This window comes from Planococcus citreus (genome assembly GCF_003664125.1).
Classification (GTDB): domain Bacteria; phylum Bacillota; class Bacilli; order Bacillales_A; family Planococcaceae; genus Planococcus; species Planococcus citreus.
Genome location: NZ_RCCP01000001.1, coordinates 517,384 through 574,481, shown reverse-complemented (window position 1 = coordinate 574,481; position 57,098 = coordinate 517,384). Strand labels below are relative to the sequence as shown.

Genomic DNA, 57,098 nt, shown 5'->3' with positions numbered 1-57,098 from the left:
CTGAAGCCAGAACGAACAGATTCCAATAAGCGGCTGTTTTCGAATGCCGAAATCGCGAAACTCAAGCTCATCGATCGAGGCAAAAAATACGGTTTCACACTAGAGGAAATCAAAGAAATGGTGCTGCTGTTCAATGCTGACCGCTCGGGCAAGAAACAGCTCGAACGCACAATCGAGTACGGCAAAAAGCAGATAGAGGAAATGGAGCGCCGCATCGAAGAACTTGAAAAGACGAAACAAGAGATGGAGTCTTTGCTAGGGGAGTTTAATGAAAAATTATCGAAACTGAAGGGGATGGCAAAATGAATATTTCACAATTGCTGGAGCGGAATGCACGGAAATATCCGGAACAAGAGGCGCTGGTGGGGATGGGGCAGCGTTTAACGTTCCGTGAAGTGGACAAAATTGCGAATAACTTGGCGCACTCGTTGATGAAACGGGGTATCAGCAAAGGGGACAAAATCGTCTTGTTCATGCCGAATGTACCGGAATTCGTTGTAAGCTATTTTGCTGTGCAGCGTATCAACGCGATCATCGTGCCGATCAGTGCAAAACTCGGGCCAAAAGAAATCGGCTATATCTTGGAACATTCAGATGCCAAAGCGCTTTTCGTTCATGAACTGATATTTGATGCTGTAAAGTCTCTGGAAACGAATGGATTGCTTTTGGTCAAGTCCGGGCAAGCAGTACCTGGCTGGGAAGCATTCTCCCACTTGATAAGAACGGAAACGGAAGAAATATTAACTTCCCATGCACAGGACGACGAGCCATCGACAATCCTTTACACGTCCGGAACGACCGGCAAACCGAAAGGCGTCCTGTTCAGCCATCGCAATGTGCTGACGGTTGCGCAGATGATCTGTGTCGAAATGGAGATGAAACCGGATAGCCGCCTGCTCCATATGATGCCGCTCAGCCATTCTGCACCGCTCCACTTGTTTTTGGTGGCCGGAATGATCGTCGGCGCGAAGCATGTGCTCGTCCCGACGTTCACGCCGGACTTGTTGCTTGATACGGTCGAAGGGGAACGGACGACCCATTTCTTCGGTGCGCCGGTCGCTTATCTCATGACCGCCAAACATCCAGAGGTCGGCCAGCGCGATTTGTCTTCGATGAAATGGTGGATTTACGGAAGTGCACCGCTGTCTGCGGGAGAAGTGAAATTCGTCCAGGAATCATTCCGTACCGATAATTTGGTCTGCGTGTATGGCCTGACAGAAGCAGGGCCGAGCGGAACCTTGATGACGGGGCCGGAACATGCGGAAAAAGCGGGGAGCATCGGCAAACGCGCCGCGCTCCATACCGAAATCCGCATTGTAGATCTAGACGGACAGGACGTTGCGCCCGGCGAAGTCGGGGAGATCCTGCTCCGGGGCGAAGGCAATATGCTCGGCTATTACAAGAACGAGGAAGCGACGAAAGAAACCTTTATCGGCGATTGGCTGAAAACAGGCGACTTGGCGAAATTCGATGAAGACGGATTTATTTGGGTTGTCGACCGCAAGAAGGATTTGATCATTTCAGGCGGCGTCAATATTTACCCCAAGGAAATCGAAGAAGTGCTCATTACGCATCCCGATATTCATGAAACCGCAGTAATCGGGGTGCCGCATGCGGAATGGGGAGAAACGGTAAAAGCATATTTCGCCGCATCACGTGAATTGAGTGCAGAGGAAATTAAAGCATTCGCAGGAAATGAACTGGCAAGCTATAAAGTGCCGAAGCTCATAGAACAAGTCGAAGCATTGCCACGCAACGCATCCGGCAAGATCCTCAAGCAGCCGTTGCGGGAAGGGTGTGTTTAAATGGTCGTCTTGAAAGGTGCCACACCGAGCGGCGAACGCAATTTCTATGAAAATGACGAGACCTTGAAGAAAATATTGGCACAACAATTGCCGGAGGATTTTCTCCGCTATGCCCAACGTGAGCTGAAATCATTCGGCAAACTGGCTGCGGGCGATATCGACGAACGCGCACGCTATACCGACCGGGAAGGCGCACCGAAGCTAGAGAAATACAACCGTCTCGGCGAAGATATTTCACACGTCTGGGTCAATGAAGGCTATAGAAAGACGGTCGATGAAACTTACAGAACCGGTATTGTCGGCTATGTCCACAAGGAGATTCCGGAGCTTGGAAGAAAAGGCAATTACGTTTACAGCTTTGCGCAAGGTTATTTATTATCGCAATCGGAACCCGGCTTTTATTGTCCAGTGACGTTGACGATGGCGACAGCTTATTTACTTGACCATTATGCAGATGAAGCACTGAAGAGAAAGTTCATGCCGCATGTCTGTGCGACAGGGGACATGGAATTATTTGAAGGAGCGACTTTCCTGACTGAGCGCCAAGGCGGTTCGGATGTCGGGGCAAATGTCGTGCAGGCCCTTGAGACCGATGACGGTTACCGCTTGTACGGGGAAAAATATTTCGCGTCGAATGCCGGCATGGCGGGCGTCGCGATGGTACTCGCCCGCATGCCAGGGGCAGCGGAAGGATCGAAGGGGCTGACATTGTTCGCGGTGCCGTGGAAAGTGGACGGCGAACTGAACGGCATCAAGATCCGCCGCTTGAAAGACAAGCTCGGTGTCCGGGCGGTGCCGTCCGGCGAAGTCGAGTTCGACGGCGCGAAAGCATATATCGTCGGCGACCCGAAAAATGGCCTTAAGTATATGATGGAAGCGTTGAACTTGTCGCGCATCTGCAACGCGGTCGCATCGATTGGCATCATGAAGCGCGCGCTTGATGAAGCAGCGGAATACGCAGAACGCCGCAATGCATTTGGCCAAAAGCTCACCGCTTTTCCGATGGTGCAGGACAGCCTGATGAAGCTGCGTGCCAAGCAGGAGTTTGAAACGGCGGCGATCTTCGATTTGATTGGCTTGTACGACCACGTCACTTCCGGAAGCGCGACACAAGAAGAACAAGTGCTGAACCGCTTACTCATCGCGATTTTAAAGAAAGAATCAGCTGAACAGGCGATCCATTTCTCGCACGAAGCGATCGAGATGCACGGCGGCAACGGCTATATCGAGGATTTCGTCACGCCGCGCCTATTGCGCGATGCACAAGTGCTCACCGTTTGGGAAGGTACGGCGAATATTCTCGGGCTCGAGCTAATCCGCCTCGTTAATAAATTGTCAGCGCATGAAATATTCATCGACTATATCCAAAAACGCTTGGTAAAGCTGCAGGCGAGCGCTGATGTGGAATTGCTGAAAGAGAAAACGAAAGAGCTTGGTGAGGAGCTGACGGCGTTTGCCGGATTCGATGCGGCGCTGCAAAGCTTCGAGGCGAAGAGCCTGATGAAGAAAATGGCGCAGCTTTTCGAGAACACTGTCGCGCTTGAATGGGCTGAAAAACATGGCGGCATGTATGCGCCGCTTGCGGAAATTTTCACTGAAGTGACATGGAATACAAGAACAATAGGAGGAAAAATGAAGACCGTGAACTATTTTAAAGAAGTGATGGATAAGTAAAAAAATCACCCGCTGCGATTTTTTGCAGCGGGTGATTTTCTGTCTAGTAAGCAGTCAGGCATATGGTAAGCTGAATTCAGGAGTGACAATAGACATATTACAGCAGAACCTTTTCATTCAAGAAGCGTCCAGTTATTAACATATTGAAAAGGGGTGGGCAGATGGGCTTCTGGTATATGCTGTTGTTATTCATCGGAATTTGTTTATTTTTCGCAGGGATTTTGCCGAAAAGAGGATTTCCGCTCGTTGTGAAAATCGGCTTGCTCGTTGGCGGTGCTCTATGCATCGGCTTTTCCCTATTCATGTTCTCGCCAGGCAGCGCAGAAATCATGGCGGATTTGCTTGGTTTATAAACGGAAATGGAGTGATTTCAAGTGACGAAGATTTACATCATCCGGCATTGTGCCGCTTCTGGACAGGAGCCGGGGGCAGAGCTTACGGAAACCGGAATGGCACAAGCTGTAGAATTAAGCGGCTTTTTGAGTGAGCTGGGGATCGAGCGGATTGTCTCGAGTCCGTATACGCGAGCCATTCAATCGATCGCACCGTTAGCGGAGGCGTTGGCTGTAGAAATCGAAACAGACGAGCGTTTGAAAGAACGGGTCTTGAGTTCAGGAAACCTTCCCGATTGGTTCGAGCACTTGAAAAACACTTTCGATGACCACGAGCTCGTGCTTGAAGGCGGCGAATCCAGCAGACAGGCGCTGGACCGAATTTCACAAGTCGCAGGCGAGCTTGAAAAAAGTGGCCAAACAGCAGCAATCGTTACCCATGGCAATATTATGGCATTGCTTCTGTCGCGTTATGTGGAAGGCTTCGGGTTTGAAGGATGGCGTGCTTTAAGCAATCCGGATGTGTTCATTTTGACTGACGCGCCAGATGGAAAGAGCGGGGAACGATTGTGGAATGAGGACTCTCGATGATTCAAGCGGTGCTGTTTGATTTGGACGGGACCTTGCTCAATCGGGATGCTTCGGTGGTATCGTTTATCGACGAGCAATACAATCGGATGCATCATTCTCTCGGGCATATTCCGAAGGACTTGTATGCCAAGCGCTTTATTGAATTGGACAGGCGAGGCTATGTGTGGAAAGACCAGGTTTATGCGCAATTGATCCAAGAATTTGATATCGAACATACGACGATGGAACTTTTATTGGACGATTATATCACCTACTTCCGTTTCCATTGCATCCCTTTCAGTGGCTTGCATTCCATGCTGGAGAGCTTGAAACAACAAGGCGTGAAGCTAGGAATTATCTCGAATGGCAAAGAAAAGTTCCAGTTGGATAATATTAAAGCCTTGGGAATCGAGAAGTGGTTTGATGTGATCTTGATTTCTGAAAGCGAGAATTTAAGGAAGCCCGATCCGCGGATTTTTGAAAGAGCGATGGCCAGCTTGAATGTCTTGCCTTCCCACAGTTTGTTTGTCGGGGATCATCCAACGACGGATGTAGAGGCCGCTAAAAATGCCGGCATGATCGGGGTATGGAAGAAAGATGCTGGGTGGAATGAAGCTGCGGCGGATTACGCTATAGATGAATTGGACGAAGTGAATAGGATCGTCCAAGAGTTAAATGCATAAAATTAAATCAGGCTGTCGAGAAAGTTAAAAAGCCGTATTTTCCGAAGCTTATCGCTCGCTTTCCGTGGGGCGGGAATCGAGCCTCCTCACCCGCTATCGAAGACCCTTGTGCTCCCACATCTGCTCTCACATTTGCAAGCAAATGCATCGCAAAAAATATTGCAAGCAGATGCGTCGCAAATGAATGTTCTCAGCACAGCTTCGCTCATTCATTGTCTGCGGGGTCTCTCAAACCCGTCGCTTCGCTGCTCCCACAGGAGTCGAACGAACGCTTCTCCAAATACTGAGATAATTCGTTGATTTTTAAATTGTGGAATAGTGTCACACTCTTTTCATTTATAGATGATTATAGGCTTCTTCAACACTCTGATTAAATTGTGTTTAGGCAAGTTTTCACCAAACTTACATAGGGAGTGGCGGTGCATGAAAGCAGTCTTATTATGGGGCAATTTATTGTTCAGCGGCTTTATGGCCATTTCGATTTCCATGTTTTTTGCAGAAGGGGCCATCGCGGAGAACTAAACGGACAAGCGCTTTGTTGCACCTGAATTTCTCTGGATGATCCCGCTATGGGTAGTCGAGGCCATTCTCGTCGTGATCTATTTCTATAAGAAGAAAGCAGAATCGGTTTCCTACCCCGTCATTTTATTGATTAACCTCGCGCTTTGGATAAGCATTTTCTGCAGTACGTGGATGTGCATGCACTTGGCAGTTTAGCTTCAGGGAAAAAATGGAATTCGATCTCTGAGCATTTTCTTACGCCTTCCGAAATTTGAGCGTTACAATAGGAGGGGTAAAGGAGTGCTTAAAGATATGACACAAAAAACATTTCAGCAGATTCCCGTGGCTGTGCTCGACTTGGCGCCGGTCAATGAAGGCAGCAACGCAACGGAATCATTTGCAAATAGCGTAGAACTTGCGCAGCATGTAGAGAAACTTGGTTTTAACCGCTACTGGCTGGCGGAGCATCACAATATGCCAGGCATCGGCAGTTCGGCAACGTCCGTATTGATCGGGCATATTGCCGGAAAAACCAACTCGATCCGCGTCGGTTCAGGCGGCGTCATGCTGCCAAACCACGCACCTTTGGTCATTGCGGAGCAATTCGGGACGCTCGCGTCATTGTATCCGGACCGCATCGACCTCGGCCTTGGCCGTGCACCTGGCAGTGACCAGGCGACTGCTTATGCTTTGCGCCGTACGCTACACAGTACGGGAGACGAATTCCCGCAGCAAGTGATGGAATTGGAGAATTATTTCTCCGATAAACCGGTCGGCCGAGTCAAAGCGTACCCCGGAACAGGCATGGACATTCCAATCTGGCTGCTTGGATCGAGTGGATTCAGTGCTCAACTCGCCGCGCAAAAAGGCTTGCCGTTCTCATTCGCCAGCCATTTTGCGCCGGACTTCACGATGCAGGCGCTGCAGTTGTACCACCAGAATTTCAAGCCATCAGCGGCGCTTGATAGCCCGTATGCGATGGTCGGTGTGTCACTTATCGTCGCCGATACGCAGGAACGCGCGGAATGGCTCGCCACGTCTTCGCAGCAGCAGATGTTTGCGTTGATGAAAGGCGAACCGACGACTTTCCAACCGCCGATTGATGATCTTGGCTCGGTATGGACGCCGCGTGAAATTGTCATGTTCCGGGATAAACTGAAATCCGAATCGATGATTGTCGGCACGCCAGAAGTGGTGCGCGAGAAGCTTGAAGCATTTGTCTCGAAAACCCGTGCCAACGAAGTCATCGTCAATTCACCGATTTTCTATCAGGAAGACCGCCTGCATTCGTATTCGTTGCTTGCGGAAATGATGGAATAATTTGAGCACCAGCCCTGAGCTGGTGCTTTTTTCAATAGAAAATCCCCCTCCGGTTAAGAAGGGGGAGCAATCAATGAAGGTCTCGGGATTTGGCTTCGTCGTGCTTCATGATTTGCATTTCGATATCTTCATCGTTCCTTGCATAGTCTGGGCCGCCTTCGCCGATCATGTTCAAGATCGAATCGAATTCTTCAGCAAGCCAATCCCTCAATTCCTTCGGTTCCATGTCTTCGTCGATTCTTGCATAGTCCGGGCCGCCTTCGCCGATCATGTTCAAAATCGCATTGAACTCTTCATCGAGCCGCAATTCGACTTCTTTCCGTTCCACCCATTTGCGTTCCATGATGATATCCTCCTTCTGTTAAAATCGCAAGAACGACGGACAAGCTCTATTTTCACTTTTTATTATACAGATTATTCTGTCTTTTTAATATTAATTTGACTTAAAGGACTGGAACGATTTTTGCCGAAATGAATCATCAAGGAAGGATGTGTGACAGCAGTGGAAAAGGCGATAAAAGAACTGATTGGCGAGTCTTCAGGCCATGTGAGTGTGGCAATTAAATTCCGGGCAAGCCGAGTGTATATCAATAGTGAGGCCCCGACGCGTGCAGCGAGTACGATCAAATTGGCCCTGTTGTTCGAAGCGTGCCGGCAAATCGCAAATGGCACGCTGTCGGGCGGCCAGAAAATTGCGTTCGGGGGCAAACCGACCGGAGGAGCAGGCGTGCTGGACCATCTGCCATCACTTAAAGAATTAGCCTTATGGGATGTATTGACCTTGATGATTATCGTTTCCGATAATGCCGCCTCGAATACGGTGCTGGAGTTGCTTGGGAAAAAAACCGTCAATAAGGCGTGCAGCGATCTTGGGTTGAACAACACGAAAATCGAGCGGCACTTCATGGATTTCGAAGCGGCTGAAAAAGGGCTCGATAACCGAACCAGTGCAAGCGATATGATTCGCTTAATGGAAGCGTTCGCCATGCCAGGCGTATTGCCGGAGCGGGAGCGAAAACGGGCCATGGAAATATTGGGCAATCAGCAAAGCCGTAAACTGACAGGAGCCATCGAGGAAGATGAAGTGCAGTTTTACGGAAAATCTGGTGAACTGGCTGGCCTGCAGGCAGATGTCGGGGTTTTTGGGGAAGGAGAAAATGTCGCCATCGCTGCGGTTTTTGTGGAAGGGGCGGGTAATCCACTGGAAGCCCAACATTTGATTGCGAATATCGGGCTCTTAATCCATCAACAGATGAAATCAGTTACTTAAGAAATTTTAAAAATCCCCCTGGCCAATTTCTAGGCGAGGGGGATTTAGGCTTATTCAGCTAAATACTGTTGCATCGATTCAAAAAAGCGTGAAGATGTCTGCTCGAACCATTCAGAGTACGCCGATTCCGGATCTTCTGGAATGGTATAGGCAAGCTCGGTCCGCAAATCATCCGTCAAGGCCATCTTTTGGCGCGGGCCATCCGGCGTCAGCCAATTGAATTGCGCGCGGCGGTTGTCGTTGGCGAATTGGACCCAATCGGTCTCGGTTTCAGGTGAGTCGAACAGTGCTTCGCTTGAAATGAGCATCCAGCTTTCGCTTTGGTGCTTCGGCGGGAGCCATAAGCTCTTTTCCATCACGCCTTCTTCGACAGGGAAATCGTAGATCTCATGGCGCAGTTCCTGTACGCGTTCACCGTTTCCAAGCGACAAGCCGCGGGACACATAAATATTGCCTTGCAGCGTTTCGGTGTCTGCACTGCGAATGACGCCAAAGGGATTGCGCGTGGCATCAGTGCCGTATGTTTCTTCCTCTTGCTGCAGCATCGTGTCTTCATTCCAGCGGGTAATCATGGCATCTTCCACGCCGCTGCGGTTCATCGAAAACGTAAACGGCATCCAGCCGGTATTTTCGACTTTGTCGAAGAGGAGGACATCACCGTTGGGCAAAGTTTCTTCCGTAATGGCCAGCGAACCGATTGACAAGGTCAGGAAGGTCAAAGGATAGATGTCAGTGGTGACATTTCCGTCTGTTTCCGTCTGTACTTTGCCGAGCGTGATGAAGGTCGGCTTGTCGATGCTGAGCTCAACGTCTTCGTGGGTATAAAGAGTTTCTTCATTTTTCAAAAACATGACTGCTGTAAAAATGATCAGTGCCATGAAAAACAAAGTAATGATCAATATGACAATCTTTCTGAACAAAATTTCCACCTCAAATTTCGGGTATTTCCTGCACTACCGATTATAGCACGAGGGAAACCCGAAAATGGGCGAGAGTTTTGAGCATCACATGAACGTTTTCCGTTACAGTACTTTATCCAGGAAATCGCGTGCGCGTTCGCTCGTCGGATGTTTGAAAAAGCTTTCAGGCTCGCCTTCTTCGACAAGGACACCGTGGTCCAAAAACAACACGCGGTCTGCGACTTCTCTCGCAAAGCCCATCTCATGGGTGACGACAACCATCGTCATGCCGGATTTTGCAAGATCTTTCATGACCTCTAATACTTCCTTGACCATTTCCGGGTCGAGTGCCGAAGTCGGCTCGTCGAACAGCATGAGTTCCGGTTCCATGGCAAGTGCGCGTGCAATCGCGACACGTTGCTTCTGGCCGCCGGATAAGCTATTCGGGTAGGCATCGGCTTTTTGTGCTAAGCCGACGCGCTCAAGCAATTGGCGTGCCTTTCCTTCAGCGTCGTACTTTTTGAGGCCTTTCGCTTTCATCGGGGCATACATTAAATTCTCCAGCACCGTCATGTGGGGAAAAAGGTGGAAATGCTGAAACACCATGCCGATTTGCTGGCGGATTTTGTGAATTTCTTTTTTGGAGGCGGTCAAGTTCTTGCCATTGATTTCGATGCTTCCCGAGCTCGGTGTCTCCAGTAAATTCAAGCAGCGCAGAAAGGTTGATTTACCGGAGCCGGACGGGCCGATGATCGCGACGACTTCGCCTTTTTGGATACTGGTTGTAATATCGCTCAATACGAGGTTGTCCCCGAATTTTTTCGATAAGGCTTGTACATCAATCACTAAGCTTCAATCTCCTTTCGACCATGCGCCCGATTACCGTTAAGCCCATGACCAGGCACCAATAGATCAGGCCGACAAACAATAGCGGCTCAAAGTTGCGGAACAAGTCTGCCCCGACCACTTGGGCGCGGCGCATCAAGTCCAGATAGCCGATCGTCGAGACGATGGCGGATTCTTTCGTTAAGGTGATGAATTCATTCATCAAGGCAGGCAAGATGTTCTTCAGCGCTTGCGGTAAGATAATGTCTTTCATCATCGCGCCATACGGGACGCCGAGAGCTTGCGCCGCTTCCAGCTGGCCTTTGTCGACTGCCTGGATGCCGGCACGGATGATTTCCGAAATATAAGCGGAGGAGTTCAAGCCGAATGCGAGAATTGCGGATAGAAATGGCGAGATATCATAGCCGGTCAATTGGGGGATCGAATAATAAATGATCATCAGCTGCAAGATAAGCGGCGTTCCACGAAAAATCGACGTATAAGCATCGGCGAACCATCTCAGCGGCTTTGCTGAACCGATTTTAAACAGTGCCAGCACGGTCCCGAGAATGGAGCCGAGAATGATCGCGAAAAAGACGAATTTTAAAGTCACCCAAATGCCTTCGAGCATGAAGGGAATATACGGGACGATTTGTGAAAAATCTAGATTCATAACAGTTCCAACTCTTTTCTAAGGGCGAATTTTACTGCTCGTCTGTGAGCCATTTGTCTTTTAGTTCATCGAGTTTGCCGCTCTCTTCCATTTCAGCGAGGACGGCATTGACTTCATCAACTAGGTCACTGCCTTTCGGGAAGGCAACAGCCATGCCAGGAGAAGCCGTCGTCGGATCGTCAAATGCATCGAGCCCCTGTGCTTCGATATAGCCGAGCGCAACTTGCTTATCCATATAGGCAGCATCGATGCGTCCGGAAAGAATCTCCTGAATCAATGCGCCGGAATCATCGAGCGCCTTTAGTTCAAAATCGATTGCTTCCTCCTCGATGATGCTCTTGGCGCCTTCTTCCTGGATCGTTCCGAGTTGGACGCCAACCGTCAATCCTTCCAGGTCTTCAAGCGTCTCGAGGCCTGAGCCTTTTTGGGAGACGAACATTTCACCAGAATGGTTGTATTCCGTGGAGAAGTCGACGTTTTCCTTGCGGGCATCCGTCGCAGACATGCCGGCCAACACCAGGTCGACACGGTCATTTTGCAAAGCGCCGATCAAACCGTCGAATTTCATATCAGTGATTTTCAGTTCAACCCCAAGTTCATCTGCGATATAATTAGCAAGGTCGATATCAAACCCGACGATGTCGCCCTGTGGGTTGCGCGATTCAAAAGGCGCAAACTCAGCGGATGTGCCCATTTCCAGTACTTCTTTTTGCTCGGCAGCTCCAGTCGCTGTGTCTTCTTGGCCGCAAGCTGTCAATAGCAATGCAGAAACGCCGCCTGCAAGTAAGTATGATTTTTTCATATTAATTCCCTCCGTTGTATGTTTATTCGATAAAATGAATCTTAACACGACGACACAATAAGTAAAAGAGTTTTTATACATATTTATGAATAATTATTAATTCAAATAGTTCAGAAAATTGGAGTGTGAAAAGATGAAAACTTTGCTTTTGACAGGATTCGAACCTTTTTTGGAATATACGGTCAACCCAACGATGAGAATTGCGGAGAAATTGGATGGCGAACAGATTGGCGGATACCGCATCATCAGCCGCATCTTGCCGGTCGATTTTAATCATTCAGGTGAACTGATAGTGCAATGGATCGATGAGTTGAAGCCTGATGCAGTCGTTTCTTTGGGGCTTGCAGCTGGCCGCTACAAGATTACATCTGAGCGTGTCGCACTTAATGTGAAAGATGGAGATGCGGATAACGAAGGCTACCAGCCGATTGATGAACCGATTTCTGCACAAGGGCCCGACGCTTATTTATCGACTTTGCCGGTACGCAAGATGACACAATCATTGCTTCAGGCGGGATTGCCCGCAGAGATTTCCAATACAGCTGGTGCATATCTATGCAATAATATTATGTATGAGGGACTTCATTACGCAGCCACAAACAAGCCGGAAATGCTGTCGGGCTTTATCCATATACCGGCGGATCACCAATTGGCAATTGAACACGGAAAGCTGCCGAGCTGGTCCCATGAAGACTTATTGCGCGGCGTGCGGATTTGTTTGGAAACGATGGCTAATGAAAGATAATGAAACTTAAAAAGACAGAGCCTTGGAGCTCTGTCTTTTTATTGTGAGCAGAAATAGATGGGAGAGAAATTCACAGCAAAAGAGTGAATATTCTTATAGAATATAATGGCATTTTTTGTGAATTGAAGTAGGATAGATTTAACAAGAGTTTTAGGAATGGAGGTGCCTTATGCTTGAAACGCAGCAACTGACAAAAAAATTCAAAGATACCATTGCGGTCGATGATGTGAGTTTGGTGCTTAGGCAAGGGGAATCGGTTGGGCTATTGGGGCCGAACGGGGCTGGCAAGTCCACGGCAATTGCCATGATTTCCACGTTGATGAAGCCGAGCTCGGGAGATGTGAAGCTTAACGGCAAGAGCGTGTTGAAAAAGCCTGGTGAAATGCGCCGTGTGCTTGGCGTCGTGCCGCAAAAAATAGCCTTATACGAAGAGTTGAGCGCTTATGAGAACTTGAAGTTCTTTGGCCGGCTTTACGGATTATCGGGAAACGAGCTCGAACAGCGCATCGATTATGTGCTGGAACTCGTCGGTTTGGCAGACCGAAAAAAAGAGCTGGTCAAAAATTATTCTGGAGGCATGCAGCGGAGGGTCAATTTGGCAGCAGCGATGATGCATGAACCGGAAGTGCTGATCATGGACGAACCGACAGTCGGCATCGATCCGCAATCGCGCAACCACCTGTTAGAGACAATTCGCAAGCTCAACCAGGACGAAGGAATGACGGTCCTCTATACGAGCCATTACATGGAAGAAGTGGAAAAGCTCTGTGACCGCGTCTACATCATGGACCACGGAAAAGTCATCGCGGAAGGAACGAAAGAAGAGCTCAAAGCGATTTTGTCGGATCAGGAAACGGTGTTGATCGATTTCGACCAAAATTATCCGGAACTCTTCACGAAACTCAGCGAAATAGAAGGGGTTCAGCAGGCGACAGCTGAGGAGCATAGCTTGAAGCTGATCATCCCGAAAGGGACAAGATTGCTTGCGGCTTTGTTCCACGAAGCGGAACGCTACGGGGCCCAAGTGGTCAACGTCAATGTCCAGACGCCGACCCTTGAAGACGTATTCCTGCGGCTGACTGGTCGCAAATTAAGGGACTGAGGAGGGGAGCTTTATGGGCGCTTTTTTAATAAAAGACATCATGTTATTGCTCCGCGACCGTTCCGAACTATTGATACTTTTAGCGATGCCTTTTTTACTCATTGCAATTCTCGGCTTTTCACTGCGCGGCATTTTTTCAGGGGATTTGGAAGCTTTGGAAATGGACATTGCGCTTGTATCACAAGGGGACGAAGCGCAGGCAGTGGCATCGCTTCAAAACGAAATCGAGGAAATGGGGCTGCCGCCTGGAGAAACACAAGCGCTGAAACAGGCGGCTGAATCGGCCAGTCCGCAAACGATGCTCGTCTCCCTTCTGGAAGATGAGAGTTTGAGCGAATTGGTAACGATTGAACGGATGAGCCGGGCAGAGGCGCAAGAAAGCCTGGATGAAGAAACGGTGGATGCGGTCATTACCTTGCCGCAAGGGTTTACAGAAGATTCCCTGAGAAATATGCTGTTTGGCGAAAGCAAAAGCGGCGAACTGGAATTGCTGGTAGCGGATTTATCATCTCCGCAAACAGATGTTCTCAAGTCCATCCTCAACGAATTTGTGCGCACCGTAAATTTTGAAGCATCGATTTCCAGGCTGTCGGGACAACAATCGGCAACGGAAGTGTTTGGCGGCATCGAAACGATCACTGCACGTCAGCCGATCACTTCGTTTCAATACTATACGATCGGCATGGCCGTCATGTTTGTGTTGTTTGTCGGGTCCACAATTGCCGGACAGGCGAATCTTGAACAAAAGCAAATGGTTTTCGACCGGATCCGTTTGTCGAACCGGCCGCCGCTGCTGTATTTGAGCAGCAAGGCCATCGCTGCAGCGGCAATTGTCTCGGTGCAGCTTACTTTATTGTTCGGCTTGTCGGCGTTGTTGTTCCAGGCATTTGCAGCGGATTCTTGGGCTTTTTGGTCGGGGATCGCCATCATTTCCATCGTACTGGCATTATCGGTCGGTTGCCTCGCAGCTCTGATGGTCGCTATAACCTTGAGACTTGAAAGCGATGCCGTGCCAGCGATTTTCTCAGGCGGTGTCATTTCCCTAATGGCGTTTGTCGGCGGCAGTTTTATGCCGCTTGACGGCATGCCCGAAATGCTTCGGGCGATCGGCAATTGGACCCCGAACGGAGCGGCGCTGTCCGCCTATTTTTCCTGGCTGTTAGAACCTGAGCTCGGCCAATTGACAGGTCCGCTCTTGCGGATTGCGGTCGTAGCAGTAATCTTCTTGCTATTGGCACTCGCCATATTTCCGAGAAAGGGGGGAGCGGCATGAAAGCTGTATTCTTACTGCAATGGCGCCGTTTTTACCGAAAACCCCTGCTCGTGTTGGCGATGTTCGGGCTTACCGTCATTTTCGTCTCTGTTACAGCGGCAGGCGGGCAAAGCGGGCCGCAAATGATTCCCGTCTATGCGGATAAATCAATGAACAATCAGCAAGCACAAACTTGGATTGAACGTTTGAACGGCGGAGAACAATTCCAGTTTGAATTAATGTCCGAATCCGAAGCCCGTTCATATGTAGCGGAAGGAGACGTCTCCCAAGCCGTCAATTTGCTTGAAGCTGATTACCGTTTGCTTGTCGGCAGGGAAGATCCGGCGCGTTTTGCCTTGGATTCGTTCCTGAGACGCATCTATTCAGAAGAATTGCGTCTCGAAAATGCGGAGCAAACGACACCAGGAATCAGGTCGGAAATGGAGTCGGCCTTGTCTGAACCGGCGTTAACGCTATCAGTTGAATCGCTGCAAGGCGAGGAAGACAGTTTTCAATACAATGGGCAGCTTCAGCTATTGTTTGGCATGACCTTGTTCTTTGTCATCTATACGATCATGTTCAGCCTGGTACGCATCGTGGATGAAAAGAGGACAGGGACCTGGAGCCGGATGATCATTTCGCCGGTCCGCAAATGGCAGATGTATCTTGGCCATCTGGGCTATAGTTTTTTGATCGGTTTTTCCCAGATTACGCTTATTTTCCTATTGTTCCGCTTTGCGTTCGGCTTTGAGCTAGGGGATCGATTCTGGCTATTGATCGCCATTGCGGCATGCTACACATTTTCCATCGTCGCACTCGGGCTGTTGATTATCTCGCTCATCACCAAACCGCAGCAGCTTGGTGCCGTCATTCCGATTGTCGCGACAGGAATGGCGATGGTGGGCGGGGCGTTCTGGCCGATTGAGCTGGTGACCAATGAAATCCTGCTCGCGGTCTCGAAAGCATTGCCCATCACGTACGGTTTGCAGGCGTTAACGAGTGTCGCCGTCTACGGAAACGGCCTGCAGGCGGTCGCGATTCCGTTATTGCTGTTGCTTGGTTTCGGCAGCATCTGCATGGCGATTGCCATCCGTTTGATGGAATGGCGCAGCGCTTCATAATAAAAAAAGAATCGCTATGTGCGATTCTTTTTTAAATAATTTCCCAATTACGTTCAGAGGCGAGTGTTCGCAGTCGCGGTTCGGGACGAACAGCGACGGGATTGCCGACAAGTTCCAGTACAGGTACATCTGACAGGCTGTCGCCGTAGGCATAGCTGTTTTTCCAATCGATTGCTTGATCGCCAAGTGCTTCCAAGATCTTTTCGGTTTTGAGCGGCCCCTGGATATGGATAACAGGTGTTCTGTGTGCAAGAATATCTGCTTCATAAGGAACTTCTGTACCGATGATTTTCTCAATCGGCAATTCCTTCGTTACGGCATGCAAGAGCGGCGTAAATGCGCCGGAGACGAGCATGCAATAGTCTTCGTTGGAGACGTGCTGCTTTAGGCGCTCGACGACTTCGTGGTTGAAATCATCGTGCATGAGTTCGGCGATTTCGCCGAAGTATTCTTCCAGTTCTTGTTTGGAAAAAGTCTCGAGTGCGGCGAGGTAGGCCTGGACGGAACGAGCCCTCATTTTCGCTTCCGGGTAGATTTTCAGTTTATGGCCGATATATGGCGGCATGATGGCACGGTAAAATTTACGGTATCTGCGGCTGTGGATCGGGTGGTTCTTTAAATGGTTCATCATCAATTGAAATGTCTCTTTTGCATATAAAGTGCCATCGAAATCGAATATGGCGACGCGCATAGAATCCCTCCACTTTCATTTTCCTGCTGTTTCCATCATAGCGGAAACCTCCAGTTTTCACCAAGTATGTTTAGCCCTTTTCTTCACGAGGGTATGGAAAAGAAACGATGAAGCTGGAGGGGTAGACATGGCAAAGCAACGAATCACGGTCGGATATGTGGAATTGACGCAAGACGAATCGGACCGCCTGTTTGAAAAAGTGAAAGAATCGAGAGGCATCGACTCATACGGAGAACTCCAAAGTTTGATGGAAGACTACGATGCGACTGTCGAAGAGCCGGTCAAGCAACCGCTCAAGGAAGTGCTCGATGAAGAGGAAGCACCGGAAGAACCTGCGCAGCAAGGCATGCGTTATATCAATATTTTCAACGCTATCGAAGCTGATGAAAGCTACCGCATTGAAGCATCAAACCAGGAATGAACGATAGAAAAGGGAGATCCGATTATGGATCTCCCTTCTTTATTGTCTATTCGTCTTTATTCGCGATGCAGCGTTCGCATTCGTAGATGATCGATTCGCGGCGTTCCTTGATTTCACAACCGCATTCCCGGCATTCTTTACGTGTACGCGTCTCAAATGTTTGCATGTTTTTCATAGTGATCTCCTCCAGTTATTAGGTTAGTTTTTCGTACCCTGGCAGCGTCAAGAATTCAGCAAAATCACTTTGCAACGTGAGACTTGTATACAACTCGCGGGCTTCCGCGTAGTGTCCGGTGTTATAGCGTTCTTCGCCGACCGTTTGTTTGATCAACGCATCTTCTTGTTCGATGATTTCGTGGAACAAGCTGACGTCGACGTTGCGGCCATCATCCAGTACGCCTTTCGGATGGCGAATCCATTGCCACACTTGGGAGCGGGAAATTTCCGCTGTCGCCGCATCTTCCATCAAATTATTGATCGGTGCAGCCCCGTTTCCGGAGAGCCAAGAGGCGATGTACTGGATGCCGACCGAGATATTGGAGCGGAGGCCTTGTTCAGTGATCGAGCCTTCCGGAACTTCGACCAGCTGCTCTGCGGTCACGTGGACATCGTCGCGCTGTTTGTCGATTTGGTTCGGCGTTGGCATGTATTTGTCGAATTGCTCCATCGCCGTCTGGACCATGCCTGGATGGGCGACCCACGTGCCATCATGTCCATCCGTCACTTCACGGCGTTTGTCTTCGACAACTTTGTTGAAAGCGGCCGTGTTTGCTTGGTCATCGCCCTTGACCGGGATTTGTGCAGCCATGCCACCCATCGCCGGAGCGCCTCTTCGGTGGCAGGTTTTGATGCATAGCGAGGTATAGGCTTTCATGAATGGAACCGTCATCGTTACTTGGGAGCGGTCCGGGAAAATGTATTCCGGATTGTTGCGCATCCGCTTGATGACAGAGAAGATGTAATCCCAGCGGCCGCAGTTGAGTCCCGCAGAATGGTCGCGCAGTTCGTAAAGGATTTCGTCCATTTCGAATGCTGCCATGATCGTCTCAATCAACACCGTCGCCCGGATCGTGCCTTGCGGAATGCCGAGCTCATCTTGTGCAAAGATGAACACGTCGTTCCAAAGTCGGGCTTCCAGGTGGCTCTCAAGCTTCGGCAAATAGAAGTAAGGGCCAGTGCCGCGGTCAATCAGTTCTTTCGCATTATGGAAAAAGTAAAGTCCGAAATCGACAAGGCTGCCGGAAGTCGGCTTTCCATCGATGAGAAGGTTCTTCTCCGGCAAATGCCAGCCGCGCGGGCGGACCATCAAGACGGCAGTTTTTTCGTTGAGCGCATATTTCTTGCCGGTTTCAGGCATTTCAAAATCGATTTGCCGGCGAATTGCATCACGCAAATTGACTTGTCCGTCGATGACGTTGTACCAGCTTGGCGCTGTCGCGTCTTCGAGGTCCGCCATGAACATCTTCGCGCCGGAGTTCAGCGCGTTGATGAGCATTTTGCGGTTGGTCGGGCCGGTGATTTCCACTCGGCGGTCTTTCATATCTTCCGGAAGGGGGGCGATCTTCCAGTCCCCTTCACGGATTTCTTTCGTTTCAGGAAGGAAGTCTAGCTTCTTGCCGCTATCGAGTTCTTGTTGGCGCACCTGGCGTTTTTCCAGAAGTTCGATCCGACGCTTGTCGAAACGAGTGTGCAGCTTCTCAATGAACTCCAGCGCTTCAGGAGTCAGGATCTCCTCCATGCCTGGAACTGCTTCACCTGTAATCTGTACATTCGATTTCGTCAGCAATCAAATCACCCTTTCACTGTCTGGAATTGTTCGGTTTCAGTCGAGCCTTTCATCGCCGTCGTTGAACTAGTTCCGCCGGAAACGATTTGTGAGATCTCATCGAAGTAGCTTGTGCCCACTTCGCGCTGGTGGCGAGTTGCTGTGTAGCCTTTTGATTCTGAAGCGAATTCAGCTTGCTGCAATTTCGAGTAAGCAGCCATGCCGTTGTCTTTGTAGTCGTAAGCCAGTTCGAACATGCTGTGGTTGAGTGCATGGAATCCTGCAAGTGTAACGAATTGGAATTTATAACCCATCTTGCCAAGTTCAACTTGGTATTTCGCGATGGTTTCCTCGTCAAGCTTCGCAGCCCAGTTGAATGAAGGCGAGCAGTTGTACGCAAGCATCTTGCCCGGGAACTGTGCATGGATGGCATCAGCGAATTGCTGTGCTTCTTCCAAGTTCGGGTGGGACGTTTCGCACCAGATCAAGTCAGCGTATGGTGCGTAAGCAAGGCCGCGGGCGATTGCCTGGTCGATGCCTGGGTTTGTGCGGTAGAAGCCTTCCGGTGTGCGTTCGCCGGTGATGAACTGGTGGTCGCGCTCATCGATATCGCTTGTGATCAAGTCTGCTGCATCTGCATCCGTACGTGCGATGATGAGTGTCGGAACGCCCATGACGTCAGCTGCAAGTCTAGCAGAGACAAGATTTTTCACTGCGTTTTGAGTCGGAAGCAATACTTTCCCGCCCAAGTGTCCACATTTTTTCTCGGAAGCGAGTTGATCTTCAAAGTGAACGCCAGCTGCGCCAGCTTCGATCATTGACTTCATCAATTCGTATACGTTAAGGGGGCCGCCAAATCCAGCTTCAGCATCTGCGACGATCGGTGCGAACCAGTCGAAGCCTTCTGTGTTTTCGACACTGTCGATTTGGTCTGCACGCTGCAATGCACGGTTGATTTTGCGGACAACATCCGGAACCGAGTTAACCGGGTACAAGCTTTGGTCAGGATACATTTGGCCTGCGGAGTTTGCGTCCGCTGCTACTTGCCAGCCGCTCAAGTAAATCGCCTGGAGTCCTGCTTTTACTTGCTGGACTGCCTGGTTGCCAGTCAGTGCACCGAGTGCGTTGACAAAAGGCATTTCGTTAATCTGGCGGTAGAGGCGATCTGCACCGCGTTTCGCGAGTGTATGCTCGATCATGACTGATCCGCGGAGTTTGACAACATCTTCCGCTGTATATGGACGCTCGATGTTCTCCCAGCGTTTATCTTCCTGCCATGTTTTGTTCAGTTCCTCGATTTGCTGTTGTTTGTTTACCATTCCAACCATCCCTTTCCGGTGTAGAAATATTTTTAAAATCAACTGTATTAATACAGTTTGTTTTGATGTATATTAATATATAACAGAATATTCAGCCTGTCCTGAAAAAATGACAAAAGCCGATATAGGCGGATAAGAGGCGGAATATTCGGACGAATGGACTTGAAAGGGGAAATGGCTATGGCAAACACTGTATTGGAACAGGTAGGATTCATCATCGGGGACTGGATTCCGAAAGAGGCATCGATCGCGGTTGCAGCCGATAATCGGTATATCTACTATAAAGCCGGTGTCCACGATCTCTCCATTAAAGAAGGGCAGCCAGTATCATCCGGCACCATTGCGGCACGCGTTGCAAAAGAAGGCAGCAAAGTCGAGATGTATGTTGAAGAAGCTGTTCTTGGATCTGCTTATTACGGCATTGGCTACCCGATTACCATCGACAACCGAGATGCCGTGCTGGTCATCACTTTGCCGCCCGATTATGTGGTAGGGAGAAAAAAGCCGCTCGCCTTTTTGACAGGCAAGCAAGACGACAGTTGGCGGCCGATTCCCGTCGAGAAAGTATCCCATATCGAAAGCAGCCAAAAGAAAACCTGGTTCTATGCAGATGAAGATCCATATTGTTCGAGCCATACACTGAAGAACCTGAAAGAACAATTGCCCGATTATTTCCTGACCGTCCATCGTTCATTTATTGTCAACGTGCATTATATAGAAGAAATCGCAAAAGATGTCGCTTCGAATTATGTTTTGACTTTGCGTGACGGCTCGACGATTCCCGTCAGCCAAAACTACACAGCCGAAGTGCGCAGCCGCCTCGGATTTTAACAATTTTTACAATTCGTTCGGCAGGAAATGGGGGCGGCAAGTGGAATACACTATGCAGAACATAAAACGAGGGGAAAGGTGGAGGCTGATATGACAATCTGGCCTAAATCCAAGCTCGGCAATATATCTGTTGTCTTCACGGTCGTCCCGCTGCTATTGGCACTGCTCATCGCGCTTGCCGGTGCATTCCAGGAGTTGCCGCTGGCGTTCGGGGGGGAGATGTCCGATAACCTGCTCTTGTCGTTTCTGCTGCTGATGTCCCTTGCCTCTTTTGTCGTCGCGTTGGTCTCTGGCATTACTTCGATGTTGATCCGGAGGGAACGTTCCATGGCAGTCATTGCTTCGATTGTCGTCTCCATCGTCGCGCTCGTCGTTTCGTGGAATTGGTGGATATAAGTTTCTTCCATATAAAAAAGCCGTTGGAAAGCAACGGCTTTTTTGTTTGTGTATTTATTTTTCCTGTTCACTTCGTTGGTTTTTAAGTTTCTCGATAAGCTCTTCCTGGTCTTGTTCCACGTCTGATGTTGCAGGGATAAAAGGGCTTTCGTTGTAATCCATCCGTTTCCCATACCGCAGCATCTCGTAAATAATCATGCCGTTATTGGGCATGCCCCCTTGCATTTTCATCGGCACCACATCAAACAATAGGTAAAAAATAGCGTAGAAAATAAATCGATCCCAAAAAGTCATGAATGACTGTAGGACGCCATTAGCAAGGAGCGCATTGAGTGACAATGCCAGAACAAGCGTCATCATGATAGGGCTCCCATATAAAAAAATATAAGCGAATTTATTGTCTCTCTTCAATGAATCGTAAGAAAACCAACTGTACAATTGATAGTACTTGCGTACATCGAATATCCCGATTTTAAAAACACGCGGTCCTGAGCCGATCGTCAGCCTCGGATTTTTCACCCCGACAACGCCGCTGGCAATCAGATATCCCGTTTCCCTTATGAGAATCGTTAATGGCAGTATGATAAAAGCGGAAATCACGAGTGAAATAAAATCAGAAAAACCGAACATCGAATTCTCCTTTCTGTCTTTGTTAACAACAAAAAGTATATAAATAGGATTATTATGCAAAATAAAAACACCAAAAAGAAGCTTCCGCTCTCTTGGTGTTACTCCAGCTCAATTGTCTGGCTCACTCTACCGAATTATTAAAATATGGGACAATCAATCACTGGAAAAGGGGCGACATTCGCGCATGAACGATGGCCTGACCCTGTTATGGAGCAGAATTAATTCTATGGTTTTATGATAGCCATTGATGTAGGCGATGTCAAAATATCCAACACCTTATATTAAGGGGGAATGTAGCAATTGATGACTGCCCCATGGATAGAAGTCAGGAAAGTGAAAGATTTACATACGGTATAACGAAATGTGAAAATGCTGTAATAATAACAAATTAATGATTGTTATTTTTAATAAAAGGGTACTTAAGTAGTGGTGGATATAAAATAAAACAGGAAAGTAGGGAGGTAAAATGACTGAACTTCATTTGACACCTGTCCCTCCAGCCAACCAGAAAGAGCCACGAACGCCGAAAGGGAAGAAACGGCTATCTAAAGTTCTCTTATCATTTGCGCTAGTCTCATCCGCAGCAGCGGCAGGCCCTATCCTGTCACCCAGTGCAGCTACCGAAGTGGCCAGTTATTACATTGTCCAAAAAGGGGATACGTTCTACAGCATCGCGAAAAAGTATGGCTTGGTGGTGGAACAGCTGATGGCGGCGAACTTCACGACGAGCACGAAAATCATCGTTGGGCAAAAAATCGCCATCCCGCATAAAACCCAACCATGGTCCGGAAACCAGGAAGATTTAAATGCAAGAAATTATCAAGTGGTCAAAGGGGATACTTTATACTCCATTTCCAAACGAACAGGCGTGTCGATCGACAGCATTAAGAAAATGAACAATTTGACATCAGACTTGATCATGATCGGACAAGTCTTGACGCTGTACCCAGATGTCGGAGTAATTGAGCGGACTTCTGCAACGTACTATGTGAAGTCAGGCGATACGAAATACACGTTGCGAAATAAATTCGGCAACACCATCACTTTGCCCAGCGGAGAATTGCAAGTGCTCCAGCCGCTTAAAATCACTGGGAAAGTTCTTGAACTCACCACTGAAGAGCCATTCGGGCTGGCAGACGGCCGCGTGATCGAAGTGAAAGTCGGCAATGATTACTACGCGGTCAACCTTTACCAAGGTAACGAGCCCATCCAGCATCTGGCGGATCGCAATGATCTTAGGCTGACATTTACGGTCGTACGGGTCGGCGAACGCTATGAAATGGTTTCCTATGCGGTGCAAGAACTGGAATAGCAAATGGAGTAGGCGTTTGGACGGCTAGCGAAAAATCACCCCGAACTAATTGTCGGGGTGATTTTTTACGGTCGCGCATTGTATTTCATGCTTGTTGAAAGTTCTTCCCGGCATAAGAGGGCATCCCTATTTTTTCACAGACGAGAATCTCCCGCAGGAACAACGACTTTTTCGCGATGCAGCGGTCAATTATCGTGAACCCTGCTTGTTCGATCATATGGTCAATCGGTTCGATGGTGACGACAAGCAGTTTTTCGGTGACCGGCAAAGCGTGTTTCAGGATTTCCTGTTGTTCATCGGGGGTTGCGTGGGTGTACAGGTTATAGGGCATGTCGATGATGGCAACGTCATATTGCTCTGTAATGTCGGCAATCGCACCCAAGTCAACCGATCCAGATAAGCCGAAGTGCGCGATGTTTTCCCGCGAACCGTCAACGACGAGCGGATTGATATCCCGGCCGACGATGTCGATCCCCATCGATAAAGCTTCGACGAGCACCGTCCCGATTCCGCAGCAAGGGTCGATCGCTTTAACTCCCTTCGGATCCGGCACGGCAATATTGGCGATGGCGCGAGCGGTTTTCGTGCTGAGAGCAGTTGAGTATTCACGCGGTTTTTGCTGATGTTTGAACCAGACCGACTCGCTCAATTGATAGATGCCGAAATGCCAGCGGCCATTATATGGAATCAACCCAAATATGATATCGGGGTTGTGGACATCGGCTTTTCCTTTAATGACAAAGCCGATTTGGCGCTCCATGTCACGCTTTTCATCAAAATCCACTTGCTCAGCCGCCTCCAAGCCGTTGATTTTCGGAAAGATCACTTTAAATGTGGAATCCTCCATGTCCAATCCACCAGCCCGTTTTACAATATCCGCGAACTCGGCTTCTTCAAACAAGAGCTCGATTCGTTCCTTGATGAATGGGCTCCGGCTTGGAGCGATGTTGCGGCTGCTTTTGATGACTTTTCCGCCAGTGTCTTCACCGAAAAATGCGCGCATTTCCAATTGGCATAAATCCTTCTCGTCTTGATGATAAGCATAGGTATATATAAATCCGCCTGTTGGCGATAATGGTTTCAATTCATCCCGTCCTTCTTGAAGCTTGTTATCTTGAACAGTATACCAATTGTCTCGAATCAAAAGCGATAAAAGCGGATAATGGGCTTCCAAATGGTGAGTTAGTTTATGAAACAACAGAGACGCCACACCAAAGGAGGAATAACAGGAGTTGAGCAGAATTGTAAAGCTAGAAGAAACTGGAAACATCACTTTGGGGTTTCTAAATCAGTTGAAGGGGTGGACGGATGAAAAACATCGGTGTATTGCCGTCAATCGGCATGATCCTTATGGCGATCCTGTCATTCGCCAATTTTTCAGGAATCGAAATTGCGGGACTTGCCGTGATCATCGGCATCATTTTCTTTTTTATCATTAAACGGAGAGAAAAGCAGTCTTCGCATGAAAGTGGATTGGACCTCCGGAACGTGCGGCAGAATTTGAAATACAAAGGCATCTGGCTGTGGATCATTCTTCCGGTAGTGGTGAATTTGGTCAGCATCGGCATTGCCCTCGTTTTTTTGCCTGATTATCTCGTGCATGTCGTCGCGAGAACCGAAGCTTTTCTATCCTGGGATTTGCTGTTGCTGTTAGTTTTTCAATTAGCCTTTTTCGCCTTAGGGGAAGAGATTGCATGGCGTGCTTTTTTCCAAAATCAATTGGGCAAAGCGATGCCCATTCTTCCGGCATTGCTGCTATCGTCGTTGCTCTTTGCGCTCGGCCATGCCGTTTTAGGAGATGCGTCTATCGTTGTATATGATTTATTCTTTGTGTTCATCAATAGCTTGCTTTTCGGGATTGTCTTTTACAAAACAGGCAATGCCTGGATCAGCGCCATTTCACATTTTTTGGCGAATTTTTCGTCCGTAGTATTCTTTTTATGGGTTTATTGAGTTGATAGATGAATAGAAATCCCCGGCAACTTTGTGTAAATAAAGTTGCCGGGGATTTTTGGTGTGGATAAAAAAGATGATACATAAGCTGGCCTATAGCCTATTTTATTGCTGAAGATGATGGCCGCTATGCGAAGATCTTCCCGGGATTCAATAGATTGTCCGGGTCGAGCATCTGCTTCATGTTTTTGAAAAGAGCCAAGGCTTCGCCATGTTCACTTTCTTGGAATTTTTGCTTGCCGAGACCGACGCCGTGTTCCCCTGTGCAACTGCCGCCAAGTTCAATCGCACGGAACGCCAGCTGGTCGTTAATTCCGAAAGCCAATTGTTTTTGTTCAATGGATTCAGGGTCGTACACGATGCAGGTATGGAAATTGCCATCGCCGATATGGCCAAGCAGGCCGCCTTCCAATCCGCTCGCTTCGATCAGTTCACGGCCGTGTTCCAGAAGCTCCGGCAATTTGGAAATCGGTACGCAGACGTCGCCGCCCGTGACGGAAACGCCGGGTTGGTGGCGGTAGGCATAGGCCATTTCATGGCGTGCTTTCCAGATCGTGGCGCGTTCTTCAGCATCGGCGGCGACATGCCAATTTTGCGCACCCAAATCCTCCATGAGTTCCTCGGCGAGGCGGGCGTCTTCAATGGCCGACTGCGTCAGTCCGGCAAATTCATAGAACAGCGAATGTTTTTCAGGAAGCCCATAGCCACCGTATTCATTGACCTTTTTAATGCTCGGGGCATCGACGAATTCCATACGCTGCACCGGGATGCCCATCAATAGCACACTGTTCGCCGCTTCGGCACATTCGCGCGGCGTTTCGAAAGTGCACGATGCCGCAATGGTATGTTCCGGGATGGCGTGGAGCTTCAAGGTGATTTCGGTAATGATCCCAAGCGTTCCTTCTGAACCAACGAACAGACCGCCGATGGAATAACCGGAAGAACTTTTTTTTGCTTTCGTTCCGGTATGGATGATGCTGCCGTTTGCCAGCACGACTTCCATGTCCAGGATCTGGTCGCGCATGACGCCGTAGCGGACGGCGGTCGTGCCACTCGCGTTGGTCGCTGCCATGCCGCCGATCGATGCATCGGCACCGGGATCAATAGGAAACTGCAGGCCATGCCGGTTGATGCGCTGGTTCAAGGCGAGACGTGTAATGCCGGGCTGAACAGTCACGAGCAAGTCTTCGGGTGCAAAATGAAGCACTTGATTCATCCGTTCAAAATTAAGCGAAATGCCTTTTCTGATCGGTATGGCGGATCCTTCGAGACCAGAGCCGGCACCAAAAGCCGTGACCGGAATGTGATGGTCTTTCGCAATCAAGAGCACCGCCTGGACATCTTTTGTACTTTCGGGGAAACAGACCACGTCGGGTTCGACAGGTTGGTGATCGGATTCATCGTGGCTATGGCGATAGCGTTCGCCTTCGCTTGTGGATAATTGGCCGGGGTTCAAGCGGCCTGATAAGATTTTGATCCACTCGTCATTCGTTTTAATGGACATTTGAACAACTCCTTTTTTATTTATACAAGAGCATGCACTGGCTTTTTCTCGCGAGGTGGAACGGTAACTTAAAAGTATAGGTTCTTCAACGGAAAAAGGATATGTCTAAAATGTGAATTTATTCTGAAATTTATGTTTACAAATAAAAATGAGTATTCTATACTTTCTGTATACAGTATACACTGTGTAAGTTTTGGATGGGAAGGGAGGAATCATGAGAAAAATCGTCAAGCAGCCGACGCTGGCTGAACAGGCATACGAATCCATCAAGAAAATGATCATCAGCGGAGAATTGAAGCCGGGGGAAGAATTGCCGGAAGAAAAGCTCGCAGCTGAACTGGGCATCAGCCGGACGCCGCTGCGGGAGGCGCTGAAGAGACTCGCTGTTGATGCGCTTATCGAGTTGAGGAAAACGAAACCGGCGCTCGTCGCCAAATTTACCCACCAGGACGTCAAGGAAATCATGGAGCTCAGGAGATTGCTTGAGATTTACGGGATTGAAGGGTTGTCGAAAGCAGATCAACAGCATGTCTTAAAGGAATTGCGCTATGCCCATGAACGTCAATGGGAAGCGATTCAAGCGCATGATTTTGCGGAATTCATGGATTGGGATCAATGGTTCCACGACCAATTCTATGAATACCACCCGAACAAGCGCTTGCGTGAATTGATTCACGCAGTGAACACAGGGGGCAGCCGTGCGTTCTTGCTGTTGTCTAAAAAAGTATTCGATAGTGCCGTGATCGCCCACCAAGAACACGGTGCCATCATTGAAGCGTTGGAACAAGGGGATTTGGAGAAGACTAAAAAACACTTGGCTGCCCACCTCGACAATATCGAGGACAGGCTGCTGAAATACATTTCACAGGAGGAACTATGAAAAAACTTACAGGACTAATTTTACTTATGCTCGTATTGATCCTTGCCGCTTGCGGCCGGCCGGACAGCGGCAGTTCATCAGGCGACGAAGGCGGAGACGGCGAAACGTATACGATCCGCCTTGCCCATTTAGTGCCGGAAGAGCAATCATCCCATGTGGCAGCAGTCGATTTTAAAGAAAAACTGGAGTCCGAATCTGACGGACGCATTAAAGTCGAATTGTATCCAAATGGCCAGTTATATGGCTCTGACCGTGAAGCAATCGAAGCGGTTCAACTAGGCAATATCGAAATGACCATTCCAGCGGTTGCTGCGATGGCTTCATTCAACGAAAAGTTCCAGGTGTTCGATTTGCCGTTCTTGTTCAATAACAACGAAGCGGCATACAAAGCGCTTGATGGGGAGCTCGGCCAGGAATTGATGGCTGATTTGGAAAGCAATGGCTTGAAAGGGCTGGTCTTCGGCGAAAACGGCTTCCGCCACGTGTCCAATAACGAAGGGCCAATTGAAAAACCGGAAGATATGGAAGGCTTGAAGATGCGTACACTCGAGAGCCCGCTTCATACCGATACATTCAACGCATTCGGTGCCAATGCTTCGCCGTTTGCGTTCGGCGAATTGTACACGGCCTTGCAGCAAGGCACATATGATGCAATGGATTGCCCAATCTCGCTTTATTACACGAATAAATTCTATGAAGTGCAAGATTACCTGACGTTGACGGGCCATGTCTATGCAGCGACTTCTCTTCTCATGAACGATGATTTCTACAACGACTTGCCTGAGGATCTGCAGGAATTGTTAATGGAAGCATCTGAAGAATTCCGTGATCAACAACGTGAACTGGCACAACAGCAGGACACTGAGTTCATGGATCAGTTAGTGGCAGAAGGCATGCAGATTAACGACTTGACTGACGAACAACGCGACGCATTCCGCGAAGCGGCTGCACCGGTTTACGAAAAATACGAAGGCCAGATCGGGAAAGATTTGATCGACAGAGCACTTGAGGCGAATAACTAAGCAATGACAGATGAAAAATCAAGGACGTGGTTCCTTGATTTTTCTTTTTAGAAAGGAAGATTCTGATGATGAAGAAATTCGCGAAAGCAGAAGAAGCATTATTGGTGCTGACGCTTGTTGCGATGGTCGCCTTGATTTTCGGCCAAGTGGTGGGGCGCTATGTATTCTCCAACGCGCCGAGCTGGACGGAAGAAATGGCGCGTTATATCCATATTTTCCAGGTATGGATTGGCGCAAGCTATGCCGTGAAATTGCGTGAACATATTCGTGTTGAAGCATTCATTATCCGTTTTCATGGGCTTACGAGAAAGATCTTGGAAACCATCTCTTTAATGATTTGGTTTGCGATGGCGTTATTCCTAGCTTATTTTGGAACCCTTCTTGTCATGCAAAGTTTATCCAACGGCCAAGTGACACCAGCGATGCAATTGCCGATGTGGATACCGTTCCTGGCGATTCCGATCGGCGGCATCGGCATGTGCATCCGGTTGATTGTGCAATTGCGCCAAATTTGGAAAGGCGATTACGAAATGCATAAAGACGGGGGTGTTCAGGCATGACGATCGCCCTGTTATTCGGTACTTTGTTTGTCTGTTTATTGATTGGTGTGCCGATCGCCATCGCACTTGGCGTGTCTGCACTGACGGCTATTTATTTCGGTACGACGATGCCACTGAGCATCATTACGCAAAAAGCGTTTACTTCACTTGATTCATTCCCGCTGCTTGCGATTCCGTTCTTTATGCTTGCCGGAGTCCTGATGGGCAAGGGCGGCGTCTCGAAGCGCTTGTTGAATCTAGCGTCTGCCATGGTCGGCTGGATGACTGGCGGGCTCAGCATGGTGACGATTGTTGCCTGTATGTTCTTCGCTGCGATATCCGGTTCCGGTCCCGCAACTGTTGCGGCAATCGGTGGCTTCATGATTCCAGCGATGGTGGCACGGAAATACAGCGGTGGTTTTGCTTCTGCTATTGCGGCATCTGCCGGCTCGATCGGCGTCATGATTCCGCCGAGCATTCCGTTCGTTTTGTACGGCGTCATCGGCAGTGTTTCTGTCGGCAGCATGTTTTTGGCCGGTATTTTGCCGGGACTTCTTGTCGGTTCTGCGTTGATGCTGACGGCATATTTGATTTCGAAAAAGCGCGGCTATAAACCGGAACCCGGCAAAGAATCGGAGTTTCATTTAAAGGATGTCGGAAAAGCGTTTTGGGATGCTAAATGGGCATTGCTGATTCCCGTTATCATCCTTGGCGGCATCTACGGCGGGGTGTTCTCGCCGACAGAAGCGGCAGTTGTCGCGGTCGTATATGCCCTCATTATCGGGAAATTTGTTTATAAAGAACTTAGCTGGCAAGGCTTGTATGAAAGTTTCCGCGAAACGATTGTCATCAATGCGACGACGATGATCATCATCGGGTTATCGGTATCTTTCGCTTATTTCATGACGATCCAGCAAATACCGGGTGAGATTTCCGATTATTTAACGGCTTTATCGACCAATCCATTCGTTATTCTGCTCGCCATTAATGTATTATTGCTCGTAGTAGGAATGTTTATCGATACGATCTCGGCACTAGTCGTCCTGACGCCAATCCTGCTTCCAATCGTGACGGAAGTGGGCGTGGACCCTGTCCATTTCGGCGTCGTGCTCGTCGCGAACTTGGCGATCGGCTTTGTTACACCGCCACTCGGCGTCAATTTATTTGTGGCCTCGAGTGTGGGCGGCGTCAAGTTCGAGCGAATCGCTTATGCGGTCCTGCCATTCTTATTCACAATGATCATCTGTTTGCTGGTTATCACGTTCGTCCCGCAGCTTTCCCTATGGCTGCCAGGTCTTTATGAATAAGGGCTATTTCTAATTTAAGAAAGGTTGTTTTTTCTATGAGCATGACAATTAACAAACGGGCGGAGTCGATTGTCTTCTCAGGCATTCGCCAATTCGCCAACCAAATGGTGGATTATCCGGATGCGGTCAATTTGACGGTCGGCCAGCCGGATTTCCCGACGCCGGATGCGGTCAAGCAGGCAGGAATGGATGCCATCCGCAATAACCAAACCAATTACACGCATAACGCAGGCGTCTTGGAGTTGCGCAAAGCCATTCAATCTTTTTTCAAGGACAGCTACGGCTTGTCTTATCGGACAGAAGATGAAATCATTGTCACAAATGGTGCGAGCGAAGGCTTGGATTCCGTTTTCCGGACGATACTGGAAGAAGGCGATGAAGTCATCCTGCCGGCACCGACTTATTCCGGGTATGGGCCATTAGTGGAACTATGCGGCGGCAAAGTCGTCTACTTGGATACATCGGATACCGATTTTAAGCCCGAGCCACAAGCGCTTGAACAATTGATCAATGAGCGCACGAAGGCGGTATTGATGAACTTTCCGTCCAATCCGACAGGCGTCACGATGACGATGGATGAATTGTCCGCTTTAAAAGATGTCTTTGAACGCCACGAATTGTATATCGTGACTGATGAGATTTATAGCGAGAATACATTCGGCGGCACGCATTGCACATTTGCTTGCTTCGAGAGCTTGCGCGATAAAACGGTCCTCATCCATGGTTTGTCAAAATCCCATTCCATGACAGGATGGCGCATCGGCTATATACTTGGGCCAGCGAAACTCATGGAGCATGTGTTGAAAGTACATCAATACAACGCAATTTGCGCTTCTGCCCCGGCTCAATACGCCGCAATCGAAGCCTTGACGAATCAACGCCATGTGCCTGCGGAAATGAACAAAGCCTATATTGAACGGCGTGATTTCGTTTATGGGCGCCTGACGGACATGGGCATTGACGTCATCAAGCCGAACGGGGCTTTCTATATTTTCCCTTCGATTGAAAAGTTCGGGTTGCCTTCCTATGAATTTGCCATCCGCTTATTGAAAGAAGGCGGAGTGGCCGCTGTTCCGGGATCTGCTTTTACGGAATACGGCGAAGGATTCCTGCGCATTTCCTATGCTTACAGCATGTCTGTCCTGGAAGAGGGCATGGACCGTCTGGAGAAATTTATATCCACACTCCATACAACATAAGGCAATGGCAACAGCTTCGAACAGCCCGCGGCGGATTAATCGCACGGGCTGTTCGAAGCATTTATGGAGATAAAATGGTTCTTTTTGACACGACGATAACTAAACACCATAAGTTCAATTTAAAGGAAAAGGAAAGGGTTGGTCTACATGGAGCGTTTCTGGGATACACCGGAGAAATTGGAGGATTTGCTGTGCGAGCTGGTCAGCTGGGAAAGTATTTACCTGACGCAAGGAGAAGCGGAATTCCCGGTTAAATTAAAAGGTTTATTGGGTGAATTGGAGTATTTTAAACAGCACCCGGACCACTTAGAGCTCGGCGAAGTCAACTGGGGCCGAACGTTTTTGACGGCACTTTATAAACATGAAGACGCTGTGGATACGGTCGTTCTGATCAGCCATTTCGATACGGTGTCCACTGAGGATTACGGGGTTTTGCGCCCGCTGGCTTCAAATCCGCGCCTGTTGACACGTGCGCTCCATGACCGGAAGGAAATGCTCACTGAAGAAGCTTTGGCCGATTTGGAATCGGGCAATTATTTGTTCGGACGCGGCACGATGGATATGAAAGCGGGGCTCGCTTTGCATATGGCCTTGCTCGAAAAGGCATCGACGGAACAATGGCCGGTCAATCTGTTGCTGTTGACGGTGCCGGATGAGGAAGTCAATTCCAATGGCATGCGTCATGCCGTCCCGTTTCTCCTGGAACTGGCCGAAACGCATCAGCTCGATTATTCTTTATTCTTGAACGGCGAACCGGTATTTGCCCAGGACCCAAAAGAAAGCGATTTTAAAGTCTACAGCGGAAGTATCGGGAAAATCATGCCGAGCGCCTTATTTTACGGGAAAGAAACACATGTCGGCGAACCGCTCAGCGGGCTGACTTCGAATTATATGGCTTCGTATTTGACCCAGGAAATGAGCTGGAACCCGAAATTCCGTGAAACGCTTTACGGTGAAACATCGCCGCTTCCGGTAACGGTCTTGCAGCGCGACGTTAAAATGGAATACTCCGCGCAGACACCGTATCGCGCGGTTTCCATGTACAATGTTTTCCTGCTCGAACGCAATGCGGAAGAAACGATGCAAATGTTTGAAGAAACGGCTCGTGAAGCATTGGCTAAAATGAGCCGTGATTACGTCGAGATGTGCAAACGTGAAGGAATCGAGCCGGTCAACGAAGTGAAAGTTTTCCGCTTTGAAGAGCTGAAGGAATATGCGCTTGAAAAATTGGGCGAGAAAACGGTTGAGCAGATCATGTCGAATGTGACAGAGGATGTGGACCACGATGTGCGGGAGCAATCCCATGCCATCACCGATCAATTGTTGATTCAATGCCATGAACTGACGCCTGCGGTCATCTTGCTGTTTGCACCGCCCTATTATCCGCCAGTCAATTCAAGCGATTCCAAGCTTGTCCAGAAATGCATTCAGCAAGTACAAGAAACGGCGTTAGAGCGCTTTGGCCTGGAAGTGAAGCAAGGCCATTATTTCAACGGCATTTCCGATTTAAGTTACGTCAATTTCCAGGACCAAAACGAAGGCTGGCAGACTTATGAACAAAACACGCCTGTTTACGGCAGAAGCTACAGCGTCCCATTTGATGCGATGAAAAAGCTTCAGGCACCGGTATTGAATGTTGGGCCATTCGGGCGGGATGCGCATCAGCGCACGGAGCGTTTGAACCGCAAGAGTGCATTCGAGGAACTTCCTGTACTGCTGGAAGATTTGCTGCTGACTCAGTTCACGCCGGTATTGTCGAATAAACAAGCATAACTGGAAGCACGCGGGGTAAAGAAGGACAAAAGGAGCTGATCGAAATGAAAGAAGCACAGTTTTTTCATTTTGAAGATGATGGCACCATCCCGAATAATCCCGGGCTTCCAGTAGTTTTCTATCCCGCTGCATTCAGCGGAAAGACAGAGCGAATCGAACAGGCTTTTCAGCAGCATGGCTGGGGCAATACGTGGCAAGGCGGTGTATTCGATTTTCACCATTTCCACAGCAACACACACGAAGCACTCGGTGTAGTGAGTGGGTCGGCGCGCCTGCAATTGGGGGGCGAAAGTGGAAAAGAAGTGGAAGTGGCAGCAGGGGATGTCTGCGTTTTACCGGCGGGGACAGGCCATAAACGTCTATCGGCAAGCGATGACTTCCGTATCGTAGGGGCATATCCCAGGGGTGTGGAATACAACCTGAAAACCGGGGAGCCTGATGAACGCCCGTATGTGCTGGAAGATATCCACAATACGCCGCTTCCGAAGACCGACCCTGTTTACGGCGACGAAGGGCCATTGCTTTCGGAATGGAATGCTTGAGGTTGCATAACAAAAAGACGAAGCGCAAGGTGATGACCTCGCGCTTCGTCCTTTTTGTTTAGGAAATTTACTGGCCGACAAGCGCCGGTGCGAAAAATTCCTTGTATAGTTCATTGAGGATTTTTCCTTCGTCTTCTTTCAGGATGCCGAATACCAAGCTGACTTCGGAAGACCCTTGGTTAATCATTTCAATATTGACGTTGGTGCGCGCAAATGCAGCGGCTGCACGGGCAGTCAGGCCTTTATTATTGTTCATGCCTTCGCCCACCAAGACGACCATCGAGAAATCATTGCGGATGTGGACATCATCTGCTTGGAGTTCATTTTTCACTCGTTCGATGATGCGCTGTTCTTTTTCATCATCGAGCTGATGGCTTCTGAGGATAACCGATAGATTATCGATGCCGGATGGGATGTGTTCATAGGAGATTTCTTCTTCTTCCAAAATTTGCAGAAGTTTGCGGCCGAATCCGACTTCGCGGTTCATCAAATACTTGCCGACATACAAAGTGGAGAAGCCGCTGTCTGCGGAAATCCCGGTAACAGGGCGCGGGGAGTCGGCGCGTTCCGCGACGATCATCGTGCCTGGCGCTGATGGATTGTTGGTGTTGCGGATGCACAACGGCACGGACGCCCGGTATGCAGGCATCAAGGCTTCATCATGAAGAACGGCAAATCCAGCGTAGGACAGCTCGCGCATTTCACGGTACGTCATTTGCTCGATTTCCACTGGATTATCCACGACTTGCGGATTGGCGGCAAACACACAGTCAACGTCGGTAAAGTTCTCATAAAGCTCAGCCTTGACTGCAGCTGCTAGGATCGATCCCGTAATGTCGGAGCCTCCGCGGTCAAATGTCCGGAGCATGCCGTCTTTTGTGTAAGCAAAAAATCCGGGGAACACGGTAATTGACGGCTTGTCGCTCAAAGCGGCAAGCTGGCTGTAAGATTCCGGCAAAGCTTGTGCGCGTTCTGGCGGATCATTGACGAATAAGCCGGCTGTATGTGGATTGACGTATTCCGCTTGCATTCCGATGGAAGTGAAATAAGCAGCGATCAATTTCGCTGAATTGTCTTCCCCTGCCGCTTTGATCGAGTCGATATACAAATCATGCTGGCCGCTGTCTGCACGGAGGCGGTCTGAGAGATCGGCACGGATGATGTCGATGATATCCCGGTCGAGACCGAGTTCATCTGCGATTTCCGTGTAACGGTCGATGACTGCCTGCAAGGGCTGCTGGATGGATTCGCCCATTAATGCGGCGGATGCGAGACGGATGAGCAGGTCGGTCACTTTTACATCTCCACTATGGCGTTTGCCTGGAGCTGAGACGACCACAATCCGGCGTGCCGGGTCCGCTTTGATGATGCTTGCGACTTTTCTGATTTGCTGCGCGCTAGCGACTGAAGTTCCACCGAATTTGCATACTTTCATCCTATCAAGTCCCATCTTTTTTAATAGTCTGTGAAAAGGGTTGTTTTCACCAAAATATAATACTATAATGTCTCTATGACAAAAACAGCTGTTTTTTCACAGTGTACACACCATGGGAGGAATCGTCAATGAAAAATGAAATTTCAATCGGATTATTAGGTTTCGGGACAGTAGGGAGCGGCGTGGCGAAGATCATTCAGCAGCATCAGGAAGATCTTCAGCACAAACTCGGCGCAAAAGTCGCGATCCGGAAAGTGTTGGTACGTGATGCCGGGAAAGACCGGATATCGGACCTCGATCCGAATGTCTTCACGACAGATATTGAAGAAATCTTGAATGATTCTTCCCTTGATATAATCGTAGAAGTGATGGGCGGCATCGAAGGCGCCAGAGCGGCGATGGAACAGGCGTTAAAATCAGGCAAGCAGGTCGTGACGGCCAATAAGGACGTCATGGCAGAATATGGCCATGATTTATTGAAATTGGCAGATGCCGAGAAATGCGACCTTTTCTATGAAGCGAGTGTAGCCGGCGGCATCCCGATCATCCGCACGCTAGAAGATGGCCTGGCTTCCGACCGCATCTCAAGCATGATGGGCATCGTCAATGGGACAACGAACTTTATCTTGACGAAAATGAAGCAGGAAAAGAAAAGCTATGAAGATGCACTTGCGGAAGCGACTGAACTTGGGTTTGCGGAAGCCGACCCGACAGCGGATGTCGGTGGCCTTGATGCAGCACGCAAAATGGTCATCTTGTCATCACTCGCTTATTCGACAGAAGTGAAGCTGGATGATGTCAATATCCGCGGAATGGATACGATCAAGGATGGCGATGTGGAGATGGGCGAGAGCTTGGGATATACGATGAAAATGGTCGGCTCTTCGACAAAAGATGAAGACGGAATCGACGTTTCGGTTGAACCGATTTTCCTGGCAAACAGCCATCCTTTGGCTTCGGTCAATAACGAATTCAATGCCGTTTACATCTACGGCGATGCGGTCGGTGAAACGATGCTTTACGGGCCGGGAGCAGGCTCATTGCCGACAGCGACATCCGTCGTATCCGATATCATTGCAGCTTGCAGGAATTTGCTTCTCGGCGTGAACGGAAAACGCGAACATGCAGCACAGCATGAACGTGTCATCAAGCCAGCGGATAAAAGCTGTTCAAAATATTTCCACCGCTTGTTGGTGGATGATGTCGTCGGGGTATTGTCCAAAGTGAGCGCCATTTACAGCAAACACGGCGCCAGTATCCAATCAATCGTACAGAATCCAGGAACAAATGAAACCGAAGGAAAAGCGGAGCTCATTTTAAAAACGCATGAAATTTCGCGCCAGCAGCATTTGGATGTCTTGAAAGAACTTGAAGGAATGGCAAGCCTGATCAGCCATTACCGCATTGAAGGGGAGGATGCAGCATGAGATGGCCTGGACTGATCGAACAATATAAAGAGTGGCTGCCGGTGACGGAAGCTACGCCTCAACTAACTTTGCAAGAAGGCAATACGCCGCTGATCCATCTCGAAAAGCTATCTGCTGATTGGGGCATCGAAGTCTACGCCAAAATTGAAGGCGCCAATCCTACCGGTTCTTTTAAAGATCGCGGCATGGTCATGGCAGTCGCTAAAGCGAAGGAAGAAGGCAAGAGCGTCCTCGTTTGTGCATCCACAGGAAACACATCGGCTTCGGCCGCTGCATACGGCGCAAGAGCGGGCATGCGGACGATTGTCGTCATTCCGGAAGGGCGCATTGCGCTTGGCAAGCTGGCGCAGGCGAAAATGTACGGCGCGGAAATTTTGGAGATCAAAGGCAATTTTGACGAAGCCTTGGAAATGGTCCGTGAAATCGGCAAATCCCCAGGCATCGCGCTCGTCAACTCAGTCAACCCGTACCGCTTAGAGGGCCAGAAGACCATCGCATTCGAAGTGATCGAACAGCTCGGGAAAGTGCCGGACCTGTTCGCGCTTCCTGTCGGCAATGCCGGCAATATTTCGGCCGCTTGGAAAGGCTTCACTGAATATGCAGAACGCACTGGCGAAAAACGCCCTGAACTGCTCGGTGTCCAGGCGGAAGGCGCTTCGCCGATCGTCCAGAACAAAGTCGTGGAGCAGCCTGAAACTGTCGCGACGGCAATCCGCATCGGCAACCCGGCGAGCTGGCAGTTGGCACTTAACGCACTTGATGAATCGAATGGCACAATCCTTGCGAGAAGCGATGATAAAATCCTCGAAGCTTACCAGTTGCTCGCTAAGACAGAAGGCGTCTTTGCGGAACCGGCATCCTGTGCATCGGTTGCCGGCCTAAAAAAACAAGTCGAAGACGGCCAAATCAAAAAAGGGTCGACTGTCGTCTGTGTATTGACAGGGAACGGTTTGAAAGACCCAGCGACAGCCATCGAAGTCAGCAAGCAAGACGGCATGCTCGAAGCGGCGAACATGGAACAGTTTTGGGAGGAGTTAAAAAAGGAGGTCAAAGTATGAGCGGTAAAGAGTTTTCGATAGCAGTACCTGCATCCACTGCCAACTTAGGCCCCGGATTCGATTCCATCGGCCTTGCCCTGGACCTCCATTTAAATATTCATGTATCGCCTGCAGATTCGTGGCAGCTTGACTATAAAACACCTGAATACGCCCATTTGTCCGGTGTTGAAGATAATTTGATCCTGCAAGCGGCTGAACGCACAGCTGCCGCTTACGGCAAAGAGTTGCCGGCAGCCAAATTGGAAATCGAAACGGATATCCCGCTCGGGCGGGGGCTCGGCAGCAGCGCTTCAGCTATTGCAGCAGGCATTGAATTGGCCAATCGTTTGCTCGATCTGCATATGTCCGGCCAGGAAAAAGTACAAATCGGTACAGAGATGGAAGGGCATCCGGATAATATCTCCGCTTCACTGCTCGGGGGACTGACAATTTCCTATTATGATGAAGAGCAGATCGAAACTGTGCACGTCGAACAAGTCGATATCGGGGTCGTGCTATTGATCCCCCAGGAGATTTTCCTGACAGAAGAGTCCAGAAGCCTTTTGCCCGAACAGCTTCGACACGCTGAAAGTGTACGTGGAAGTGCCGCAGCCAATGTGCTTTCTGCAGCGATGGTGCTTGGCGATTGGGAAAAAGCCGGTAAGCTCATGAGCAAAGATACGTTCCATCAGCCATATCGCCAAAATCGCTTCCCGGATTTCAAGGAAATCGGTGAAGCGTGCCGCGAGCTCGGCGCTTACGGATACGCAATCAGCGGAGCGGGCCCGTCCCTCTTCATCCCGGTCCGCGCTGGCGATGAACAACGCATCGCACAAGCGCTCGGCCAGCTATTCCCGCATTATGAAAGCATGGCAATGAAGCCGGCCTGTAGCGGCACCAAATCATATGAAACAGTGGCATAACAAAAAGCTCCGGATCCCTTGATCCGGAGCTTTTTCTGTATATTCTTCACAGTTTGATGGAGATGTATTTGGTTTCAAGAAATGCATCGAGGCCTTCCTGTCCGCCTTCACGGCCAACGCCGCTTTCTTTCATTCCGCCGAATGGAGCTTGTGCCGTAGAAGGCAGGCCATCATTCCAGCCGACGATGCCGTATTCGAGATTCTCGGCGATAAACGTACCGCGTGACATACTTTCAGTGAAGAAGTATGAAGCCAGGCCAAAGCGTGTGTCGTTTGCGAGCTTGACCGCTTCCTCGTCGGTTTTGAAGCTCATGATCGGCGCAACTGGCCCGAAAGTTTCTTCGTTCATGACGAGCATATCTTCTGTAGCATCAACGAGAACGGTCGGGTTGTAGAAGTAAGCATCGTTATCCGTCTGGCCGTCACCCCCGACTAGTACTTTTGCGCCTTTATCGACGGCGTCTTTTACGTGGCGCTCTACTTTTTCGTATCCATCTTTGTCGACGAGCGGGCCGATATCCACTCCGTCTTCGAGGCCATTGCCGACTTTCAATTGGCCGGCTGCTTGCTTCAACTTCTCGGAAAATTCATCGACGATTCCTTCTTGGACGTAAATGCGGTTGCCGCATACGCAAGTCTGTCCGGCGTTGCGGAATTTTGACGCCATGACGCCTTCGACTGCTTTGTCGATATCTGCATCATCGAGCACGATGATCGGCGCGTGCCCGCCAAGTTCCAACGACAGGTTCAGCATCGTATCAGCGCCTTGTTTCATCAATTCCTTGCCGATTTCAGTCGAGCCGGTGAAAGTCAATTTGCGGACTGATGGATGGCTCGTAAACACTTTGCCGATTTGTGAGGCGCTGCCGGTCACCAGGTTAACGACGCCTTTCGGGAATCCAGCTTCCTCCGCGAGCTCAAACATGCGGACGGCTGTGAGCGGCGTCATTTTCGCCGGTTTCGAGACGAAGGTACAGCCGGCTGCGAGGGCAGGCGCCATTTTCCGTGCCATCATGGCCGCAGGGAAATTCCAAGGTGTGATGGACGCGACGACCCCTACTGGCTGCTTGTTGATTTGGATGCGTTTGCCGTCTTTGCTCGCAGGGATGGTCCGGCCATAAACGCGTTTTCCTTCTTCCGCGAACCACGAAATGAACGAGGCGGAATATTCCACTTCACCGATCGCTTCTTTTAGCGGCTTGCCCATCTCCTTCGTCAAGATTTCCCCGACTTCTTCTTTGTGTTCCAATAGAAGATCATGCCATTTCATCAGTAATTCTGCTCGTTCATAAGCCGTCGTCTTCGACCAGGAAGGAAATGCCGCAGCTGCAGCTTCGACGGCTTCAGTCGCTTCCGATTCGCCGCCGTTGGGGACTGTGCCGACTTGTTCGCCGGTTGCGGGATTCATGACATTGATGGAATCGTTGCCTTTATCCGTCCACTCGCCATTTATATAATGTTTGCCGTTCATTCAAACTCCTCCTTAAATTATGCTTCTTGTAGTCAATACCTCACCTGGAAAATCTCTAAACTTGCGCAGAGGGAGGGCTGGTACTTGAAAAATTCAATAAAAAATAAATAATGGACTCAAAAAGTTCACGTCTTGAGAAATACGCAATATATCGCTATTGGTTGCGCTTACATTAAAATGAACGATTATTCAATTTAAAGTTATTTCGAAATAGTCTATAAATTTTATTTCCGAACTCGAAATTCTGTGCTACTATTGCTTAAAACTAATAAGCTTCTGAAAAAACTAAATAATGAATAATGTTTTGAAGCTGAGAGAGAGGAATGAACACTATGCCCCAAATGTTGGCCTTAGCCATTATGGCTTTCATCCTGTTTATCGGAGAACTGATCTCCATCCGCACCAAAGCTTGGATTCCATCGATTTTTGTAAGTGGGGTATTGTTCTTGATCGGGTATTGGACATTTTTCCCGGAAGATATCGTGACCATCGGGGGAATCCCGCCGGTTGTCGCCACTTTGCTGATTTATTTGCTGATCACGAATATGGGGACCTTATTGTCGCTGGATGAACTGAAAAAGCAGTGGCGCACGATTTTGATCGCCTTATCCGGAATCTTGGGGATTGTCGTCTTCTTGCTTGCGATCGGGACACTGTTGTTTGATTTTCAAACAGTTATCGTAGCCATCCCGCCACTTGTCGGGGGATTGGTATCGGCATTGATCATGTCGGAAGGGGCAACGGCTGCGGGGCTTCCGACGCTCGCCGTGTTCGCTATCGTCATTTATGTTATCCAGGGGTTTGCAGGCTATCCACTGACTTCTGTCATGCTAAAAAGAGAAGGGCGCAACTTGCTGCAGAAATACCGCAATAATGAACTGACGGATTACGCACCTTTAGCAGCAGGAACGGCTGAAGAAAAAGTCCAGGACGAAAAACCGAAGCTGTTTGCGGCCTTGCCGGAGAAATACAATACCGATTTCTTCAAATTCTTCCGTCTTGCTTTAGTCGGATATGCTGCGTATCTTGTCTCAACATTGGCTGCGCCGATTGTGGAAATCAGCCCATATGTATTGTGCTTATTGTTCGGGGTATTAGCGCGTTCGATCGGATTCTTGGAGCGCCACCCGCTGCAAAAGGCAAATGGCTTCGGCTTTGCAATTATGGCTTTGCTGCTATTCATCTTCGATGGGTTGAAAACGGCGACACCTCAAATGATGCTGGAAATTCTCTATCCGTTGATTGGTTGCATCATTATCGGGCTTGTCGGGATGTACATCTTTTCATTCATCATCGGGAAGATCCTCAAAGTCAGCAAAGAAATGGCGTTCGCTTGCTCGTTGACGGCACTTTACGGATTCCCGGCAGATTATATCATCACTGTTGAAGTGATCAATGCATTGACGCAGGACGAAAAAGAACGCGAAATGCTGACTAGCCGCATGCTGCCGCCGATGCTCGTCGCTGGATTCATTACGGTCACCATCGTCTCGGTCATCTTGGCAGGAATCTTTGTCGGATTCCTGTAAACATCATTTAGGAGGGTTTTGCAGTGATACTTGAAGCAATCAAAAAAGAAATAGCAAATCATGCCGGGGAATTGATTGATATCCGGAGAAAATTGCATAGCGAACCAGAACTGTCTTGGGAAGAGTATGAAACAACGGAATACGTTTTTAACTATTTGACCGAACTTGGGATCTACTGCCGCAAAACCGAACCGACCGGTGTCATTGGTGAGTTAGTTGGCGCAAAACCCGGAAAGACGGTGGCGCTGCGGGCAGACATGGACGCTTTGTCTGTCGAAGAGCTCACTTCGGATTTGCCGTACCGTTCCAAAGAACAAGGGAAAATGCATGCTTGTGGGCATGATGCCCATACAGCGATGTTGTTAATTGCCGCAAAAGCGCTCGTTTCGGTCAAAGACCAGCTCGAGGGTACGGTCAGGTTCTTGTTTCAGCCAGCGGAAGAAGTGGCGACAGGCGCACGGGAAATGGTCCGACAAGGCGCGATGGAAGGCGTTGATAATGTATTCGGCATGCATATCTGGTCACAAAGCCCGACTGGGAGGGTGTCTTGCACAGCAGGTCCATCATTCGCGTCTGCTGATATTTTCAATATTCGATTCACAGGGCGCGGTGGGCACGGTGCCATGCCGCAAGCGTGCATCGATGCATCGGTCATGGCTTCTTCATTCGTCATGAACGTACAATCAATTGTTTCGAGAACGGTTGATCCAAAGCAGCCTGCAGTTGTTACCGTCGGCAAGATGACGGTCGGCACGCGCTTTAATGTTATTGCAGAAAATGCACTTATTGAAGGCACGGTTCGCTGTTTCGATCCGGAAGTGCGCGACCATATCGAAAAGCAGCTCGAAGTATATGCCAGAAACACTGCCGAGCTCTATGGGGGAACTGCTGAACTCGAATATATCCGCGGCACGCAGGCGGTCATCAATGAAGCTGAAAGCGCACAGTTGGCCCGTGCAGTTGCAGCGGAAGCTTTCGGGGAAGATGTTTTGTACCATGAAGAGCCGACGATGGGCGGAGAAGATTTCTCATTCTTTTTGGACAAAGCACCTGGCTGTTTCGCATTGGTCGGAGCGGGGAATCCAGAAAAAGATACGGAGTGGGCGCATCACCATGGTCGGTTCAATATCGATGAAGAGGCACTTTCCACCGGTGCGGAATTATATGCACAATACGCTTATTCTTACTTGAATAGAAAATAATCGAATCGATGGAGGGGCTTATGGGAAATAGTGCATTATACGAAGACTTGATCAAGGGATACGATAAACAATTGGACCATTCGGGAGTCAGCGGGGAACGCCTTGCAAAACGCTTGCATGCCTTGTCGGAAATCGGCTATACCGAACCCGGCGGAATCAAACGCCCGGGGTTATCCAATGAAGAAAAACAAGCTAAGCAATTGGTCAGATCCTGGATGGAAGAGGCTGGGCTTAGCGTGAGGGAAGACGGTGCCGGAAATGTTTTCGGTTCTTTACCGGGACGCTCGGCTGGGCCGGCCATCGCGTCCGGGTCTCATGTCGACAGCGTACCGAATGGCGGCAATTTTGACGGCCCGCTTGGGGTGCTATCTGCGCTAGAAGTAGTTGAAGCCTGGAAGTCAGTCGGTTTTGTTCCTGAAAAACCCTATGAAGTGGTAATTTTCACCGACGAGGAAGGCTCAAGATTCAATAGCGGCCTGACCGGGAGCCGAGCGATGACGGGTGATATTACCGAACAAGAGATGAATCAATTGCGGGATTACAACGGAGAAGGCTTGGAACAAGTTCTTGACACCTACGGAAGTTCTCTAGATGGGTTCCGCAAGTCGGTTAGGAATTTGTCGGAGCTGGAATTGTTTGCAGAAGTGCATATCGAGCAAGGCAAAAAACTGGAACAAGAAAACCAGCCGGTTGGCATCGTCAGCGGAATCGCCGGCCCCGCCTGGATGGAAGTGAAGTTTTCAGGTCAGGCAGGACATGCCGGCAATACGCCGATGATCGGCAGAACGGATAGTTTGGTCGCAGCCGGTGAATTCGTCAGCCGCTTGCCACAGCTTCCTCCAGCGATTAGTGAGACGGCGGTGGCGACGGTCGGCAAGCTGGACGTATCGCCAAATGGCATTAATGTCATTCCGGAGCAGGTCGTGCTGCATGTCGATGCGCGCGACATTCATAAAGAACCGCGGGATATGCTTGTAGAACGCATTCGAAGCCTGGCAGAAGAAGTAGCTGACAAGCATGGAGTTAGTGTTTCGCTCCAGCAAAATACGAGCATCACTCCTGTGCCGATAGCAGAGGAATTGCAGCAGGAAATTGCGGCGGTATTGGAGGAGCAGGGAATCGTACCGGTGCGGATACCGAGCGGTGCGGGCCATGACGCCATGATCGTCGGACGCCATATTCCGGTTGCGATGCTGTTTGTCCGCAGCAAAGACGGCATCAGCCACAATCCTAAAGAGTGGTCGTCCTTGTCTGATTGCGTTCACGGGGTTCACGCTTTAAAAGCATTCATCGAATCGAGAATGGCAAAATCATAAGCAATTTTTTCGGAAGACAGGGGAGATGCCTCTGTCTTTTTTTTAGTATAAATGTATTTGAAAAATATGGATGTAGAGATCCTTATTATGGAATTATCAGGTTAAATTGATATAGAGTGTATATTTACCGGTAAATCGGGTATATAGAATGCAAGGAATGATATTAAAACCTGTACGGAGGTGATGAACGTGAAAGCAGTTGAGAATAATGCTTCTAATAATGCACGCCCGTTTTCCGAAGAGAAAATCTTGAAGGAATGCCGTCACTATTTTTCATCTGAAACTGCTCGAACAGCAGAAATCGCTGAAAGATTCATGGAGTACTTCATTAGGAATGCTTCGTCGGAAGGTGTACTTTTCAAGACGATCAAAGAAATCACCCACGACTTGAATATTTCTCACCAAACCTTGACCAAAGTCCTGAAACGGCTCGAGGAAGAAGAGATTATCTATAGAAGAAACGGTATCATCGGTTTGTGGCAGGAATAATTTCAGCGACCTAGAAGAATCAGCTTAGCGAAGACTGGCGGATATTCCGCCGGTCTTTTTCTTATGGCTATATTTTTTGAAGTGGGTACAAAAAACCTAGTCCACCGAGAAGGCATTTTTTATTTAAATGAACATATAAGACTATTTTATTTATAGTTGAATTAAATATTGGAACAGATACAGCCTATTTGCTTATATTTATTAATATTTTTTATGAAAATCCGCTTAAAAGTGTAGAATGAACCAAAGAAGTGTGATATAAAGGTACTATAATAATCTGAATTTTTAGATAGGAAGTTCGATAATGTCTTAACGAGGAGGATGGGGAATGGGGAAACAACTAATTGGGCGCCGGCTGTTAGCGTGCGTCAGCAGGAATTTTGTGCTGGTAGCCGGTACAACTGTATCAACGGTCTTTGCCGTATGGCTCGTGTCGGTCTTTGTTTACGAGCCCGAATACATGGCGACAAGCCAAGTGTTTGTCGAACCTTTTACATCCGAGACTATTCATGGGGAGACTTCAGCCACATCCGATTATCAAACTTTGGAAGCCTACCAAGTTTTGGCGAAAAGCCCTGCTGTACTGTCCCAAGTGCTTGAACGCACAGGCAGCGAGTATTCGATGGCAGATCTTCATCATCGCATAGCCATCAACCGGCCGGAAAACTCACAAGTCCTTAACATCGTTGTCTCGGCTGGGGAAAAAAATGAAGCTGCTAAAATAGCAAATGCCATAGCTTTCAGCTTGCAAGAGGAAGTGAAGCATCTGTTGAAAGTGGACAATGTGAGCGTCATCTTGAAAGCTGGCACTTCTCAAAATGCGCTTGAAGAGAATAGCAGTTTGAGTATCCTGTTATCGTTAGCGGCAATTGCAGGCTTGGTGGCGGGAATCCTGCTGAGCCTGACATTTGAGTTATTCGGTTTTGTTAGACGATATGCTCAATTTGGAAGAAGAAAGAACGCACATTTACAGACCGTCTTCAAATAAGCAGTAGTTAAAGCAGGGGTGAGAGTATGTACAAGCTGGTTTCCATCCAAGAGCATATCAAATGGCAGGAAATACTTGATGCCTTAGACATACAGGATATTTACTACACGACACAATACTTTCTGAGTGCCCTTAAATTGGATCCTGGAGAAGCTTACCTCTTTTATTTTCGATGCGAAGACGGGGAAGTGGCATATCCTTTCATCAAAAGAAAAGTGAACGAAGAAATGCCGCAGTATTATGATATTGCAACACCGTTTGGCTATGGTGGGCCGGTGCTGAACATACGATCCGACAGCGCATCGCTAGTAGCCAATTTCAGGAAGGAATTCATCGATTTCTGTGAAAACGAACGGATTGTCGCTGAGTTCATCCGGTTTCACCCTTCCAGGGGAAATGCAGAGTTCTTCAAAAACTATATGCAATTATTGCCTTTGTACGAAACTTATTCGATTGATTTGAAAAAGTGGCAAAATCCTTTTGTGCAAGGTAAACCAACTTCGCCTGAAGTAGAGGTTCGAAAGTTAGGGACTGTCCGCCATATGTTCGAATTTCTTGTCCTTTATTACTCGAATGCCCGAAGACGGGAAGAGGCTGATAGTTATTATTTTTTCACCAATGACTATTTTGAAGCCTTAGTCAGCACGCTCGGCCCAAACCTTCATTTGTTCGGAGCGTATAGAGAAGAAAAATTGGTATCCGCCTGCTATGTCTTGGCGATGGGCAAGACTGTTCATTTTCACTTAGAAGGCAATTTACCAGAGGAGAAAAAGCACAAGGCGGATCATGAGCTACTGGCTAAAGTTGCTGAATGGAGTTTGGATAATTATTATGAAGAGTTCCATTTAGGAGGAAGCTTGGACAGTGAATTGGGAGATGCGAAACGGGCGATTGCCAATATGCAGCCATCCACTTTCTTTATTGGCAGGTACATCCATAAACAAAAGATATACGACCAATTCATTTCTTTGGACGATGAAGACATCATCCGACGCTACCGCAATATTTGAAACGTACTCAAAAAATACAGGGGGGTATACTAAATGAGATATACGCAATATAAAGGGGTAGTGGAACGGGAATATAAGAAATCGTTGCGCAAAATCATGTACGAATTATGCGTTGTGGAAGAAATGGATTCTGTAAATGGGGCGCTGCGCCTCGGCGTGGCGAAAACGATCTTCGAATACTGGCGCAATTTCTACCGATACGATGATCACCAGCGCTTATTCGACGAGAAAGTACAGGAGCTTGACAAAATGCATTTTCTTTACGTAAATGAAGGAAAGAAGGAAACTCCTCAACAACCGTTAAAATACGCTGATGAATCCAGTTTGGATGGCTTCAAGGAACAAGTGGAAAAAATGGGTGCTTATTACCGTCAAGTGCATGCTGAAAGCTACGGATTGGCTGTGGAAGCTTCCAATTTGCCCTTGATTGAATTTGTAGAAGAGTTGATTCAGCGATATGAGGAAGGCGAGTTGCTTGAGGAAATCAAGAAACATTCACAGAATGCCAAAAAGGGGTAGTTATTGAGCAATGCAGCCATTTACAAAGAAAGCGATCGAGGTCATGAAAAGCATACCGAAAGGAAAAGTGATGTCTTACGGGCAAGTAGCCCGTACAGCCGGAAGCCCTCGTTCTGCCCGTCAAGTGGCAAGGATCCTTCATAGTATGAGTGAAACGCAAGATATTCCGTGGCACAGAATCGTCAATGCAAAAGGCGAAATTGCCATAAAGGATGGGGAAGGACGGTTCACCCAAAAGTTGCTTTTGGAAGAAGAAGGTCTTTGTTTTGAGGAAGAAGGAAAAGTAGCTTTGAGCCGCTACCAACATTTTCCGGAGCTGTAAGCAAGAAAATGTAAGTTTATCTTACGCCTTATAAAGGGTATAAACCTGCATTGACTAATTTTTGTTGCAGAAATGGGGAATTAATAGTGGCTACAGAAAACAAACCGGTTATTGGAATTACGGCTCGTGTCGAAGAGGATCAAATGTATTCGTTGGATCCCGTCTATGCAAAAGCCATCCTACAGGCAGGCGGATTGCCTCTGATCGTCCCGATTGTGGATGAGGAAGACATTCCGCTTCTTTGCGAGCGATTGGATGGATTGATTGTGACAGGAGGAGGGGACATCAACCCGAATATTTACGGGGAAGAGCCTCATATCCGTTTAGGTGCCGTTTATCCGGGCAGTGATAAGTATGAGGAAGAACTTATCTTGAATTTCCTGAAACTGGATAAACCGTTTATGGGAATGTGCCGAGGCATGCAAATGTTCAATGTTGCGTTTGGTGGAACCGTTTATCAAGACTTGGAATCTCAATACGAAGGGACGCTTTATCAGCACAAGCAAATGGCTATGCGGACACACCGTACGCATTCCGTGAAATTAGAAGAAGACAGCTTGCTTTATAAAATCATGAAAGAAAAAGAGTTTCATGTGAATTCTTTCCACCACCAAGGCGTCAAAGATGTGGCGGAAGGACTGGAAGTAGCTGGCCGTGCGGCAGACGGGCTTGTAGAAGCATTGCAGAGCCCGAACCATCAATTTGCGATGGGCATCCAATGGCATCCTGAAGAGTTTGCGCTGCAAGGCGATGAAGCTTCATGCAATATTTTTTCCTACTTCGTCAATGAGTGCCTGATTGATAAAAAACAGAATCAATAAGAATTGACGTTGGGGGCTGCCCCGGCGTTTTTCTTATATAGCAGCAAGAAACCCGCCCTCCGTATTGGGAGAGCGGGTTAAAAATGTAATGATTAAATTATGCTTTCGGGTTGACGGACCAAGGCTCAGGTACGCGGGCTTTAGCAGCGAATTGGTCTTCAACGGACCAAGGCTCAGGTACGCGGGCTTTAGCAGCGAATTGGTCTTCAACGGACCAAGGCTCAGGTACGCGGGCTTTAGCGGCGAATTGGTCTTCGACGGACCAAGGCTCAGGTACGCGAGCCTTAGCAGCTAAGTCTTCGGAGTCTGATAATATGTTGAATGCTGGCAACGTACTTAATACAATTGTAGATACAAATAAAATTACAGTGCTTTTTCTCATTCTTTATCACTCCCATTTAATATTAAGTACTTCTTTGTACGCATCTCTAGATTTTTCTGTTATTTCAGCAGACTCTTTATACCGACCTTGTCTGAAATACATTTTACCCAAATATCCTAAATAATATCCCAAATCATGAAAACTATTTGAATTAGTAAAACTATTGATTAATTTATTTAATATAATTTCTTCAAATTTATCATCTTCATCATCTAATAAATAAGTTAATGCTACAAATTCCATGTAAGCGTCTTTAAAAATAGCATTTGACGGTGAATCTATTCGCAGTTCTTTAGCCTTAACAAGTTGTTGTCCAACTGCTGCTATTTCTTTAGCTTTAGATTTATCACCCAGTTCTAAGTGACTTTTAATCAAAACACAGTGTGCAGAAATGCTATCCGCTATATATTCATCAGGAATATACTTCAGTGAATTATTTAGATGCGGAATAGCCAGTTCGTATTGCTGATATATAAAATACGAAAAACCTAAATTGTACTCCGTAGTAAACTTTAAAATATCAATATCCAATTTACTTCCTATAGTTAAAGCATTTTTATAATGTTCCATTGAAAGTCTATGGTTGCCGAATTGTTCATGAGTAATGGCAATATTTAGATGACACTCTACAATTCGTTTGGGGACGAATTCTTGTTGATAGATTTTTAATGCCATTTCTGAATATTTATAAGATAACTCATGTTCTTCGCATTTCGTGCTCGAAATTCCTATCGAATAATAAAGGTCTCCAAGTTCAGCTGGAGAAATCGATTTTGGTGCGATTCTCTCAGCAATCAGATAAGTCTTTAGAGCATTCTCATAATCATTCAAAATATAATTATAGTTACCATTATATTTGTGGTACAGATAATACTGTTCTTGATCCATAAACTCTTTGAAACGATCCATTTCTTTGATTTTCTTTTCTGCGCTTTCCAAGTCGCCCGTAATGATGAAGTAGCGGATTTGTTGGATATCGAATTCAAGTTCGACGTCTTCATCAGCGCGCAAAAGAGGGTGGTTGCAAATGTCCGCGTAATGCTCCATGATCTTGCCTTTGTTCTGAGGATGGAGCAATGAGTTTTTAAAGTTTTTCACTAGCACTTTGCCAATTGGGTTGTCTTTGGCAGCTAGCGGAATTTCAAGTTTTTTGCATAGTGATTCTAAGTCTTTTAGTGCGGGTTCTTTCAACCCAGCTTCAATTTTTTTCAGGTCTTTTGGAGAGAAAATGCCTGATGCAGTTTCTTCCATGCTGAAACGTTTTTTCAAGCGATGATATTTCAGTCGCATTCCTGTGTCCATGTCGACTCTCCTTTCCGTTTGCATGGGCAGTACTTCAATCATCCATGTAGGAGAGTTTATCTCCGCTTGGCCAGGCGGCCCTGACAAGCGTATATCCGATAGATTGTTTAGTACGATAATTACCGCCTCCACATCCACATTTTACTTTAATTACATATATTAAATCTATGATAGCATCAATTTTCAAAATAAACTGCTTTTTTATTTCGGTAACTCCTGTTTTGAGAAAAAAGGTAAAAAGTGCCTAACAGCTAAAATAATAGCCAAATCATTACAGTATTTGGACTTACTACTAGTCCTTTTGTTCTATCGGAATAATTTCGTGAAAGTTTAGATAAAGTAGGTTGAGGGGAAAGGAAGAGTATAGCAACAGCCAAATTAATCAAACGGGGGTATTATTATGAACTCATCAAATAAAAAAGTACTTGGAATTGTTTATTCTCAGGAAGATTTTGACCGTAAACTTAGCCAACTCAATGAACAGGGATATTCCGCAAATGAAATCCATGCGGTGGCTGAACATACGGATCAATTAAACGACCATCAAGTGGAAGTGGAAAAAGCCGGGTCTTTCGGGGATAAAATGAAGAGTTTCGTCACAGGAAAAAGCGCAGTCAAGGAATCCATTGATTCACTTGGCTTATCAGAAGCAGAGGCGCAGCGGTATACAGAAGATGTTGCTAAAGGCGGAATCCTGCTGTATGTAGAAGACGAAAGAAAAGGGATCATCGATGCGGTGAAGGAATCGGAAGGTGCGCCGGAACGTGAACCGACTGATGCAGAACGCCGTCAGTATATCCAGTCTGTCGATAATAATTATGATGAACAGGAAGACCGTTTCGCACGCGGCGAGACTTTCTTGCAAGATCCGACATTAGTGAAAGACGAGCGCCACGTATCATTTACGACGCAAGAGAAACCGGAAGTCGAAAAAGCACGGGGCGGCACAAGCAAAACAGAAGCACAAAGCACCAACGATAAAAAATATAAGTGATATGGTGGCCCCGGTCGTTTGAAGATCGGGGATTTATTTTATTCAATGAGGGTAGCTTAAGAGCCTGAAATATATTATATAGAAGGATTGAAATGTTTTAGTACCGATAAAGTGCGGGTAAACAGAAAGCAATACAAGTTAAATCAGGAGGTTTTATAAATGGTACAGACAAACCGTCAATTTGAAATTGTTTATTCACAGGATGAAATGGAACGAGCTTTGGAAGCATTGATCTCAAAAGGCTATCGCAATGAGGATATCCATGTGCTTGCAAACGATAAAAACTTGGTGAATGAAGCCCACGATCGTTATGGTGTAGATTCGCATAAAGCCAACTCTTTCGGCAACCGTATGAAAACCCTATTGACAGGGGAAGACAAAGCCCGCGCTAAATTGGATGAATTTGGCGTAGATCGCGACACAGCTGACCATTATGAGCGCGAAATTGAACGCGGTGCGGTTCTTTTGTATACGGATGGTGCACCTAGCGGGAATGCAGAAAGTGAGCATTTCTCTTCGCATTCTGACGACAACACCCCTATGGACCTGGAGGCAGATGGGCGCAATACAGCATTTGCGCCGTTTGGCCGCGATGTTGAACGGGACGGTAGAATGCATGATGATGAAAAGCTCATCGACAAAGACATCCAAAAGCATGAAGGGGGACACGATACGGGCGTTGAAGGCATCTACACAACCGATGCTACGCGCGAACAGACGAATAAATCCCAATTGCACAGCAAATCCCAGGATTCCCGTTTGAAAGGTGCTGAAATTCACCCGACCAGCGACCGTGAAAAGCCGTCGGAAGCTGAAAAGCCATCTGAAAAGCGCATGGAGCATGAGCCGAAACTGGGAGACCGAGACGGTGAAAAGGAATTGAACCGGGAAGATGGGGTGAACCGCCGGCAAGATGAACCTTCTCCGGGAGTGGATCCAAATCTTGGGCCAGCGCCGTTCGGCCGTGATTCAGAAGAAGAGCATCTAGCTGATACAGAGCGCCGTGACGATTTTGAATCTACGAAAAATCCTAGAGATGTGGATGATTTCCATAAAAATGTAGAGAAAAAGACCGGTACGCCACCGACGCCGCGTTTATTCTAAAAATAGAAGAAGGCCGGAGAAATATTATATTTCTCCGGCCTTCTTTTATGTCTGGATTATCGTTTGTGGGTGGTGCGCGCAATGATGATCCCAGCAAGCGTTCCGATGATTGCGGGAACAAGCCAGCCGATTCCTTGTTCATAAAATGGCAAGTAAGAGAAAATCTGCGTGATTGCGTTGAATTCAAAACCTGAACTCTTCAATGCATCAAAGACGCTTACAATACCTGTAAGCACAAGTGGAATGACATAGACGTATGATTTTTGGTAAAAGGAATGATCGAAAAACGATAGAATGACAATCACAATCGCAAGAGGATAGATGGCCAATAATACCGGCAATGAAATAGCGATCAATTGGGTCAGCCCAACATTCGCAATGACGGTCGAAAATCCAGCGAAAATGAATACATAGACCACATATGGCAATTGCGGGAAAATTTTATTGAAGAACTGGGAAGTCGCTGACACAAGCCCGATGGAAGTCGTCAGGCAGGCGAATGTGATCGCGGCAGCTAAAATGATGCCCCCAATTTCGCCGTACAGTACGCGTGAAGCGAGCGCAATGACTTCTCCGCCGTTCTCCTGCATGCCGATAGCTTCTACACTGGTCGCTCCGATATAGCTTAAGGATAGGTACACCAGTGACAAGCCGGCTGCCGCGATGAATCCCGCGTATGCCGTCGTTTTCAGGATGGTGTTCTTATCTTCAACGCCTTTCGCGCGGATGGATTGGATAATGACAATCCCGAATACGAGCGCGGCAATTGCGTCCATCGTCAAATAGCCTTGAAGGAAGCTTTCGAAAAACGCTTCTGTGTCATAATTTCCGACAGGCGCACCGATTGGTCCCATAGGCGTCAGGAAGCTTTTGACAGCTAAAAAGCCAATGACGACGATGAGAATCGGCGTCAGGATTTTACCGATGCGATCGACTAGTTTTGTCGGGTTCAATGCAAACAATACGGTGATGACAAAGAAAATGATCGTGAAGAGAAATAATGACCAAAACGATGATGCCATTTCAGCGGACAGAAAAGGCGCAGTGCCAATTTCGAAAGCGACAGTGGCTGTTCGGGGAATGCCAAAGAACGGACCGATAGCCAAATAGACGATCATCGTGAAGACGATGCCAAAGACCGGGTGTACCCGTCCGGCAATCGACTGCAGATCTCCGCCCGCTTTTGCGATGGCAAGTATGCCTAATAGCGGCAAACCGACGCCGGTCAGCAAAAAGCCGATGATGGCGGGAAGCAATTGCTCTCCTGCTAATTGTCCGAGATAGGGAGGGAAGATTAAATTTCCGGCACCGAGGAACAGCGCGAAAAGCATAAGGCCGATCGTTAAAGTTTCAAAGTTTGTAAGCGTTTTCTTGTTCATGGGAGTTCTCCTTCTAAATTAAACATAGTCGCACAAGAATTTATTATAACTGAATTCACGCAGTTATGAAAATTAAAATTTGGAAATAAAAAAGCCCGGCAAAATTGCCGGGTTCAATGTGCTTATTTATCTTTATTGAAGCCTTCCTTAAACTTGCCGACCGTATCCTGGACCTTGCCTTTTGTCTTATCGGATTTGCCTTCAGCCTGCAAGTCCGGGTTATCGGTCGCATTGCCGACCTGGTCTTTCAATTCGCCTTTGCCTTTGCTGACGGCACCTTTCACTTTATCTGAGAAACCTTCTTTATCAGCCATTTGAATGCCTCCTTTAGAATATCTTTACTCCCTATATTTCCTATCTTGAAGTTTATAAACCTTCTATATAAAAGATAAAAGCTCCCCGACGAAGGCATCGGGAAGCGTGAGTTTATGATTTTAATGGTTGTTCATTAAGTGTTTCTTTTGCTTTTTCCTTGACTGAAATGCATAAATCCTGGGCTGCTAACCGTTTTAACGTGGTCAAAGGGGTGGCTGCATTGGCGGCGACGCCTTTTCGGACTTCAGGATGTTGATCGAGTGATAAGTCTACAAGGAGCCCTTCACAATTGATGGAACGTGCAAGCTCTGCCCGTTTGAGATAATCCATTTTCAATACAGCTGCTTCATCATAAGGAGACCATTCTTTCTTCGATGCATAAAATAGAAGATTGCTGTCCATATTTCGCACTCCCGCTCAAATTAGTATGATATTCGTGATCCATGGGTTTATTATAGCATATTATGGATATAATACTATAAAAGTGCCTTTCAATTCTGAAAATTAACAAAAAAATTCATTGTCCGGTCCAAAAGCATCATGCACATAACTTATTGATGAAAAATATCGGAGAGCCGGAAACTTTTCTTTCCTGGAGACCGTCTATAACTAAAGGAAAGATAAAAATTGGTAACATATATCACTTCCTTTTTTTATCAGCCGTGCTATAATAATGATGGATATGTATGCAAAATGAGAGTTTTTTAAGGAGGAAGGACATGCTATACCTGACGCTGGTTGTGGCATTTATCGCTTCGATTCTCCTGACACCCCTTGTGAAGAGATTGGCATTTCGCATCGGGGCAGTGGATCGGCCTAATTACCGAAAAGTACACGCAAGGATCATGCCGCGTTTAGGCGGATTAGCCATATTCGGATCATTTTTGATCGCTTATCTTTTCCTTCAACCGAAGGATCCGGTTTCAGCTGCTTTTGAATCATCGCTGATCCCAATTGAAACAGCCATCATCATCGGTGCGTTTTTGATCATCGTGACGGGTGTCTTGGATGATATGCTCGAAATTACAGCAAAAGCCAAAATGCTCGGGCAACTGGCTGCGGCCGGCGTCGTCGTCATTGGCGGCGGGCTCGAAATTTCATTCATTAACTTGCCGTTCGGCGGCGTCTTGGATTTCGGCTACTTCAGCATCCCGCTGACGATCATTTGGATTGTCGGCATCACCAATGCCATCAACTTGATCGACGGGCTTGATGGTTTAGCCGCAGGGGTTTCCACCGTGGCGTTATTGACGCTGACGGCGATGGCCTTCATCATGGGCGATATTTTCGTCATGTCGACAGCTGCCATTCTTGCTGCTAGTTCTATCGGCTTCCTATTCTATAATTTCCACCCCGCGAAGATCTTCATGGGGGACACAGGGGCTTTGTTCCTTGGTTTCATGATTTCCGTACTCGCCTTGATGGGTTTCAAAAACGTGACAGTCGTTGCCTTGATCATCCCGATCATCATGCTCGGCGTGCCAATTTCGGATACCTTCTTTGCCATCGTGCGCCGCGTGCGTGAAAAGAAATCCATTTCAGAAGCAGATAAATCGCATTTGCACCATTGCTTGTTGAACATCGGATTTTCACATAGCCAGACCGTGCTGATCATTTATGGCATCTCCGCATTATTTGGACTTGCGGCTTTGCTATTTTCCCAAGCAACACTCTGGGGAGGCATCCTGTTGATCGGTGTCATGCTTCTGGCGATTGAATTGTTCGTCGAAGTGGTCGGGCTCGCAGGGAAGAATTACCGCCCATTGATCAATTTAGTTAGAATGATAGGGAAATAAAAAGTGGCTGCGGCCGCTTTTTATTTTAGGCAAAATAATTAAAGATACAAAAAAACTGGCAACCGCTATCGGTTGCCAGTTTTTTTATTCTTCTTCCTGATCTGATTCGGTGGCTGGAAAAGCCTGATCGGTGAGGTCTTCTTCATTCAAGGAAAGATTGGAAGTGTCCGGTTTTAAGCCGAGGTGGCTTTGGAGAATATCTTTCAATTCCTCAAGGGATTCTTCATCGGGCATGTAGTAGTAAATGCCTGTCGACATATCATCGTAACCTTGGACACTCATCGTCTCCACATCCGGTTTGCCGTTTTTCGCATATTCGAAGAATGCCTGCATATCGCGGAAACTCATATTGGTTTTCATATTGTCCCCGACTGCATCGATGACATTGCCGTATTTGGTAATGGATCCTGCTGACAAGGCTTTATCCATGATCGATTCAAGAATCATCTGCTGGCGCTTGCCTCGTTCAATATCATTGTCATAATAACGTGTTCTGGCCAAGGCCAAGGCTTCACTGCCGTTCAACTGCTGGATTCCCTCTTCCAATTCAATGGCGTTATGGGAATCCGTTTCATCTTTTTCTTTTAAATCATAAGGAACATCGGCTTTAATCCCGCCAAGTGCATTGACCACATCGACGAAGGCATCGAAGTTCATCGTCATGTAATAATCAACCGGTACATCGAGCAGGCCTTCGACACTTTCGATTGTGGAGCGCGGGCCGTTCAGTGCATAGGCGTGCGTGATCTTGTCTTCATAACCAGAGTCAGGAATGAAGGTATACGTATCACGCGGAATGCTGACGAGTTTGACGGATTTATCCTCGTTATTCAATGTAGCTAAAACCAACGCGTCGGACCTGATGTTATCGCTGCTTTGGTCTCTTGCGGCACTATCATCGATGCCGATGAACAAAATCGAGATATTATCGTTTAACGGTTCGACTTGTTCGTCGCGGAGATCGGATTTGTCGCGTCCATCCGCTGATTCATACGCATTGTTCGCAGCAAACTCGGCTTTTTTCACGAGCCAAATTCCAAAGGCGGATAAACTAATCAACAAGGAGACAGCCAGGATGGCAGAAATTTTGATGATCTTCCGCTGCCGGCTGGACTTTGCCTCCCGTTTCATTTTTCTACTCATTATAGTTGCTCCTCTAAAGGGGGATTATGTGCGGCTTTGGTAGTAGCCAAACACATGCAAGTGCCATTTCACTAATCTTAAGGACATAGTGAATTTACGAATTTTCATTTTTTTGTGCTGTGGATATTATACAGTGATTTTTTCTGCACGTAAATGAAAAGAAATTATGGATGGGGAAATTCGAGGAATTCCGTGTGCGCTGACTCGATTTTAGCCTGCCCATTAGTCAGTTCATTGACCCAGTCGATAAAAGCTTGTTCTTTTTCGACCGGCACATGGATGGATAGCACCACGGCATCAGAATAATCGATCCCTGCCAACGGATAATCCGACTGGCGAATTTCGTTTTCGATTTTGCCGAGCCAAGTATAATCGATAGACACTTTCATCAAATGGTGCAGGCGCCGTTCCACCACGCCGCTAGCGGCAATCGCTTCCGACGCGGATTTTCCGTACGCACGGATCAGCCCGCCGCCTCCGAGTTTGATGCCGCCATAATAGCGCGTCACCACTAGCACAGTATCCTTTAATCCTTG

At 47.9% G+C, this 57,098-nt stretch carries 60 protein-coding genes (2 of these 60 only partly in view); 39 read left to right on the top strand and 21 right to left on the bottom strand.

Going from position 1 to position 57,098, the window contains the following annotated elements; translation table 11 throughout:
• From DFR62_RS02955 to DFR62_RS02925, 7 genes are all read left to right on the top strand, one after another.
• Positions 1-306 carry the 3' portion of a MerR family transcriptional regulator gene (locus tag DFR62_RS02955; RefSeq protein ID WP_058383300.1) on the top strand. The gene continues 78 nt to the left of window position 1, outside the view, so the window shows 306 of its 384 coding nt (coding positions 79-384); the start codon falls outside the window, past its left edge; the stop codon is at positions 304-306.
• The gene (locus tag DFR62_RS02950) at positions 303-1,805 is read left to right on the top strand and encodes a class I adenylate-forming enzyme family protein (RefSeq protein ID WP_121297958.1); all 1,503 of its coding nucleotides are present in this window, start codon (positions 303-305) and stop codon (positions 1,803-1,805) included. The genes DFR62_RS02955 and DFR62_RS02950 overlap by 4 nt, the downstream gene beginning before the upstream one ends.
• Positions 1,806-3,479 (top strand): acyl-CoA dehydrogenase family protein, encoded by a 1,674-nt coding sequence (locus tag DFR62_RS02945; RefSeq protein ID WP_121297957.1) that lies wholly within the window; start codon positions 1,806-1,808, stop codon positions 3,477-3,479.
• Positions 3,480-3,640: 161 nt separating this feature from the next.
• Positions 3,641-3,832 carry a hypothetical protein gene (locus DFR62_RS02940; protein ID WP_058383303.1) on the top strand — a complete coding sequence of 64 codons (192 nt, stop codon included), beginning with the start codon at positions 3,641-3,643 and terminating at the stop codon, positions 3,830-3,832.
• A 21-nt stretch (positions 3,833-3,853) separates the two neighbouring features.
• Entirely contained in the window at positions 3,854-4,402 is a 549-nt protein-coding gene (locus DFR62_RS02935; RefSeq protein ID WP_121297955.1) for a histidine phosphatase family protein, read from the top strand.
• Positions 4,399-5,064 (top strand): HAD family hydrolase, encoded by a 666-nt coding sequence (locus DFR62_RS02930; RefSeq protein ID WP_121297953.1) that lies wholly within the window; start codon positions 4,399-4,401, stop codon positions 5,062-5,064. Before DFR62_RS02935 ends, DFR62_RS02930 begins: the two co-directional genes overlap by 4 nt.
• Before the next feature lie 813 nt (positions 5,065-5,877).
• Positions 5,878-6,885, top strand: coding sequence for an LLM class flavin-dependent oxidoreductase (locus DFR62_RS02925; RefSeq protein ID WP_121299466.1), 1,008 nt, complete (start codon positions 5,878-5,880; stop codon positions 6,883-6,885).
• A gap of 70 nt (positions 6,886-6,955) precedes the next feature.
• Here DFR62_RS02925 and DFR62_RS02920 read toward each other — a convergent pair whose 3' ends face one another.
• Positions 6,956-7,228: a hypothetical protein gene (locus DFR62_RS02920; protein WP_058383306.1), complete on the bottom strand. Its 273-nt coding sequence runs from the start codon at positions 7,226-7,228 to the stop codon at positions 6,956-6,958.
• A gap of 159 nt (positions 7,229-7,387) precedes the next feature.
• Here DFR62_RS02920 and DFR62_RS02915 point away from each other — a divergent pair, with 159 nt between their 5' ends.
• Positions 7,388-8,155: a serine hydrolase gene (locus tag DFR62_RS02915; RefSeq protein ID WP_158290803.1), complete on the top strand. Its 768-nt coding sequence runs from the start codon at positions 7,388-7,390 to the stop codon at positions 8,153-8,155.
• Between the two features lie 50 nt (positions 8,156-8,205).
• Here the strand turns inward: DFR62_RS02915 and DFR62_RS02910 are convergent, their stop codons facing one another.
• From DFR62_RS02910 to DFR62_RS02895, 4 genes are all read right to left on the bottom strand, one after another.
• Positions 8,206-9,075, bottom strand: coding sequence for a hypothetical protein (locus DFR62_RS02910; protein WP_121299464.1), 870 nt, complete (start codon positions 9,073-9,075; stop codon positions 8,206-8,208).
• Between the two features lie 102 nt (positions 9,076-9,177).
• Complete coding sequence (locus DFR62_RS02905) at positions 9,178-9,900, bottom strand: amino acid ABC transporter ATP-binding protein (protein ID WP_121297950.1); 723 nt, start codon at positions 9,898-9,900, stop codon at positions 9,178-9,180.
• Positions 9,893-10,552: an amino acid ABC transporter permease gene (locus DFR62_RS02900; RefSeq protein WP_101190766.1), complete on the bottom strand. Its 660-nt coding sequence runs from the start codon at positions 10,550-10,552 to the stop codon at positions 9,893-9,895. The genes DFR62_RS02905 and DFR62_RS02900 overlap by 8 nt, the downstream gene beginning before the upstream one ends.
• Before the next feature lie 31 nt (positions 10,553-10,583).
• On the bottom strand, positions 10,584-11,354 hold the full coding sequence (locus DFR62_RS02895; RefSeq protein ID WP_121297948.1) for an ABC transporter substrate-binding protein: 771 nt from the start codon (positions 11,352-11,354) through the stop codon (positions 10,584-10,586).
• 133 nt (positions 11,355-11,487) lie between these two features.
• On the opposite strand from DFR62_RS02895, the gene pcp reads away from it, so the two are divergent.
• From pcp to DFR62_RS02875, 4 genes are all read left to right on the top strand, one after another.
• Positions 11,488-12,099: a pyroglutamyl-peptidase I gene (gene pcp, locus DFR62_RS02890; protein WP_121297947.1), complete on the top strand. Its 612-nt coding sequence runs from the start codon at positions 11,488-11,490 to the stop codon at positions 12,097-12,099.
• Positions 12,100-12,268: 169 nt separating this feature from the next.
• Positions 12,269-13,201, top strand: coding sequence for an ABC transporter ATP-binding protein (locus DFR62_RS02885; protein WP_121297945.1), 933 nt, complete (start codon positions 12,269-12,271; stop codon positions 13,199-13,201).
• A gap of 13 nt (positions 13,202-13,214) precedes the next feature.
• On the top strand, positions 13,215-14,474 hold the full coding sequence (locus DFR62_RS02880; protein ID WP_121297944.1) for an ABC transporter permease: 1,260 nt from the start codon (positions 13,215-13,217) through the stop codon (positions 14,472-14,474).
• Positions 14,471-15,574: an ABC transporter permease gene (locus tag DFR62_RS02875; RefSeq protein ID WP_121297943.1), complete on the top strand. Its 1,104-nt coding sequence runs from the start codon at positions 14,471-14,473 to the stop codon at positions 15,572-15,574. The genes DFR62_RS02880 and DFR62_RS02875 overlap by 4 nt, the downstream gene beginning before the upstream one ends.
• Positions 15,575-15,605: 31 nt before the next feature.
• Here the strand turns inward: DFR62_RS02875 and DFR62_RS02870 are convergent, their stop codons facing one another.
• Positions 15,606-16,265, bottom strand: coding sequence for an HAD family hydrolase (locus DFR62_RS02870; RefSeq protein ID WP_058383315.1), 660 nt, complete (start codon positions 16,263-16,265; stop codon positions 15,606-15,608).
• A gap of 127 nt (positions 16,266-16,392) precedes the next feature.
• Between DFR62_RS02870 and DFR62_RS02865 the strand changes: the two genes are divergently transcribed.
• Positions 16,393-16,686 (top strand): hypothetical protein, encoded by a 294-nt coding sequence (locus DFR62_RS02865; protein ID WP_058383316.1) that lies wholly within the window; start codon positions 16,393-16,395, stop codon positions 16,684-16,686.
• 46 nt (positions 16,687-16,732) lie between these two features.
• On the opposite strand, the gene DFR62_RS17460 is transcribed toward DFR62_RS02865, so the two are convergent.
• From DFR62_RS17460 to aceA, 3 genes are read right to left on the bottom strand one after another with little or no spacing between them, the layout of a single operon-like run.
• On the bottom strand, positions 16,733-16,861 hold the full coding sequence (locus tag DFR62_RS17460) for a YhfH family protein (RefSeq protein ID WP_194098862.1): 129 nt from the start codon (positions 16,859-16,861) through the stop codon (positions 16,733-16,735).
• Positions 16,862-16,879: 18 nt separating this feature from the next.
• Positions 16,880-18,472, bottom strand: coding sequence for a malate synthase A (gene aceB, locus DFR62_RS02860; protein ID WP_121297942.1), 1,593 nt, complete (start codon positions 18,470-18,472; stop codon positions 16,880-16,882).
• A 5-nt stretch (positions 18,473-18,477) separates the two neighbouring features.
• Positions 18,478-19,770, bottom strand: a complete 1,293-nt coding sequence (gene aceA / locus DFR62_RS02855) for an isocitrate lyase (protein WP_121297941.1) — start codon at positions 19,768-19,770, stop codon at positions 18,478-18,480.
• Between the two features lie 180 nt (positions 19,771-19,950).
• Between aceA and DFR62_RS02850 the strand changes: the two genes are divergently transcribed.
• On the top strand, positions 19,951-20,601 hold the full coding sequence (locus DFR62_RS02850) for a LytTR family DNA-binding domain-containing protein (protein WP_121299462.1): 651 nt from the start codon (positions 19,951-19,953) through the stop codon (positions 20,599-20,601).
• A 90-nt stretch (positions 20,602-20,691) separates the two neighbouring features.
• Positions 20,692-20,997, top strand: a complete 306-nt coding sequence (locus DFR62_RS02845) for a hypothetical protein (protein WP_121297939.1) — start codon at positions 20,692-20,694, stop codon at positions 20,995-20,997.
• A gap of 54 nt (positions 20,998-21,051) precedes the next feature.
• Here DFR62_RS02845 and DFR62_RS02840 read toward each other — a convergent pair whose 3' ends face one another.
• Positions 21,052-21,627 (bottom strand): hypothetical protein, encoded by a 576-nt coding sequence (locus tag DFR62_RS02840; protein ID WP_121297938.1) that lies wholly within the window; start codon positions 21,625-21,627, stop codon positions 21,052-21,054.
• A gap of 466 nt (positions 21,628-22,093) precedes the next feature.
• Between DFR62_RS02840 and DFR62_RS02835 the strand changes: the two genes are divergently transcribed.
• Complete coding sequence (locus DFR62_RS02835; protein WP_121297937.1) at positions 22,094-22,939, top strand: LysM peptidoglycan-binding domain-containing protein; 846 nt, start codon at positions 22,094-22,096, stop codon at positions 22,937-22,939.
• Between the two features lie 85 nt (positions 22,940-23,024).
• Here DFR62_RS02835 and DFR62_RS02830 read toward each other — a convergent pair whose 3' ends face one another.
• The gene (locus tag DFR62_RS02830; protein WP_121299460.1) at positions 23,025-24,023 is read right to left on the bottom strand and encodes a TRM11 family SAM-dependent methyltransferase; all 999 of its coding nucleotides are present in this window, start codon (positions 24,021-24,023) and stop codon (positions 23,025-23,027) included.
• Positions 24,024-24,247: 224 nt separating this feature from the next.
• Between DFR62_RS02830 and DFR62_RS02825 the strand changes: the two genes are divergently transcribed.
• The gene (locus DFR62_RS02825) at positions 24,248-24,892 is read left to right on the top strand and encodes a CPBP family intramembrane glutamic endopeptidase (RefSeq protein WP_121297936.1); all 645 of its coding nucleotides are present in this window, start codon (positions 24,248-24,250) and stop codon (positions 24,890-24,892) included.
• A 127-nt stretch (positions 24,893-25,019) separates the two neighbouring features.
• Here the strand turns inward: DFR62_RS02825 and DFR62_RS02820 are convergent, their stop codons facing one another.
• Positions 25,020-26,396 (bottom strand): FAD-binding oxidoreductase, encoded by a 1,377-nt coding sequence (locus DFR62_RS02820; protein ID WP_121297935.1) that lies wholly within the window; start codon positions 26,394-26,396, stop codon positions 25,020-25,022.
• A gap of 214 nt (positions 26,397-26,610) precedes the next feature.
• On the opposite strand from DFR62_RS02820, the gene DFR62_RS02815 reads away from it, so the two are divergent.
• The 7 genes from DFR62_RS02815 (at position 26,611) to DFR62_RS02785 (ending at position 33,658) form a co-directional block, all read left to right on the top strand.
• Positions 26,611-27,276, top strand: a complete 666-nt coding sequence (locus DFR62_RS02815; protein WP_121297934.1) for a GntR family transcriptional regulator — start codon at positions 26,611-26,613, stop codon at positions 27,274-27,276.
• Positions 27,273-28,298, top strand: a complete 1,026-nt coding sequence (locus DFR62_RS02810; protein WP_121297933.1) for a TRAP transporter substrate-binding protein — start codon at positions 27,273-27,275, stop codon at positions 28,296-28,298. The genes DFR62_RS02815 and DFR62_RS02810 overlap by 4 nt, the downstream gene beginning before the upstream one ends.
• A gap of 65 nt (positions 28,299-28,363) precedes the next feature.
• A complete protein-coding gene (locus tag DFR62_RS02805) occupies positions 28,364-28,858 on the top strand; it encodes a TRAP transporter small permease (protein WP_121297932.1) in 495 nt (164 codons plus the stop codon).
• Positions 28,855-30,144 carry a TRAP transporter large permease gene (locus DFR62_RS02800; RefSeq protein WP_121297931.1) on the top strand — a complete coding sequence of 430 codons (1,290 nt, stop codon included), beginning with the start codon at positions 28,855-28,857 and terminating at the stop codon, positions 30,142-30,144. Before DFR62_RS02805 ends, DFR62_RS02800 begins: the two co-directional genes overlap by 4 nt.
• A 35-nt stretch (positions 30,145-30,179) precedes the next feature.
• Entirely contained in the window at positions 30,180-31,343 is a 1,164-nt protein-coding gene (locus tag DFR62_RS02795; protein ID WP_121297930.1) for an aminotransferase class I/II-fold pyridoxal phosphate-dependent enzyme, read from the top strand.
• 147 nt (positions 31,344-31,490) lie between these two features.
• Complete coding sequence (locus tag DFR62_RS02790) at positions 31,491-33,116, top strand: M20/M25/M40 family metallo-hydrolase (protein ID WP_121297929.1); 1,626 nt, start codon at positions 31,491-31,493, stop codon at positions 33,114-33,116.
• A gap of 44 nt (positions 33,117-33,160) precedes the next feature.
• Positions 33,161-33,658 (top strand): cupin domain-containing protein, encoded by a 498-nt coding sequence (locus DFR62_RS02785; RefSeq protein ID WP_121297928.1) that lies wholly within the window; start codon positions 33,161-33,163, stop codon positions 33,656-33,658.
• Between the two features lie 67 nt (positions 33,659-33,725).
• Here DFR62_RS02785 and DFR62_RS02780 read toward each other — a convergent pair whose 3' ends face one another.
• Positions 33,726-35,093, bottom strand: coding sequence for an aspartate kinase (locus tag DFR62_RS02780; RefSeq protein ID WP_121297927.1), 1,368 nt, complete (start codon positions 35,091-35,093; stop codon positions 33,726-33,728).
• Positions 35,094-35,221: 128 nt separating this feature from the next.
• On the opposite strand from DFR62_RS02780, the gene DFR62_RS02775 reads away from it, so the two are divergent.
• Genes DFR62_RS02775 through thrB form a run of 3 tightly spaced genes read left to right on the top strand, consistent with a single transcriptional unit; the run spans position 35,222 to position 38,480 of the window.
• Complete coding sequence (locus DFR62_RS02775) at positions 35,222-36,520, top strand: homoserine dehydrogenase (RefSeq protein WP_121297926.1); 1,299 nt, start codon at positions 35,222-35,224, stop codon at positions 36,518-36,520.
• The gene (gene thrC, locus DFR62_RS02770; RefSeq protein ID WP_121297925.1) at positions 36,517-37,578 is read left to right on the top strand and encodes a threonine synthase; all 1,062 of its coding nucleotides are present in this window, start codon (positions 36,517-36,519) and stop codon (positions 37,576-37,578) included. The genes DFR62_RS02775 and thrC overlap by 4 nt, the downstream gene beginning before the upstream one ends.
• A complete protein-coding gene (gene thrB / locus DFR62_RS02765) occupies positions 37,575-38,480 on the top strand; it encodes a homoserine kinase (RefSeq protein WP_121297924.1) in 906 nt (301 codons plus the stop codon). The genes thrC and thrB overlap by 4 nt, the downstream gene beginning before the upstream one ends.
• A gap of 46 nt (positions 38,481-38,526) precedes the next feature.
• On the opposite strand, the gene DFR62_RS02760 is transcribed toward thrB, so the two are convergent.
• Positions 38,527-39,951, bottom strand: coding sequence for an NAD-dependent succinate-semialdehyde dehydrogenase (locus DFR62_RS02760; protein WP_121297923.1), 1,425 nt, complete (start codon positions 39,949-39,951; stop codon positions 38,527-38,529).
• A gap of 332 nt (positions 39,952-40,283) precedes the next feature.
• Between DFR62_RS02760 and DFR62_RS02755 the strand changes: the two genes are divergently transcribed.
• From DFR62_RS02755 to DFR62_RS02715, 9 genes are all read left to right on the top strand, one after another.
• Complete coding sequence (locus tag DFR62_RS02755; protein WP_121297922.1) at positions 40,284-41,480, top strand: hypothetical protein; 1,197 nt, start codon at positions 40,284-40,286, stop codon at positions 41,478-41,480.
• 23 nt (positions 41,481-41,503) lie between these two features.
• Complete coding sequence (locus DFR62_RS02750; protein WP_121297921.1) at positions 41,504-42,682, top strand: amidohydrolase; 1,179 nt, start codon at positions 41,504-41,506, stop codon at positions 42,680-42,682.
• Positions 42,683-42,702: 20 nt separating this feature from the next.
• Positions 42,703-43,998: a Zn-dependent hydrolase gene (locus DFR62_RS02745; RefSeq protein WP_121297920.1), complete on the top strand. Its 1,296-nt coding sequence runs from the start codon at positions 42,703-42,705 to the stop codon at positions 43,996-43,998.
• A gap of 189 nt (positions 43,999-44,187) precedes the next feature.
• Positions 44,188-44,487, top strand: coding sequence for a MarR family transcriptional regulator (locus DFR62_RS02740; RefSeq protein WP_058383334.1), 300 nt, complete (start codon positions 44,188-44,190; stop codon positions 44,485-44,487).
• 328 nt (positions 44,488-44,815) lie between these two features.
• The gene (locus DFR62_RS02735) at positions 44,816-45,475 is read left to right on the top strand and encodes a YveK family protein (RefSeq protein WP_121297919.1); all 660 of its coding nucleotides are present in this window, start codon (positions 44,816-44,818) and stop codon (positions 45,473-45,475) included.
• Between the two features lie 26 nt (positions 45,476-45,501).
• Positions 45,502-46,485, top strand: coding sequence for a GNAT family N-acetyltransferase (locus DFR62_RS02730; RefSeq protein ID WP_121297918.1), 984 nt, complete (start codon positions 45,502-45,504; stop codon positions 46,483-46,485).
• Between the two features lie 33 nt (positions 46,486-46,518).
• Positions 46,519-47,004 carry a hypothetical protein gene (locus tag DFR62_RS02725; protein WP_121297917.1) on the top strand — a complete coding sequence of 162 codons (486 nt, stop codon included), beginning with the start codon at positions 46,519-46,521 and terminating at the stop codon, positions 47,002-47,004.
• A 10-nt stretch (positions 47,005-47,014) separates the two neighbouring features.
• Positions 47,015-47,326, top strand: a complete 312-nt coding sequence (locus tag DFR62_RS02720; RefSeq protein ID WP_121297916.1) for an MGMT family protein — start codon at positions 47,015-47,017, stop codon at positions 47,324-47,326.
• Between the two features lie 86 nt (positions 47,327-47,412).
• The gene (locus DFR62_RS02715) at positions 47,413-48,147 is read left to right on the top strand and encodes a gamma-glutamyl-gamma-aminobutyrate hydrolase family protein (protein WP_121297915.1); all 735 of its coding nucleotides are present in this window, start codon (positions 47,413-47,415) and stop codon (positions 48,145-48,147) included.
• A 97-nt stretch (positions 48,148-48,244) separates the two neighbouring features.
• On the opposite strand, the gene DFR62_RS02710 is transcribed toward DFR62_RS02715, so the two are convergent.
• Complete coding sequence (locus DFR62_RS02710; protein ID WP_121297914.1) at positions 48,245-48,529, bottom strand: hypothetical protein; 285 nt, start codon at positions 48,527-48,529, stop codon at positions 48,245-48,247.
• 6 nt (positions 48,530-48,535) lie between these two features.
• Positions 48,536-49,831, bottom strand: coding sequence for a tetratricopeptide repeat protein (locus DFR62_RS02705; RefSeq protein WP_121297913.1), 1,296 nt, complete (start codon positions 49,829-49,831; stop codon positions 48,536-48,538).
• 400 nt (positions 49,832-50,231) lie between these two features.
• Here DFR62_RS02705 and DFR62_RS02700 point away from each other — a divergent pair, with 400 nt between their 5' ends.
• Both DFR62_RS02700 and DFR62_RS02695 read left to right on the top strand, forming a co-directional pair.
• Positions 50,232-50,825, top strand: a complete 594-nt coding sequence (locus DFR62_RS02700) for a general stress protein (protein WP_121297912.1) — start codon at positions 50,232-50,234, stop codon at positions 50,823-50,825.
• Between the two features lie 159 nt (positions 50,826-50,984).
• The gene (locus DFR62_RS02695) at positions 50,985-51,929 is read left to right on the top strand and encodes a YflT domain-containing protein (RefSeq protein ID WP_121297911.1); all 945 of its coding nucleotides are present in this window, start codon (positions 50,985-50,987) and stop codon (positions 51,927-51,929) included.
• A gap of 56 nt (positions 51,930-51,985) precedes the next feature.
• On the opposite strand, the gene brnQ is transcribed toward DFR62_RS02695, so the two are convergent.
• From brnQ to DFR62_RS02680, 3 genes are all read right to left on the bottom strand, one after another.
• On the bottom strand, positions 51,986-53,308 hold the full coding sequence (gene brnQ, locus DFR62_RS02690; protein ID WP_121297910.1) for a branched-chain amino acid transport system II carrier protein: 1,323 nt from the start codon (positions 53,306-53,308) through the stop codon (positions 51,986-51,988).
• 122 nt (positions 53,309-53,430) lie between these two features.
• Complete coding sequence (locus tag DFR62_RS02685) at positions 53,431-53,622, bottom strand: CsbD family protein (RefSeq protein ID WP_121297909.1); 192 nt, start codon at positions 53,620-53,622, stop codon at positions 53,431-53,433.
• Between the two features lie 112 nt (positions 53,623-53,734).
• Positions 53,735-54,025 (bottom strand): hypothetical protein, encoded by a 291-nt coding sequence (locus DFR62_RS02680; protein WP_121297908.1) that lies wholly within the window; start codon positions 54,023-54,025, stop codon positions 53,735-53,737.
• A 317-nt stretch (positions 54,026-54,342) separates the two neighbouring features.
• Between DFR62_RS02680 and DFR62_RS02675 the strand changes: the two genes are divergently transcribed.
• Entirely contained in the window at positions 54,343-55,419 is a 1,077-nt protein-coding gene (locus DFR62_RS02675) for a glycosyltransferase family 4 protein (RefSeq protein WP_101805151.1), read from the top strand.
• An 84-nt stretch (positions 55,420-55,503) separates the two neighbouring features.
• Here the strand turns inward: DFR62_RS02675 and DFR62_RS02670 are convergent, their stop codons facing one another.
• Together DFR62_RS02670 and DFR62_RS02665 are read right to left on the bottom strand one after the other, a co-directional pair.
• Positions 55,504-56,562 carry an LCP family protein gene (locus tag DFR62_RS02670; protein WP_121297907.1) on the bottom strand — a complete coding sequence of 353 codons (1,059 nt, stop codon included), beginning with the start codon at positions 56,560-56,562 and terminating at the stop codon, positions 55,504-55,506.
• A 164-nt stretch (positions 56,563-56,726) separates the two neighbouring features.
• A protein-coding gene (locus tag DFR62_RS02665) for a YigZ family protein (RefSeq protein ID WP_121297906.1) crosses the window boundary here: on the bottom strand, positions 56,727-57,098 show its 3' portion. It continues 264 nt past the right edge of the window; only the last 372 of its 636 coding nucleotides appear in the window; its start codon lies beyond the right edge, outside the window; its stop codon occupies positions 56,727-56,729.

Coding starts and splice junctions, on each gene's coding strand:
- DFR62_RS02815 (WP_121297934.1), top strand. CDS start 26,611: ATGAGAAAAATCGTCAAGCAGCCGACGCTGGCTGAACAGGCATACGAA.
- DFR62_RS02840 (WP_121297938.1), bottom strand. CDS start 21,627: ATGTTCGGTTTTTCTGATTTTATTTCACTCGTGATTTCCGCTTTTATC.
- DFR62_RS02900 (WP_101190766.1), bottom strand. CDS start 10,552: ATGAATCTAGATTTTTCACAAATCGTCCCGTATATTCCCTTCATGCTC.
- DFR62_RS02780 (WP_121297927.1), bottom strand. CDS start 35,093: ATGAAAGTATGCAAATTCGGTGGAACTTCAGTCGCTAGCGCGCAGCAA.
- thrB (WP_121297924.1), top strand. CDS start 37,575: ATGAGCGGTAAAGAGTTTTCGATAGCAGTACCTGCATCCACTGCCAAC.
- pcp (WP_121297947.1), top strand. CDS start 11,488: ATGAAAACTTTGCTTTTGACAGGATTCGAACCTTTTTTGGAATATACG.
- DFR62_RS02950 (WP_121297958.1), top strand. CDS start 303: ATGAATATTTCACAATTGCTGGAGCGGAATGCACGGAAATATCCGGAA.
- DFR62_RS02940 (WP_058383303.1), top strand. CDS start 3,641: ATGGGCTTCTGGTATATGCTGTTGTTATTCATCGGAATTTGTTTATTT.
- DFR62_RS02760 (WP_121297923.1), bottom strand. CDS start 39,951: ATGAACGGCAAACATTATATAAATGGCGAGTGGACGGATAAAGGCAAC.
- DFR62_RS02790 (WP_121297929.1), top strand. CDS start 31,491: ATGGAGCGTTTCTGGGATACACCGGAGAAATTGGAGGATTTGCTGTGC.
- DFR62_RS02885 (WP_121297945.1), top strand. CDS start 12,269: ATGCTTGAAACGCAGCAACTGACAAAAAAATTCAAAGATACCATTGCG.
- DFR62_RS02925 (WP_121299466.1), top strand. CDS start 5,878: ATGACACAAAAAACATTTCAGCAGATTCCCGTGGCTGTGCTCGACTTG.
- brnQ (WP_121297910.1), bottom strand. CDS start 53,308: ATGAACAAGAAAACGCTTACAAACTTTGAAACTTTAACGATCGGCCTT.
- DFR62_RS02685 (WP_121297909.1), bottom strand. CDS start 53,622: ATGGCTGATAAAGAAGGTTTCTCAGATAAAGTGAAAGGTGCCGTCAGC.
- DFR62_RS02945 (WP_121297957.1), top strand. CDS start 1,806: ATGGTCGTCTTGAAAGGTGCCACACCGAGCGGCGAACGCAATTTCTAT.
- DFR62_RS02805 (WP_121297932.1), top strand. CDS start 28,364: ATGATGAAGAAATTCGCGAAAGCAGAAGAAGCATTATTGGTGCTGACG.
- aceA (WP_121297941.1), bottom strand. CDS start 19,770: ATGGTAAACAAACAACAGCAAATCGAGGAACTGAACAAAACATGGCAG.
- DFR62_RS02680 (WP_121297908.1), bottom strand. CDS start 54,025: ATGGACAGCAATCTTCTATTTTATGCATCGAAGAAAGAATGGTCTCCT.
- DFR62_RS02785 (WP_121297928.1), top strand. CDS start 33,161: ATGAAAGAAGCACAGTTTTTTCATTTTGAAGATGATGGCACCATCCCG.
- DFR62_RS02755 (WP_121297922.1), top strand. CDS start 40,284: ATGCCCCAAATGTTGGCCTTAGCCATTATGGCTTTCATCCTGTTTATC.
- DFR62_RS02730 (WP_121297918.1), top strand. CDS start 45,502: ATGTACAAGCTGGTTTCCATCCAAGAGCATATCAAATGGCAGGAAATA.
- DFR62_RS02825 (WP_121297936.1), top strand. CDS start 24,248: ATGAAAAACATCGGTGTATTGCCGTCAATCGGCATGATCCTTATGGCG.
- DFR62_RS02800 (WP_121297931.1), top strand. CDS start 28,855: ATGACGATCGCCCTGTTATTCGGTACTTTGTTTGTCTGTTTATTGATT.
- DFR62_RS02775 (WP_121297926.1), top strand. CDS start 35,222: ATGAAAAATGAAATTTCAATCGGATTATTAGGTTTCGGGACAGTAGGG.
- DFR62_RS02735 (WP_121297919.1), top strand. CDS start 44,816: ATGGGGAAACAACTAATTGGGCGCCGGCTGTTAGCGTGCGTCAGCAGG.
- DFR62_RS02870 (WP_058383315.1), bottom strand. CDS start 16,265: ATGCGCGTCGCCATATTCGATTTCGATGGCACTTTATATGCAAAAGAG.
- DFR62_RS02875 (WP_121297943.1), top strand. CDS start 14,471: ATGAAAGCTGTATTCTTACTGCAATGGCGCCGTTTTTACCGAAAACCC.
- DFR62_RS02820 (WP_121297935.1), bottom strand. CDS start 26,396: ATGTCCATTAAAACGAATGACGAGTGGATCAAAATCTTATCAGGCCGC.
- DFR62_RS02795 (WP_121297930.1), top strand. CDS start 30,180: ATGAGCATGACAATTAACAAACGGGCGGAGTCGATTGTCTTCTCAGGC.
- DFR62_RS02720 (WP_121297916.1), top strand. CDS start 47,015: ATGCAGCCATTTACAAAGAAAGCGATCGAGGTCATGAAAAGCATACCG.
- DFR62_RS02850 (WP_121299462.1), top strand. CDS start 19,951: ATGGCAAACACTGTATTGGAACAGGTAGGATTCATCATCGGGGACTGG.
- DFR62_RS02865 (WP_058383316.1), top strand. CDS start 16,393: ATGGCAAAGCAACGAATCACGGTCGGATATGTGGAATTGACGCAAGAC.
- DFR62_RS02725 (WP_121297917.1), top strand. CDS start 46,519: ATGAGATATACGCAATATAAAGGGGTAGTGGAACGGGAATATAAGAAA.
- DFR62_RS02710 (WP_121297914.1), bottom strand. CDS start 48,529: ATGAGAAAAAGCACTGTAATTTTATTTGTATCTACAATTGTATTAAGT.
- DFR62_RS17460 (WP_194098862.1), bottom strand. CDS start 16,861: ATGAAAAACATGCAAACATTTGAGACGCGTACACGTAAAGAATGCCGG.
- DFR62_RS02705 (WP_121297913.1), bottom strand. CDS start 49,831: ATGGACACAGGAATGCGACTGAAATATCATCGCTTGAAAAAACGTTTC.
- DFR62_RS02920 (WP_058383306.1), bottom strand. CDS start 7,228: ATGGAACGCAAATGGGTGGAACGGAAAGAAGTCGAATTGCGGCTCGAT.
- DFR62_RS02895 (WP_121297948.1), bottom strand. CDS start 11,354: ATGAAAAAATCATACTTACTTGCAGGCGGCGTTTCTGCATTGCTATTG.
- DFR62_RS02695 (WP_121297911.1), top strand. CDS start 50,985: ATGGTACAGACAAACCGTCAATTTGAAATTGTTTATTCACAGGATGAA.
- DFR62_RS02930 (WP_121297953.1), top strand. CDS start 4,399: ATGATTCAAGCGGTGCTGTTTGATTTGGACGGGACCTTGCTCAATCGG.
- DFR62_RS02835 (WP_121297937.1), top strand. CDS start 22,094: ATGACTGAACTTCATTTGACACCTGTCCCTCCAGCCAACCAGAAAGAG.
- DFR62_RS02700 (WP_121297912.1), top strand. CDS start 50,232: ATGAACTCATCAAATAAAAAAGTACTTGGAATTGTTTATTCTCAGGAA.
- DFR62_RS02845 (WP_121297939.1), top strand. CDS start 20,692: ATGACAATCTGGCCTAAATCCAAGCTCGGCAATATATCTGTTGTCTTC.
- DFR62_RS02810 (WP_121297933.1), top strand. CDS start 27,273: ATGAAAAAACTTACAGGACTAATTTTACTTATGCTCGTATTGATCCTT.
- DFR62_RS02745 (WP_121297920.1), top strand. CDS start 42,703: ATGGGAAATAGTGCATTATACGAAGACTTGATCAAGGGATACGATAAA.
- DFR62_RS02675 (WP_101805151.1), top strand. CDS start 54,343: ATGCTATACCTGACGCTGGTTGTGGCATTTATCGCTTCGATTCTCCTG.
- DFR62_RS02880 (WP_121297944.1), top strand. CDS start 13,215: ATGGGCGCTTTTTTAATAAAAGACATCATGTTATTGCTCCGCGACCGT.
- thrC (WP_121297925.1), top strand. CDS start 36,517: ATGAGATGGCCTGGACTGATCGAACAATATAAAGAGTGGCTGCCGGTG.
- DFR62_RS02670 (WP_121297907.1), bottom strand. CDS start 56,562: ATGAGTAGAAAAATGAAACGGGAGGCAAAGTCCAGCCGGCAGCGGAAG.